The sequence below is a fragment of the Candidatus Benthicola sp. genome (assembly GCF_058719085.1).
Genome location: NZ_JBZQEK010000051.1, coordinates 1 through 57,671, shown reverse-complemented (window position 1 = coordinate 57,671; position 57,671 = coordinate 1). Strand labels below are relative to the sequence as shown.

The following is a 57,671-nucleotide window of genomic DNA, read 5'->3' as shown; positions in this document are numbered from 1 at the left end:
GTCGTCATCAGGCCCACGTCGACGGCCAGGGCCACCACGGAGGTCAGCGCCAGCATGCCGCCGGCGACCACGATCAGCACCGCCCCGCGTTGCTCGCGGAACTTGCTCTTCAGTGCGTCGATTCGAGTCGAAATCGAGTCCCTCATGTCGTCTCCCCCCGCTTCCGGGTCCGGATGGCCATCTCGTGCAGGTGCACGTCCTCGGGCGGGGATACGGGCGAGAATCGTGCAAGCGCGGCGGAAGCCGGGTCATGCCAGACTGGCATTTGCCTAAAGTGTTTCGCGCGATCGCTTTACGGGATTCACACCAGCCGCGCTCACGCCGCGGAAGATGGCTCGGAAGGCAAAGAGTGCAGCAATCCGGTGGAGCATCCTGCAGGGAGTATCGTCCAGAACGCCCTGCATTTCACATGATTTGTGCGGACACGGACGGGTAAGAACGACGCATGAGTGCCGCGAAACGCACTATTTGACGAGCAGCACCGGCACTTGCGAGAGCATGGCGACCTGGTGGCTGAGGGTGGCGAAACCAGTCGGAGCTTCGACCGGATCCAGACGGCGCGAGCTCATCACGATCAGCTCCGATTCGTTCTCGGTCGCGAAGGCGAGGATCTCGCGGAGTCGGTTCCCATAGCAGATCCTCTGCACGATGGCGACGCCGCTCTCCGACACGGGCTCCGCCATGCGGTCCATCTCCCGCTGGGCCCGATCGTGCAGTCGCTGGTAGAAGTCCTCGAGCTCGTCGAAGGGGAGGTCCAGCGTCTCGATCACGTGAAGCAGCGTCACCTCGCCGGGGTCTCCCGCCAGCCGGGACGCCATGCGGAGCGCCCTGTGATTCCGATCGGTCAGGTCCACGGGCACGAGAACACGATCGAACATGCCTGTCCTCCTCCGGTTCTTCAGAGCTTCGGTGCGAACTCCAGGTTGAACCCGAGCACGAGGGTGAGCCTCCAGAAGCTGCCCTCCGGGTTGTCGCCCAGCAGGAGGCTGTCCACGTCGGTGCCGGGGATCAGGTCGAGCTGCTCTAGGTCGTCCTGCGAGCCGAACTTGTAGGTCAGCCCGACGGTGAACTCGGACCGGCCGACCGAGAAGATGGCCCCCGCACCCGCCGTCCACAGGTTCCAGGGCGTGGTGGTGGTGACCGAGCCATCCCCCATCTCGGCTCCCGTGAAGTCGGTGTATACGGTGCCGTAGCCCGAAAGCCTCTCGCTCCACTCCTTCTCGAACCCGAGGGCGATGTTCACCAGCCCCTTCATCACGTTGGTCACGTCGGGATCGAGCACCAGGCTCGAGTCCGTCTGCGCCCGGAAGGGCGTGGCGTCGAGAATCGTGACGTCGATGCGATCGAACCACTCGACCGCGGCGTGTCCCCGCCACCCGTCCCCGATGTACTCGACGCCCGCCGCGACCGCCCAGGAGGAAGCGTACCGGGCGGGCAGGGCGTCCTGGAAGGAGATCGCCACCGAATTCACGCCGGCGACCGTCCCGACGGACTGGGACTCCAGATTGCCGCTTCCGAACAGGTTCACGCTCGGGGTCGTGATCGCCAGCCCCGCGTTCCACCGCGAGAAGGAGGTCGCGAGGCCGACCTTCCACAGGAGCCGCCAGTTGTAGTAGTCGTACTGATCGAGCGACGACAGCACCTCTATCCCCTCGGCCTCGCGAAGGCTGAGAATACTTCCTCCGAAGCGTCCCCTCTGGCTGCGGTTGGCGACGAAGGTGCTGATGCCGAGCCCGAAGCTCCCGATCGGCTTGGACCAGGTCAGCCCCCCCCAGGACTCGCGCAGCCGGGTCTCGAGCGTCAGAGAGCCGGCGCCCGATTCGCTCGGCGGCAGCACCGGGACGAAGCTGGTGTCACTCTCCGTACCCCCCTCGTTGAAACGGTACTCGAGGTTGTGCCGCGTCAGGTAGGAATAGGCCAGCTTGCTGTCCCCGAGAAACCCGAACCGGATCTGGCCCGCGATCAGACCGGCCAGCACATCGAAGCTGGTGCTCGACGCCTGCGTGTCCTCGAGGAGCAACCCCTTGTAGGTGATGTTGTCGAGCTCGAACACGAAGCCGGTGAGGAGCGCCTCCGGTTCCTCCACCAGCGCCAGGCCCCCGGGATTGTAGTACACGGCGCTGAGGTCTCGGGAAGAGCCGATGACGGCCCCGCCAAGGAGCCGCGCCCGGTTGCCGTACTGATTGGTCCACCACTGGGAATCCTGCCCAATGAGCGGCGCGGGGAGGAGCAGGAGCGCGGTGACGACTGCGAACGAGCTTCGGAGACCGGCGCAGGCGTCCCGCGATGACCGGATCGATGGCAACCGGACCTCCGGTAATGGTGGTGGTGAGAAACGTGCTCCTCAAGGTAGTTTGGGGATCGTGCGGTCGCCACGCACGCCATCCACGACCGGGAGAGTCCTGTGCCCCACCTGGAGATCGAGAAGCAGGGAATCGGCCGGACCACGAGTCCCGGCGACCGCACGGCCGGAGAGTCGGGGTTTCGAGGGCTCATCGAGGAAGTCCAGCAGGACAGCACCCGGCGCCTGGGATGGATCGCCGGAGTGCTCCTGGTCGTGGGGCTTCTCGTCCTGGCCGCCCACTTCCTGCTTTCCGCGGAAGCGCAGGAGCACGTCGGCATCGACCTTCGGGCCCGGGTGGCGCTCATCGTCCTCAGCCTGATCGTTCTCGGCATGACGCGTTTCGGATCGCTTGCGCCCCGAGATTTCGTGGCCGTGGCCCTGCTCTTCGAGGTTGCGGTGGGGGCGATCCTGGCGACGGAGTTCCTGCACTGGCCGGCCATGGGAGAACAGGGCGATTTCCTCCTCGGTGTGCCGCGGACCACGCTCTGGGTCGTCTTCTTCGCCAACGTGGTTCCGCTTCGGCCTCGCGAGCACTTCCTGGGTGCGACCGTCGCCTCCCTGTTCATCGCCGTATGGTTCTTCGTGGGCGGCGAGGCCGCCGTGACCAGCGCCGCCCCGGGCGTGGCGGAGGAGATCCGAGGCCGGGGCCAGGAGCTGCTCCCGGACATCCTGCTCGCCATCACGGTCTGCGTCGGGCTCGCCTACTACTCCGCCCGCCGGGTGTACGGGCTGTCCCGGGCGCTGTCCCGGGCCCGCCGCATCGGGGCCTACGAGCTGACCGACCGGCTGGGCAGGGGCGGCATGGGCGAGGTGTGGAAGGCGCGACACCGGATGCTGGCCCGGCCGGCGGCGATCAAGCTCATCCGATCCGACCGCACGTCGGGCGGAACCCCGTCGGATGCGGATTACTACCTCGAGCGCTTCCAGCGCGAGGCGCAGGCGACCGCGAGCCTCCGGTCCCCTCACACCATCCAGATCTACGACTACGGGATCACACCCGACCGGTCCTTCTACTACGTCATGGAGCTGCTGGACGGGGAAGACCTCGACGGACTGATACGGGAGCACGGTCCGATGCCCCCGGGTCGTGTCGTCCACATCCTCCGCCAGATGTGTCACTCTCTCGCCGAGGCCCACGATGCGGGCCTGGTCCACCGCGACATCAAGCCGGCCAACGTGTTCCTGTGTCGGCAGGGGCGGGACCTCGACTGGGTCAAGGTGCTCGATTTCGGGCTCGTGAAGGATCTCCGGCCGTCCGAGTCGGCACACCTGACGCAGGTGGGAACGTTCGCCGGCACGCCCGCCTTCGGGTCCCCGGAGGCCGCGGCCGGAAAGGTGGATCAGGTGGGCCCCGCCTCCGACATCTACTCGGTCGGCTGCGTCGCCTACTGGCTGCTCACCGGGGAAACCGTGTTCCGGGCGAGCGGCGCCATGGAGATGCTGGCCTCGCACATCCGGGACGAGCCGGTCCCTCCGTCCGAACGGAGTCCTCTGGACCTGCCGGACGAGCTCGACGGGGTGATCCTGCGCTGCCTGGCGAAGGACCCGGAGCACAGGCTGGGCACCGCCGACGCCCTGGACGCGGAGCTCGAGCCGCTGCAGCAGAGGCTGGCCTGGTCCCAGGAGGACGCGCGCGCCTGGTGGGACGGCATCGGAAAGGGATCCGCGGAGTGAGCCCCGGGTGGTCGGGAGACCGCGGCGGGTCTCGGTTCGGCCGAGCCCGCGGTCTGTTGGTCCTCTTCACCTCCCTGCTACCGGTCGGGGTGCCGGTCTCCGCCCTGGCCCAGTCGGCACCCCCGAAGGCCACCGGTGAAGCTCGAGTTCTCTCGGACTCCGTCCGGCTGTCCCTGGTCACCATCCTGCCCGGTGACCAGGTCTATTCGATGTTCGGTCACAACGCCATCCGGGTGGTGGATCCGACCCGGGGGATCGACGTGGCCTACAACTACGGAACGTTCACCTTCGGGAATCCCATCCGGTTCGCCGCCCGCTTCGCCTACGGGGACCTGAACTACCGTCTCGACACGGCGGCGTACCGCCCATGGGCGGAGTACTACCGGGTGCGAGAGAACCGGCCGATCGTGGAACAGGTATTCGACCTGGACTCGGAGACGATCGAGGGCATCTATCGCTTCCTCGAGTGGAACGCCCTTCCCGAGAATGCCTACTACCGGTACGACTTCTACTTCGACAACTGCGCCACCCGCATCCGGGACCTGCTCGAAGAGGCGCTGGGAGAACGGCTCGTGCCCGCGAAGCGTGATCCCGGGGGCACGCTGCGCCAGCTTCTCGATCCCTACCTGGTCGGGCGCTCCTGGCTGCACTTCGCCATGGATGCCGGGCAGGGCCGACCGGCGGACATCTCCGCCACCTGGCGCTCGGCGCTCTTCCTTCCCGACCGGCTCGCCGAGTGGGTGGAGGAATCCAGCCTGATCACGGAGGACGGTCCGCGACCGCTGATCGCGACCACCGACAGCATCGGCTGGAACCGGGCCGAGCCGGCGCCCTCACGCGGGCTGAACTGGCCGGCCATCGTGATGTGCGCCCTCCTCGGGATCGTCGTGTGGCTGACCGCAGCCGACACGCGCCGGCGGACCGGCGGCAGAGCGTGGTTCGACGTTCCGTTCTTCCTGGTGCTCGGCGGGGCCGGCCTGTTGATCCTGTTCCTCTGGTTCGTGTCCCTGCACGAAGTGACCCGGGCGAACCTCAACCTGCTCTGGGCTCTCCCCACGGGCCCCGTGGTGGCCTGGCTGTGCTTGCGGTCCGCGGCAGGCCGCTGGGGGCTCATCCTGTTGATCCTGACGGCCGGGAGCGCCGGGCTCTTCGCGCTGGGATGGCCGTTCTGGACTCAGGAGTTGCCGCTCGCCACGCTGCCGCTCTCGGTCGCGGTGGCGCTTCGGGCGGGCGGGCTGGCCGTTCACGAGCGTCGTGCGCAGGCAGGCGGAACCGTCGGTTAGGGCTCCAGCCGGTCACGCAGGTCGGCGGTATACCGCTCCTCGAACCCTCCGGCAGGCGCCGATACGACGAAGAGAGCCGAGATCCCGAGACTCTCGGCCAGCTCCAGACCTTCATCCGGCCCGAGCACGCTCAGCGCCGTAGCCCAGGCGTCCGCCCGCGCCCCCTCCCGGTGGAGTACGCTGACCGAGAAGCCTCGCCACGGCACCGGTGCGCCAGTGCGCGGGTCGATGATGTGGCCCAGCTTCCGCCCTTCCACCTCCACCATATTCCGATAGTCCCCGGATGTGGCCACCGCCTCATCGCGCAGCTCGATGACCCGGAAGAGGGAACGCTCGCCGGGCACCGGCGCCTCGACCCCCACCCGCCAGGCCTCCCCGCTCGGACGGAAACCGCTGGCCTTCACCTCTCCACCCACCTCGAGGGCGAAGGCGCTGCCCCCCATGCGGACGACGCCCTCCGCGGCCCGATCGAGAGCGTAGCCCTTGGCCACGGCGGACAGGTCCACCTGCGTCCCCGGGTGAGCCTTACGGGCCGTTCCCCGGTCTCGATCGACGCGTAGCAGGGCCGTCCCGACGCGGGAGCGAAGACGGGCCAGCTCATCGGCCGTGGGGACCCGAGTCCGCGCCGTGTCTCCGGAGTCCGGCCCGAACCCCCAGGCCGTCACCAGCGGCGCCACGGTCACATCGAGAGCCCCACCGGAGGCGCGCGCCACATCGAGGGCGATGGCCAGGACCTCGAGCGTCTGCGGAGAAAGAACGATCGCAGTCGTCTCGGCGGACCGGTTGAATCGGGAGAGCTCCGAGGTCGAGTCCCAGGTGGACATGAGGCTCTCGACGCCGTCGAGCCGCGTCTGAACGGTGTCTCCGATGGCCTCCACCCACGCCGGTGGGGACCCTTCGGGCAGGGACAGTCGCAGGTGCCACGTCGTCCCCATGGTGGCGCCGGCGAGCTCGTAGAGCCGCAAGGACCGCTCACCGTAGAAGGTGCGTCCCGCCAGCGTGCCCAGCGCCACCATCGCCAGGAGCGCCGCCAGCAGCCAGGGCCAGCGGCTTCGATTCACCCGGCCAGCGTGGCGACCATCACGGCCTTGATCGTGTGTACCCGGTTCTCCGCCTGGTCGAACACGACGGAGGCGGGGGATTCGAAGACCTCCTCGGTGACCTCCATGCCGTCGAGGCCGTATTCCTCGTAGATCTTCTCGCCCACGCCCGTCTCCCGGTTGTGGAACGCCGGAAGGCAGTGGAGGAACTTCGCGTCCGGGTTCCCCGTGGCAGCCATGGCCGCGGCGTTGACCTGGTAGGGACGGAGGAGCGCGATCCTCTCGGCCCACTTCTCCGGGGGTTCTCCCATGGACACCCAGACATCCGTATAGAGGAAGTCCGCCCCGGCCACTCCTTCCTCCACCGTCTCCGTGAGGAGGATCTTCCCGCCCGTTTCCGAGGCCCACGCGAGGCAACGGTCGACCAGGGACTCCTCCGGCCACAGGCTGGAGGGCGCGCATAGCCGTACGTCCATTCCCAGCTTCGCCGCGCCGATCAGGAGAGAGTTCCCGACGTTGTTCCGGGCGTCCCCGAGGTAGCAGAAGGAGATCCTCTCCGCCGAGCGCCCCGTGTGCTCGATCATCGTCTGCACGTCGGCGAGCACCTGGGTCGGGTGGTATTCGTCCGTGAGCCCGTTCCACACCGGGACCCCGGCGTGCCGGGCCAGCGTCTCGACACGATCCTGTCCGAATCCGCGGTATTCGATCCCATCGTACATGCGTCCGAGAACCCGGGCCGTGTCCGCGACGGACTCCTTGTGGCCGATCTGCGTGCCCGTCGGACCGAGGTAGGTGACGTGGGCGCCCTGATCGTAGGCCGCTACTTCGAACGCGCACCGCGTGCGGGTGGAGGTCTTCTCGAAGATCAGCGCGATGTTCAGGCCCTCGAGCCTCCGGACCTCCCCTCCCTCTCGACGGGCCGTCTTCAGCTCGGCCGCCAGTTCCAGCAGATACCGGATTTCGGCCGGGGAGTAGTCGATCAGGGTCAGGAAGCTGCGGCCCCGCAGGTCGATGCCCATGCTGTCTCAGCCGTTACGTTGAGTGAAAAGGTCCGGCCGCTGATCGGCGCGAACCGCACGCGTGCGGATTCTCGCATCCGCCCGGTCACAGCGCCACCGATCATGGAAGGTAATCGGCCGCCTCCGCGGGAGGGTCGATCTCCTCGAGCGCTCCGTCCACGAACCGGAACTTCCTCCTGGCTTCCACGGAGGGACAGCACATCGGATCGCCGGGTCCGTGCATCGTCACGTCGAGCTCGATCGTGCCGTCCACGATGCGGATCCGCTTCGTCGGCACCCGGTCGCCGAGGAAGGTGCTCGCGGCCGCGTCCGGCTGTCCATCCCGGTTGAGCACGGGGACCAGATCGTGGAACGTCCCGCTTCCCCCCGTGTTGGTCGCCAGGATGACGGCCGCGTCCGGCACGGAGTCGCCGTCCAGGTCGCCGACCGCGTACTCCGGCAGCAGGAACACCACGACGCGGCGAGCCGTGTCCTCGTACATCCCGCCCTGCAGCCGCACGCTCCCCACCTCCACGTACGGGCTCGGGTACACGGCGGAGCGCAGCGCGGTAGCGGAGAGCTCCACGTCGGGCCGGAGCGGCGCCTCGGGCCCGCAGGCGGCCGGTGCCAGCGCGGCCACCGAGAGGAACACCACCGAGCGCCTTCCGCGTCCGACAGAGGAGGAGATCATCAGAACGTGTACCCGAGGCTGAACGTGAGTCCGTAGTCGTTCGAGGACGAGGCGGCATCCGGCGGACGACTGTCGTAGTCGTCGAAGCCGGACAGGCTGACCGTGAAGTCGTGGATCAGCTCGTAGGCAATTCGGAGGTTCGCGTCGATCCGCCACCGGCCCAGATCGTTCAGGATCGGCGTGACCGTCACGTCGGCGGAAATGTCCGTCTTCGGGCTGTCGAACACGAAGAACTCGAAGTCCGCCCCGATGGGGAGCTGAACGGTGTGGGCGCTGTTCTGCTCATCCGTGTAGTTCTCGTTCGCATACGCGAGGGCCGCCACGAGGAAGAACGCCATCCGGTTCGTGCGGACGAGGTCCCGGGCCGCTCCGAGGCCGACCGTCTCCCGAAGGCTGAGGCCCAGCTGCTGATTCTGCTCCAGGGATCCGTAGGCCAACGCGCTCCACCGGCCTCTGAACAGGCGCTGGCCTGTGAGCGTGAGGTTGTTCCTGCTGGTCAGATCCGATCCCGACTGCTGCTGGAAGTAGGTGCTCCCGCCGAGGCGACTGGCCCACCTCTCTCCCCGGTACTTCACCTCCAGCGCCCCGCTCAGCTTCCGGTTCGAATTGGCCCTCTGGAGGTCGAAGCCGAGGTCCACGTAGCCGTCGAGCCGGGTCCAGAATCCGGATCGGATTCTCGAGATGGCCACCACGTCGATCAGGCGAACGGTCACCGTGTCCGCCAGCACGACCAGCAGCTCGCCCGGCTGTTCGTTCGCTGCGAGCCGACCGAAGTAACGGCGCGCGAAGCGGTCCTCGACGTCGAAGTAGTTGCCGCTGGTCAGGTGGGCGACCTTGTCCCACTTCACGGAAAGGGTGCCCATGTCATCCGTCTTGTAGGTGAGCTTCCCGCGGTTCAGCTCCTTCACCTCTCCGGTGATGGCGTCCCCCCGGTACAGGACGAGGACATCCGTCTTCTGGGCGAGGAGAGGCGGCGCACCGGCGAGTGCCAGCGTGGCGAAGAGCGCCGCAGCGATTCGCCTTCGTCTTCGGGTCCGGGTTCTCTCGGTCACCGCGATGTCCCGGAAGCGGGGCGGCGAAGCGCCGCCCCATTCCGGATCGGGATCACGCGAGCGTGATGTCTTCGTCCAGGTACACGTCCTGGATGTGGTTGAGGAGCTTGACGCCTTCCGCCATCGGTCGCTGGAACGCCTTGCGACCGGAGATCAGGCCCGTGCCCCCGGCGCGCTTGTTGATCACGGCCGTCCGAACGGCGTCGGCGAAATCGTTGTCGCCGGAGGCCCCGCCGCTGTTGATCAGTCCCACCCGACCCATGTAGCAGTTCGCCACCTGGTACCGGCAGAGGTCGATCGGGTGATCGGTGGTGAGCTCTTCGTAGATCCGCTTGTCGAACTTCCCGAAGCTCACGCCGCCCTCGTTCATCGCGAGGTAGCCGCCGTTGTTCTCCGCGAGCTTCTGCTTCACGATGTCCGCCTGGATCGTCACCCCGAGGTGGTTGGCCTGACCCGTCAGGTCGGCGCTGACGTGGTAGTCCCGGTCCTTCTTGAACTCGCTGTTCCGCAGGTAACACCACAGGACGGTGCCCAGCCCGAGCTCGTGGGCGTACGCGAACGCTTCCGCCACCTCCGTGATCTGGCGGCTGCTCTCCGGCGACCCGAAATAGATCGTCGCCCCGACGGCCGCCGCTCCCATGTCGTAGGCCTGCTGAATGGTCCCGAAGAAGACCTGGTCGAAGCCGTTCGGGTACGTCAGGAGCTCGTTGTGGTTGAACTTCACCAGGAAGGGGATCCTGTGCGCGTACTTCCGCGCCACGGAGCCGAGCACGCCGAACGTGGATGCGACGGCGTTGCAGCCGCCCTCGATGGCCAGCTCCACGATCTTCGCCGGGTCGAAGTAGTCCGGGTTCTTGGCGAAGCTCGCGCCGCCGGAATGTTCGATCCCCTGGTCGACGGGGAGGATCGACACGTACCCCGTACCGGCGAGGCGACCACTCTGAAAGATCCACTCGAGGTTGCCGAGGGTGCGATTGTTCCGATCGGTGATCGCGTACACCCGGTCGACGAAGTCGGGCCCCGGGGCGTGCAGCCGGTGGCGCTCGATCCCCTGGCACGTGTGGTCGAGAAGATAGCCGGCGTCGTCACCGAGGAGGTCGAGAATCTGATCGTTCATCGTTCCATGCGCCTGTCTGTTCGGGAAACGTCAACCGACTCCGCCGTGCAGGGCGGACCGGGAGATTCTTCGTACATGTCCGGTCCAAGATGCGCCGGGCGTCCTCCGTTGGCAAAGCGCGCCGGGGCCGGCCGCTCGGGCCCAGACCCGGCGCCCCGCGGACGGATCAGCCGAGGTGCAGCGGATACCTCAGCATGGCGATCACGCCCCCGAGGAAGAGGGCGCCACCCATCACCAGAATGCCGGCCCGCACCCTCCGGTCGCCGAACTTCTGCTCGATGCCTCCGAAGAAGAGCACGGAGGCGAACACGACCGTGAGGAGTACGAAGCGATCCCCGTTCTCATCCGCCTCCCGCGCTTCCGCCCACTTCCGCTCCGATTCCGCCGTGGCCCTCGCCACGATCGAGTCCTCGGGAACCTGATACTCGGGCATGGCGAACGGATGAGGCGGCGCCTCGGGGTCGTTGCGGGGATCGGTCGCCAGCCACGCATCCACGGCCGTCTTCAGGTTGGGCGGGAAGCGCTCGGCGTAGAAGTCCGTGAGAAGATCGTTTCCGGTCGCCAGACCGTCGATCCACTCCATGAACACGGACACGTCCAGGTTCCTCCTCTGCTGGGCGAGGGCCGCGTGAAGATCCGCTTCCCGGCCGGCGCGCTGGGACTCGCCGAGCAGGAACGCCTGCTCGCCCCCCCACTCGGCCGACTGGTAGGCGCACCAGGCCGTCGCGACCGTGGCCACCGACATCAGCGTCGCGGAGACGATCTCCAGCACGCTCTCCCACCCCTGATTCGCGCGTTTCATCGCTCCCCTGACCGTCCCTCAGTACTCGATTCGATCGTCCTTCGCCGCCCAGCGGTCGAACGGTTCTCGGGCCCCGGCGACGGGTTGGTGAATCACCGGGTAGCGTCGCTGTCCGGCGGGCAGGCGGAAGTCATCGTAGATGTGGCTGTCGTCGAAACCGGCCGCCCGGGCCGCTTCGCGTCCGTTGGCGTAGTAGACGGCCTTCGGTCGCGCCCAGTAGACGGCGCCCAGGCACATCGGGCAGGGCTCGCTGCTCGTGTAGATCTCGCAGTCCCGCAGCTGGAAGGTCCCCAGTGCGCGGCAGGCGACCCGGATGGCCTCGATCTCGGCGTGCGCCGTCGGATCGTTGCTCGCCGTCACCCGGTTCCCCGCTCGCGCAATGATCTCGCCGTCACGCACGACGATGGCCCCGAACGGTCCTCCGCCCCGATCCACGCTATCCGACGCCACCCGGATCGCCTCCCGGAGGTAATACTCGCGATCCGCCTCGCTCATCCGCTCCTCCTGCCCAGGGTCCGGCCCGTGCCCGCCGGAGCAGCGCACGACACGGCTCGACCGCCGCCACAAAGCTAGGCCGCCGGTGTACACCGATCCAGTCGGCCGGGTCGGCCTGGCGGATTGTTGCTCAGCGGCCTTGCAGCGCACACACTTAACATGCTCGCCGCGCGGCGGTGCCGCGCCTACGCAACCCGGACAGGCGGACGGACGTGAGACGCGTCGAAGGCCTCTCCAAGCTCACCGGTCGGGAACGATACGTCGACGACCTGCCCGCCGACGGTGCTCTGTGGGGGGCCACGGTGCGGAGCCCCGTCCCCCGCGGCCGCATCCGCGAGATCCGCTTCGACGACTCGGTGGACTGGTCCGGGTTCACGATCGTGGATCATCGCGACATTCCGGGCTCCAATTCGATCTTCCTCATCGAGGAGGACCAGCCGGTCCTGGCCGAAGACCGGGTCCGACACATCCACGAGCCCGTCCTGCTCCTCGCCCACCCGTCCCGCTCCGCCGTGCGAAGGGCCGTCTCGGCCGTCCGGCTCCGAATCGACGAAGAGCCCCCCGCGCTGGATTTTCGGCGCCCGCCCGAGCCCGATCAGGTCCAGTACGGGGACGACAACGTCCTGAAGCGACTCCGGATCGACAAGGGAAATGTCGACGAGGCGCTCGCATCGTCACCCTTCGTGGTCGAGGGAACGTACGAGACCGGAGCCCAGGAGCACCTGTACCTCGAGACGCAGGGCATGCTGGCATGGGAGGACGGGGGCGTGATCACGGTCGTCGGGTCGATGCAGTGCCCCTATTACATCGTGGATGCCTTCGAGCACGCGCTCGGACGGGCCGCGGAGTCGGTACGGATCATCCAGGCGCCGACCGGCGGCGGCTTCGGCGGCAAGGAGGAATTTCCCTCCGGAATCGCGCTGCACGCGGCGCTGCTGGCCCTGAAGGCGGGCCGCCCGGTGAAGCTGATCTACGACCGCGCGGAGGACATGGCGGTCACCACGAAGCGCCACCCCTCGCGGGTCACGCACCGAACGGGCGTGGACGGAGACGGCCGGCTGCTGGCGCAGCAGATCGAGGTCGTGCTCGACGGAGGCGCCTACGTGACGCTCTCCCCCGTGGTGCTCAGCCGCTCGATCATTCACGCCGCGGGGCCGTACGCCTGCGAACACGTGAGGATCGATGGCCGTGCGGTGTTCACGAATACCCCTCCGTTCGGGGCGTTTCGTGGCTTCGGTGCGCCGCAGAGCCAGTTCGCCTGCGAGCGGCACATGGACCGCATCGCCGCGACGCTCGGGCTCGATCCGGTGGAGATCCGACGGATCAATCTGCTCCGCGAGGGCGACCGGACCGCGACGGGACAGGTGATCGAGGACGGGGCGGATCGGATCGAAGTGCTGGACCGGGCGCTGGACGTCTCCGGGTTTCACGAGCGACGGAGCGCTCACGACGCCTTCAACGCCGCGAGCGAGACGACCCGGCGCGGCATCGGGCTCTCGACCTTCTTCCACGGCGCCGGCTTCACGGGGTCGGGAGAGGTATTTCTCGACTCCGAGGTCCACGTGGCCGGATTGCCGGACGGGCGCGTGGAGGCCCGCACGGCGAACGTCGAGATGGGCCAGGGCACCCTGACCGTGTTCACCCAGCTGGTCCGCGATCGTCTCGGAGTGTCCGAAGAGGCGATCGTCATCGCCCCGGCCGACACCTCGATCGTGCCGAACAGCGGTCCTACGGTCGCCTCGCGAACCGTCATGGTGGTCGGCGGTCTGTTGGAGGAGGCGTGTGACGACCTGAAGCGGAAGCTCGCGGCCGGGCGGGAACGGGACGTGATGGACGTCCCCCGGGCGATCCGCTCGTGGCACGAGACGAATCCGGACGCGACGCTGCTCGGAAAGGCGCGATACCAGCCGCCGGCGCACATTCACTGGGACGACGAGACGTACCGGGGTGACGCCTACGGAGCGTACGCGTGGGGCAGCTACGTGGCCGACGTGGAGGTCGATCTTCGGACGCTCGCGGTGAGGGTGCGGGACTTCGTGGCCGTCCAGGAGGTGGGTCGGGTGCTCAACGAGACCCTGGCGCGGGGACAGATACAGGGCGGGGTGGTACAGGCCCTGGGCTGGGCGCTGCTCGAGGACTGCGTGTGGCGAGACGGGGCGATGGAAAACGGGCAGCTGACCAACTATATCATCCCCACCTCCGCGGACGTCCCACCGATCCGTGTGGAGTTCCTGGAAGCGCCGTATCCGCATGGCGCAGGAGGCGCCAAGGGGATCGGAGAGTTGCCGTTCGACGGCGTCGCCCCGGCGATCGCGAACGCGGTCGCGGTGGCGCTCGGGGTGGATCCTGAGGCCATTCCGCTCACTCCGGAACGGTTGCTGGCGCTGGCCTGTGGATCTTCGCCGACCGGGGAGACCGTTCCGTGAACGAATCGCCTTGCATGGAGGTGCGGCTCCGGTTGAACGGAGACGTCGTGACCCTCCGGGTGCGGCCGGAGGATCGGCTTCTCGATGCCATCCGCACCGCGGCGGGTCTCACGGGCACGAAAGAGGGTTGCGGCGAAGGCGAGTGCGGTGCGTGCACCGTGCTGATGGACGGAATCCCTGTGAACTCGTGTCTGGTCCCCGCCTGGCAGGCGATGGATCATCACGTGGAGACCGTCGAGGCGGTGCCCGAGACGGCGCTCGAGCCCCTTCTCGCGAGCGGCGCCACCCAATGTGGCGCGTGCACACCCGGTGTGGTCATGACGGCCTGGTGGATCGTGCGCAATCCCGGGCTGCTGCGCACCCACACGGCTCGGGAGTTGATGGCTGGAAACCTCTGCCGATGCACCGGCTACGACGGGATCATCGAGGGCGTCGAGACATGGGTGGCGGCGGACCCGGACGAGAGCGCGGGAGACGGGGAATGAAGGTCTACCGACCGGAGACGCTCGACGAGGCCCTGGAGACGCGGGCGAAGCACCCGGAAGCCGTGCCGATCGCGGGAGGCACCGACCTTTGCGTCCACTGGCCGCAGCGCACGCTTACGGAGGACCGGGACTGGCTGGACCTGTCGGCGGTCACCGAGCTCCGCGCCCGGCAGTGGACGGAGGATGAGCTCGCGCTCGGGGCGGGCAGCACCTACTGGGAAGTGATCGGCGATCCGGAGATCGCGGCCGCCTTCCCGCTCCTGGTCCGGGCCGCCCGGCTGGTGGGAGCCGTCCAGGTCCAGGCCCGGGGCACCTGGGGCGGCAACGTGGTCAACGCGTCGCCCGCCGCCGACGGGGTCCCGGTCCTGATGGCGTACGACGCCTCGGTGGAAGTGCGCTCGCTCGAGCGGTCGAGCCGCATACCGCTCGACGAGTTCTACGTCGGTTACAAGAAGATGCGCCTGGCCGAGGACGAGCTGCTCACCACGATCCACCTGCCCCGGCGGAGTTACGACTTCGAGTGGTTCGAGAAGGTGGGGTCCCGGTCCGCTCAGGCGATCACCAAGGTGGGCGTCGCCGTCACACGCCGAGAGGGCGAGTGGCGGGTGGTCGCGAACAGCGTGGCGCCGACCGTGGTCCGGTGCCGAGCCGTCGAGGCGCTGCTCGCCGAGGAGAGGCCGATCTCGCGTCCGGCGGATCTGGCCCCGGCGATCACCGCCGACGTGTCGCCGATCGACGACGTACGATCCACGGCGTGGTATCGTTCCGAAGTCCTCTCCCGCATCCTCTACTGGCGGCTGCGGGACGAGTGCCCCTTCTTCACCTGAGCCGGTGGAATTCATGCCCGCAGTCCACTTTTCGCTGAACGGAGTGCCCCGGCAGGTCGAGTTCGTTCCCGGGTCCACCCTCCTCGAGGTGCTGCGGGAGGAGTGCGGCATCACCTCGCCGAAGGACGGCTGCGCACCGCAGGGAGCCTGCGGCTGCTGCACGATCCTCGTCGATGGCAGGGCCGTGTTGAGCTGTCTTCGAAAGCCGGGCTCGGTCGAGGGTCGCGAGGTCACCACCCTGGAGGGAATTCCCGAGGACAGGCGTCGCCTGCTCGCCGAGGCTTTCGTGCGCGAAGGCGGGCTGCAGTGCGGGTACTGCACGCCCGGGATCGCGGCCCGGGTCGTATCGCTCCTCGATCGGAAGCCGGACGTGGACGAGGCCGAGATCCGCAAGGCCCTGTCGGGTCACCTCTGCCGTTGCACGGGATACCAGAGAATCGTCGACGCGGTGCGGACGGCCTCGGAGGCGTGGGAATCGGGAGCGCTCCCTTCGAATTCGTCTCCCCGCCGATCGGACCTCTTCGGGGGCGCCCGCGGGCTCGGCCGGACGTCGCCGGAGACCGCCCGCGGAGTGGGCGCGAGCGATCCACGGTATCGGGGCGAGGAGCACACGCTCGGCTGCAAGCCGTACATCGCCGACATGCGGCTCGAGGGAATGTTGCACGGGGCCGTGGCCCTGAGCCCGCACCCCCGGGCGCGCGTACTCGAACTCGACGTCCAGCCCGCGCTGGACATGCCCGGCGTGGTCCGTGTGCTGACCGCCGCGGACGTGCCCGGGGAGCGTCACGTCGGGCTCATCCGCCCGGACTGGCCGGTGTTCGTGGCGGAAGGCGAGGTCACCCGATACGTCGGCGACGTGCTGGCCCTCGTCGTCGCGGACACCCGCCGTCACGCGCTCGCCGCAGCCGAGCGGCTCGAAGCGGCGACCCGCTACGAGGTGCTGGACCCGGTGACCGACCCGGAGCGTGCGATCGAGCCCGGGGCGCCTGCAGTACACGAAGGAGGGAACCTGCTGGAGGTGTGCTCCTTCTCCCGGGGAGACGTCGAGGGCGCGCTCGCCGCCTCGGCCCACGTGGTGGAACGCACCTTCGTGACGCAGCGCATCGAGCACGCCTTCCTCGAGCCCGAGGCCTGCCTGGCGGTCCCCGAGGCCGCGAACAGTCCCAGCGGACCGGGGGCGCCCGCCGAGCTCAAGGTGTACACGCAGGGCCAGGGCGTTCACGATGACCAGGCACAGATCGCCTCGGTCCTCGGATTCTCCCGGGAGCGGGTCGAGGTCGAGCTGGTCAGCAACGGTGGGGCGTTCGGCGGAAAGGAGGACCTCTCCATCCAGGCGCAGACGGCGCTCGCTGCCCACCTCACGGCCCGGCCCGTCCATACGGTGCTCACGCGGGAGCAATCGATGCGGATGCACCCGAAGCGCCACCCGATCACCCTCACCTATCAGGTCGGAGCGGACCCGGAAGGCCGGCTCACCGCCGTCCGAGCACGCATCATCGGAGACACCGGAGCGTACGCGTCCGTGGGCATGAAGGTGATGGAGCGCGCGGCGGGGCACTCCTGCGGTCCGTATCGGGTGCCGGCGGTGGACGTCGAAGCGAAGACCGTCTACACGAACAACCCGCCCTGCGGGGCCATGCGCGGGTTCGGAGCCAACCAGGCGTCCTTCGCCATCGAGGGGATCATGGACCTCCTGGCGGAAGAGGCCGGACTGGATGGATACGACATCCGGGAGCGCAACCTCCTGGGGCCCGGGGACCGCTTCGCAACCGGTCAGGTGATGGACGGAAGCTGCGGGATCCGGCAGACCCTCGAGGCGGTGCGATCCGCGTACAAGGAGGCCCGTTACGCGGGCATCGGCTGCGGCATCAAGAACACGGGGATCGGCAACGGCCAGGACGACTCCGGCCGGGTCCTCCTGCGGGTGAAGGCCGACGGCCGGCTGGAGATCCTCACGGGCTACACCGAGATGGGCCAGGGTCTGTTCACGGTGCTCCGGCAGGTGATCGAAGGGGAGACCGGAGTGCCGGCGCACCTCGTGGACGTGCGTACGGCGAGCGACCCGAGGGTGGTGTGCGGAATGACGACGGCTTCCCGCGCCACCGCCCTTCTTACGGCCGCCAGCCGGCTGGCAGCCGAGAAGCTGAAGGTCGACCTGGACGGCGGCGGAGACGTCGAGACCCGCCTGAGGGAACTCACCGGCCGCGAGTACCCGGGCGAGTACGTGTGCGACTTCACGACGAAGCCGGGAGCCGCGGTGGCCGACCCGGTCACGCACATGACGTTCAGCTACGCCACCCAGGTGGTGATCCTGGACGATGAGGGGCGTCTCGAGCGAGTCGTGGCGGCCCACGACGTCGGCCGGGCCATCAACCCGGTGCTGTGTGCCGGACAGATCGAGGGCGCCGTACACATGGGGCTGGGATACGCGCTCTCGGAGGACTTTCCCTGCTCGGACGGCGTGCCGGACTCGCTGCTGCTCCGGGACCTCGGCATCTTGAAGGCGAAGGACACGCCCGAGATCGAGGTCATCCTGGTCGAGGTGCCCGATGCCGTGGGGGGGTACGGATCGAAGGGGGTAGGCGAGATCGGCCTGGTTCCGACGGCCGGTGCGGTGGCGGGGGCGCTTCACGCCTACGACGGGAAGCGCCGATTCCGCCTTCCGATGACGGACGTCCCGGCGGCTCGCCCGTCCGTCCCGAAATCCAGGAGGGAGGTCCCGTCGTGATCCACCGTAGCGGCGTTCGCCGAGTCGCGGCCGCGGCGACGCTCGGTCTCACCCTCCTGGTCGCGGGGTGCGGCGATGACCCGGTCAGCCCGGAGGCGGCCACGCTGGGCGCCGCGCGTGCGCGGTGGGAATCCGCGGGGATCGCGCGGTACGAGTACCGCTATCGCCTCTCCTGCTTCTGCCCGCCCCAGGTGCTGGAAACGGCGCGTGTCCGGGTGGAAGACGGGCAGGTCACCGACGTGTTTCTGCTGGATTCGGATGCGCCGGCCGAGCCGGATACGTGGGACCTGTACGCGACGGTGGACGAGCTCCTCGATCGCCTCGCCAACGACCTCTCACAGGGCCCCGCCCGGTTCGAAGCGACCTACGATCCGGCGCTCGGTTACCCGACCTCGGCCGTGGTGGACATCTCGGAGCAGATCGCCGACGAGGAGTACTCGTTCACCGCTTCCGACCTGACGCCCCTGGACCCGTGAGCCCGGTCTGATGGCGCACCTGTCCCCGATCCCCTTCGCCGACCTGGCACGGCGGATGATGCGCGAGGCGGAAACCGCCGGGGCCGTCTTCGATCTGCCATACCGGAAGTGGTGGGTTCCGGACCCGGACTTCGATCTCTCCGCCGTCCATTTCTCCCGCCGGGCCTCGACGCCCGTGGGGCCCGCCGCCGGGCCCCACACGCAGATGGCGCAGAACATCGTCCTCGCGTGGCTGGCGGGGAGCCGCATCCTCGAGCTCAAGACGGTGCAGGTGAACGACCGGCTGGACATCCCCCGGCCCTGCATCCACGTGCCCAACATCGGGTACAACGTCGAATGGTCGCAGGAGCTCAGGGTAGGCGAGTCGCTCCTGGAGTACGCCAAGGCCGCCTACCTGATCGAGATTCTCAAGGCCACCCGCGCGTTCGGCCGGCTTCCCGGTCCCCACGGTCTGGACACGGTGTTCGACATCAGCGTCGGATACGATCTCGAGGGCATTCGCAGCGCTCGAGTGACCGGGTTCCTGCGGAGCATGAAGGAACCGGATTCGGTGTACGACGAGCTCCGGGCGGAGCTGACCGGAGAGCTGGAGGCCTACCGGGAGCTGTCGCCCCCCCGCCCCCTTTCGGACTGCGTCACCCTCTCCACCTTCCACGGCTGCCCGGCGGACCAGATCGAGTCGATCGCCCGATACCTCCTCGAGGAGATGGGCTTTCACGTGATCATCAAGCTCAACCCGACGCTGCTCGGCTACGACGAGGTGAAGCGGCTCCTGCACGACCGGCTCGGCTACCACCACCTGGATCTGAGGCGGGAGGCCTTCGACGCGGATCTCCAGTACGAGGATGGCCTCGAGATCATGCGCCGCCTGCGGCGCGTCGCCGTGGCACGCGGCTCGATGATCGGGGCGAAGTTCACCAACACCCTCGTGGTTCGGAACGATCCCGGCCTGTTCCCCACTCAGGCGGACCCGTGGATGTATGTGTCGGGCCCGCCCCTGCATGTCCTGGCGATGAACCTCATGCAGAAGTTCCGGGAGGACCTCGAGTTCGAGTTCCCGGTGTCGTTCTCCGCCGGAATCGACGTGAAGAACTTCCCCTCGGCCGTCGCCTGCGGAATGGTACCGGTGACCACCTGCACGGACCTGCTCAAGCAGGGCGGCTTCGGCCGGCTCCCGGGATACCTGAGGGGTCTCACGCGAGAGCTGCGGCGGGCGGGGGTGTGCTCCCGCGAGGCCTACGTCCTGGCGGTGGACGGCCACGCGGCCGAGGCGATCTCGGAGACGCTGGCCGATGTTCCCGCATCGGAGCTCGAGGGCCTCGGCGAGATGGCCACGTCGTCCCCGGATGCGCTCCCGGAGGCCCTGCGCGAGCGGGCCGCTGCCGCGGGGCTGGACCCGGACGAGGTCGTTCTCGAGGCGACGCGCCGGGCCGGCCGGCTCAACGGCTCGGACCGGGTGCCAGCGCTCGAAAACGATCGGCGTTACCACGCCGAGGCCAACTCCCGGGCGCCGCGCCGCATCGACAGCGAGCTCGACCTGTACGACTGCATCAATTGCGATCTCTGCATCTCGGCCTGTCCGAACGACGCCATCTTCGCGTACGCCGTTCCGCCGCGATCGGTGGAGACCCATCGGATCGGACAGGAGTCCGGAGCGCTGTCGCTGAAGCCGGGCATGGGCTTCTCGGTCACCGAGGAGCACCAGCTGGCCGTGTACGCGGGCGCGTGCAACGAATGCTCGAATTGCGAAGTGTACTGTCCCGAGCACGGCGCACCCTTTCGGGTCAAGGAGCGGCTGTTCGCCACGGAGGACGCGTTCGCGGCGTCGCGGGAGGACGGCTTCCTGGGCACGGAGACGGGGTTGAAGGCCCGGTTCGGCGGTCGGACCCTGACCCTCGGGGTCGATGAAGCCTCGAACTGGGCATACGTCGAGACGGACGATGTGAGGCTGGAGCTCTCGTGGGAACCGCTGGAGGTCCTCGGCGGCTCGGTGGAGGCCGGGGCCGAGCCCCTGGACACGGCGCGGCTGTGGCGCATGCGAACGGCGTGGGAGTCCATCTACCGATCGTCCGAGCCCAATCCGGTGAATCCGGCTGGTCGGGAGGCCCCGTGAGCATGAGAACCCGGCTGGTGAACCTTCGCGTCCCGACCTTCTGCGCACCCGGCGGCCCGCACCCGGGAGAGGACACGGTCGCGGCGGACATCGTGATGGCGGGCGGGACGATCGCCGCCGTCACCCGGCCGTCCGAGAGACCGACGGAATCCGAGGAGAAGTGGATCGACCTGGAAGGCAGGCTGGTGCTTCCGGGAGCGATCGACGGTCACGTTCACTTCGACGACCCCGGCTTCACACACCGCGAGACGTTCGAGACGGGAAGCCGCGCCGCCGCCGCGGGAGGCGTGACCTGCGTGGCGGACATGCCCTGTACCTCTCTCCCGCCGGTCACCTCCCGGGCCCATCTCGAAGCGAAGCTGTCGGTGATCGAACCGAAGGCCCACGTGGACTACGTGCTGTGGGGCGGGGTGTCGGCCAATGCCATGGAGGAACCCGACTGGATCGGGAATCTCGAAGACATCGTGGCCGAGGGAGTGGGGGCGATCAAGGTCTACCTGCTCAGCGGAATGGAGACGTTCCGGGACCTCGATGCGCCGGCGCTGGAGCGCGTGCTCCACGAGACCGGGCGCCTCGGAATCCCGGTCGGGGTCCACGCCGAGGATCGCGATCTCGTGAGGAAGCTCACCCAACGGCTGATGGCGGAGGGCCGGGATGGCCCGTTGGACTATGCCGCTTCGCGCCCCGCGGAGGGCGAAGTCGCCGCGGTGAGGACCCTGAAGGAGGCGTGCCGCCGATCCGGGGCACGGGTGCACGTCGTCCACGTCGGATGCGGGCGGGCTCTCGACCTCATCGCGGAGGCACGGCGGCAGGGGCTCCCCATGTCCGGAGAGACCTGCCCGCATTTCCTGGAGTTCACCGAAGACGACCTGGCCCGGCAGGGAGCGCTCCTCAAGACGGCCCCGGTGGTGAAATCCGAAGCCGATCGCCACCGTCTCTGGGAGGGAGTCGCCCACGGCGACATCCAGCACGTCGCCACGGACCATGCCGCCGGCCAGTGGCCGTCGGAGAAGCACACCGGGTCGATATGGACCGACTACGGCGGAGTGCCCGGCGTGGAGCACCTGCTCCCGTACCTGTACTCCGAGGGATATCGGACGGGCCGCATCTCCTTGCAGAGGCTGGTCGAGCTCCTGTGCGAGGCGCCGGCCGACTTCTTCGGGGTGGCCGGTCGGAAGGGACGGATCGCTCCCGGCTTCGATGCGGATCTGGCCGTCCTCGATGAGGAGAGCGCGTGGACGGTAGAGGCCGAGGACATGCACAGTCTCAACCGCTACACACCGCTCGAGGGCAAGCGTCTGGTCGGCCGGGTGATGTCCACCTGGGTGCGGGGGCAGCGCGTGTTCCACCGCCACGGGGAGTCACGGGCGACCTTCGGCGATGCCGGCTTCGGACGGCGCGTGAGGCGCGCCTCGTGGCTCGAAGCGGCACCCGCATGATGGGGAGGACGCTGTGAGCCGAACGACGATTCTCGGAAACGGTCACGTGATCACCGGTTGGGCCGATCCGAGCGTGCTCCCGGGCGGCGCCGTGGCCTGGGAAGAGGATCGAATCGTGGCCGTGGGCCGGGAAGACGAGCTGCGCAGGGCCTTTCCCGATGCCCATTACCTCGACGCCGACGATGGCCTCATCCTGCCGGGCCTGGTGAACCTCCACCATCACTTCTATTCGGCCCTCGCACGCGGCCTCGATCCCGGCATGGCGATGCCGGACTTCCCGACGATCCTCGACCGTCTGTGGTGGAGGCTCGACCGCGCCCTGGACCCGGACACGGTCCGGGTGTCGGCCCGGCTCGCGGCCGCCGAGTGCGTGCGCTGGGGGGTCACGACCGTGTTCGATCATCACGCGTCTCCGAGCTGCATCGAGGGAAGCCTCGATCGGATCGCCGGGGCGCTGGAGGAAGCCGGTCTGAGCGGCGTGCTCTGCTACGAGGTGACGGACCGGAACGGCCGGGAGGGTGCGGAGCGCGGAATCGAAGAGAACCTGCGCTTTCTCTCCCGGAGACGTGGGGATTCCCGGATCCGGGGCGTGTTCGGCCTGCACGCGAGCTTCACCCTGTCCGATGCGACCCTGGACGAGGTGGCCCGTCGGTTGCCGCCGGACGCGGGCGTACACGTCCACGTGGCCGAGCACCCGGTGGATGAACGGTTCTCGCGGGAGCGATTCGGCGTCACGCCGATCGAGCGGCTCGAGCAGCGGGGACTGCTCGGAGACCGGGCGCTCCTCGCTCACGGAATCCACCTGGAGGACCGTGACTACCGGGCGGTGGCCGGAGCGGGCGCGACGATCGTTCACAATCCGGAATCCAACGCCAACAACGGAGTCGGAAGACTGGATCTTGCACGCGTGGCGGATCTCGGGTGCTCCGTCGGTCTCGGCACGGATGGCATGTCCTCCTCCATCCTGTCGGCCGTCCGCTTTGCGGTCCTGGGCCTCCGGGGCGGCGCGAAAGACCCGACGCTCGGACTGGATTCGGTCGGCGATCTCCTCTCCACCAACGCGCGGGTGGCGGGCCGCTTTCTGAACGAACCGCTGCTGGGAACGCTCGCGCCGGGAGCGCCTGCCGATGTGATCGCCCTGGCCTGCCCCACCCCGACCCCGGTGGAGCGAACCAACTGGCCCGGTCACGTGGTCTATGGCGCCACGACGGCGCCGGTGCGACATACCGTGGCTCGAGGCCGGGTGCTGCTCGACGGGGGCAGACACGCCACTCCGGACCCGGCCGCAATTGGACAGGAAGCGCGCAAACTCGCTCCCGGGCTGTGGGAGCGTTTCCGGGCGCTCGCCGGAGACACGCCATACCTGGGCCCATCCGACCGGGCCGAAGAGGAGCGCATCCCATGAAGATCGTGGACGGGGCGGCCCGAGAGCGGGCGGTGGAGCGCTGCCGGGAGCGGGGCGTTCGCATTCCGACCCTGGCCGAGCAGCGGGCCCCTTCGACCGTCGAGCCCGCCATCGTGCAGGCGCTGGCCGACATCGACATGCAGGCGGCACACCCCCTCAACCTGTTCCGGATCACGTGGCACAACGATCCGGGCACCGGGCGGTTCGGGCCCGTGAACGCGCTGGAGATTCCGTCCGCGCTGTCCGGTGTGTCCGCCCGCATCATCGGCCTCGTGGGCGAGCGCTTCCCCACCGGCGCCCACAAGGTCGGGGCGGCGTTCGGCTGCCTGGTGCCGCGCCTGATCACGGGCGCCTTCGACCCGACCGTCCACCAGGCGGTGTGGCCATCGACGGGCAACTACTGCCGGGGCGGAGTGTTCGACAGCGCACTGCTCGGCTGCCGGGCCGTCGCCATTCTGCCGGAGGAGATGAGTCGAGAGCGCTTCGAGTGGCTGGAAGCCATGGGAGCCGAGATCATTGCGACCCCCGGGTGCGAGAGCAACGTCAAGGAGATCTTCGACGCGTGCTGGGAACTCCGGAAGAGCCGCCCCGAGGTCGTCGTCTTCAACCAGTTCGACGAGTTCGGGAACTACCTGTGGCACTACGGCGTCACGGGACCGGCGGTGGAAGCCGCCTTCGAAGAACGAGCCGGACCCGGCGACGGGCTCGCCGGCTGGGTCAGCGCCACGGGCTCCGCCGGCACGCTGGGTGCGGGAGACTACCTGAAGCCACGCCACCCGGGCTCCCGGATCGTCGCGGCGGAAGCGCTGCAGTGCCCGACGCTTCTCCACACCGGATTCGGAGGCCACCGGATCGAGGGCATCGGCGACAAGCACGTCCCGTGGATCCACAACGCCCGCGAGACGGACCTGGTGACCGCGGTGGACGACGAGGATGCCCTCAGGATCTTCCGCCTGTTCAACGAGGCGGCCGGCCAGGACTACCTGGTCTCGCGCGGCGTGCCCGAAGGGTCGGTCGGCGAACTGCCCCTGCTCGGTATCTCGTCGATCGCGAACCTCCTCGCCGCGATCAAGACGGCCCGCTGGTACGAGCTGGGCAGCCGCGACGTGCTGTTCACCTCGTTCACCGACTCGGCGGCGCTGTACCGGACCCGGCTGGACGAGCTGAGGACCGAGAGGGGCGAGTACGGAGCGGTCGAGGCCGCCGCGGATTACGAACGGTGCCTGCTGGGCGCGTCCACGGACCACGTTCGGGAGCTCACCTACCCGGATCGCAAGGCGATCCACAACCTGAAGTACTTCACCTGGGTGGAGCAGCAGGGGCGCTCGGTGGAGGAGCTGAACGCTCTCTGGAGCCCCTCGTTCTGGACCGATCTGCAGGACACCCTGCCCGGGTGGGACGAGGCGATCACGCAGTTCAACGAGGACGTCGGGGTCGAGTGGTCGGCGAGCGACACGACCCCGTCGCCGGTGCGAGGAGAGAGATGACCCGTTTGAGTGACCGGGGCCGGTCGGCGCTCGAGGCGGCGGCCGCGAGACAGGAAGAGATCGTCCGCTTCCTGCGCGAGATGATCGCGATCCCTGCCGAGAGCGGCCAGGAAGGCGAGCGGTGCGCGCGCGTGCTGGAGGAGTACGAGCGGCTCGGCTTCGAGGAGGCGCGCTTCGACCGCCTGGGCAACGTGATCGCCCGTGTGGGCAGCGGCCCGCTCACGATCCTGATGGACGGACACATCGACTGCGTCGGCGTCGGCGATCCGGACGCGTGGAGGCACGACCCGTACGACGGCAAAATCGAAGATGGGAAAGTGTGGGGACGCGGCGCCGTGGACGAGCTTCCCGCGGTGGCCTGCATGGCGCACGCCATGAGCATGGCGCGGGCGCGAGGGTTCCCGGACGAGGTGACCGTGTACCTGAGCGCGTCCGTGATGGAGGAGGCTTGCGATGGGTACTGCCTTCTCCACCTGATCGAGAACGAGGGCATCCGGCCCGATCTCGTCATCATCGGGGAACCCACGAATCTCGGCGTGTACCGTGGCCAGCGCGGCCGGGTGGAGGCCCGGATCTCCGCCCGGGGCGTGTCTTCCCACGCCGCTCACCCCGACGAGGGCGTGAACGCGCTCTACAAGCTGGCCCCGGTGCTGCGTGACATCGAGGCGCTGAACGAACGGCTGCCCTCCGACGAGTTCCTCGGCCGGGGCACGGTCGTCGCCTCCTACCTGGAATGTGATTCGGCCTCCCTGAACGCCGTGCCCGCCGCCGCACGCCTGTACGTGGACCGTCGCCTGACGGCGGGAGAGACTCCGGACGAGGCGCTCGCCCAGCTGCGTGCCCTGCCCGGCCTCGGGGACTCGACGGTCGAGCTGCTCGTATACGACGAGACGAGCTGGCGCGGCGAGCGCGCCCGCCAGGAGAAGATCTTTCCCGCCTGGGTGCTTCCCGAGGCGCACCCGCTCGTCACGGGGCTCACGGCCGCGGTGGCGGAGGTGACCGGTGCGCTTCCCCGAGTGTCCCGGTGGGGGTTCTCGACCAACGGTGTGGCGACCATGGGCCGGCACGGCATCCCGTCGGCCGGCTTCGCGCCGGGGCTCGAGGAGCTGGCGCACACCACGAACGAGCAGGTGGCCGTGAGCGACCTCCTGACCGCCACCGCGGCGTACAGCCTGATGCCGGAGATCCTGGCGCCGCTGTTCCCCGACATCAGCGGAGGGTGAACGGTGCTTGACGAGATCGAATCGGCCGGCCTGAGGGGCCGGGACTTCCTGTCTACGCAGGACTGGACCGTCGAGGAGCTCGAAACGCTCTTCCGCCTCGCCGAACGGCTCAAGGCGGACCGAAAGGCGGGGACTCCGACCAGGGTGCTCGAGGACAAGACGCTCTACATGATCTTCTTCGACTCTTCCACCCGCACCCGGAACTCCTTCGAAACCGGCATCACCCAGCTGGGGGGACACGGCGTTTACCTGTCTCCGGACCGGATGCAGATCAGCCACGGCGAGAACGCCAGGGACACGGCCAACGTCCTGTCCAGATACGGCGAGGCGATCGCCATCCGCCACTGCGCCTACGGCGAGGGCAACGCCTACCTGCGCGAGGTCGCGGAGCACGCCTCGGTTCCGGTCCTGAGCATGCAGTGCGACATCTATCACCCGTGCCAGATCCTCGCCGATTACCTGACGATCCGGGAGAAGCTGGGTGATACGAAGGGCTTGAAGCTGGGCGTGGCGTGGACGAGCGCTCCCAACTACGTGCGTCCGATCTCGGTTCCACAGAGCCTGATCCTGATGATGCCGAGGTTCGGGATCGATGTGACGCTCGCGTACCCGCCCGAGTTCAGGCTCCAGCCCGAGATCGAAGAACAGGCGCGACGCAATGCGGCCGAGTCGGGCGCGCGGTTCGAGATCTCCCACCGGTTCGAGGACGCGTTCGAAGATGCCGACGCGGTCATTCCCAAGTCGTGGGGACCGCTGGTACACACCCGGGACGCCGCCGAAGGGACCCGCCTCATCGAAACCTATCCGACGTGGCGTTGTGACGAGGACACGATGGCTCTCGGCAAGGACCACGTGCTCTACATGCACCCGCTGCCGGCGGATCGCGGCCGCGAGGTCACGGACGAGGTGATCGATGGGCCGCGCTCGGTCGTGTACGATCAGGCCGAGAACCGTCTGCACGTGCAGAAGGCGCTCATGGCGCTCGTCATGTGACCGGACCTCGAGAGCGTGGAGGGGCCGAGTTGAGCCGCTACTGGCTGACGTGCACGGAGTGCGGGCTCCACCTGGAAGAGCGCCCGGCGCTTCTGGTATGCCCGACGTGCTCGGACCTCCAGGTGCCGGGCGGATCGACGCGCGGAGTGCTGGAAGTCCGCGTGCCGGAAGCACCGCGTGAGTGGCCGGAGCTCCATCCGGCCGATCCGCGCTTCCTGGCTCGCTTCCTTCCGGTTCGGAGTTCCGAGAACTTCCCGCCCTTCCCGGCGGGAGGCACGCCTCTGATCCCCGCGCCCCATCTGGCGGAGCGCCTCGGTCTCGAGAGCTTGTGGATCAAGGATGACACGAGGAATCCGAGCGGCTCGACCAAGGATCGGGCATCGCTCCTCGTCGCCGCCAAGGCCCGGGAATTCGGCTTCGACACCGTGGCGACCGCGTCCACCGGCAACGCGGGAACCGCCCTGGCCGCGGCGGGGGCCGCGTCGGGCCTGCGGACAGTCATCTTCGTGCCGGCGGACGCCCCGGAGGCCAAGCTCGTCCAGATGCTGTCGTACGGGGCGCGCGTGCTGCCGGTAGACTGCGGATACGACGCGGCGTTCGAGCTCTGCCTCGACGCGTGCCGCGAGTTCGGGTGGTACAACCGCAACACGGCCCTCAACCCCTACACGATCGAGGGAAAGAAGACGGCCGCCCTCGAGATCGCCCGGTCGATGAATCCATCCCTGCCGGATGTCATCGTGGTGCCCGTGGGCGACGGTGTGATCCTGGCCGGGGTGGCGAAGGGACTCGCCGACGTCCGAGACGCAGGCCTTTCGAAAGGTCGGACGCGGCTCGTAGGCGTGCAGCCCGCCGGGGCCGACTCCATCGCCCGGGCATGGAGGGAGGGAGCCGAGGACGTCCGGCCGGTGCACGGAGCCGCCAGCGTGGCCGACAGCCTCGTGGTGGAGACGCCGCGAAACGCGAGATTGTGTCTCCGTCGGATCCGGGAGTCGGACGGAGGCGTCGTCACGGCGACGGACGACGAGATCGTGGCAGCGATCGCGGAGCTGGCCTCGACGACGGGCGTGTTCGCCGAACCGGCAGCCGCCGCCGGACTGGCCGGTCTCCGCCGTGCCCTGGCCGACGGCCTGGTGAGAGCGGGGGAATCGGTCGTGCTTCTCGTCACCGGGTCGGGACTGAAGGATATCCCTGCGGCAGCGGGCGCCGTCCGTCGGCCCGATCCCGTGCGCCCGACCCTGGACGCGGTGATCCGGCGCCTGGAAGACACTGGATGCTCGAACCCATGAGCCCCACCGACACCGCAGGTCTCAGGTAGGCTTCACCAGGCGGATCAGGAAGTACCAGGCCCGGGTCCGCACATCCGCATCCGAGACCACCTCGTTCAGGCCCCAGGTGTACCGGGCCTCGAACACGATCATCTCGCCGTCATCCAACGTGTAGGACAGGCCGCCCCCTGCCGGGAGCCCCCACTCCATCTTCGGTCCACCGAGGGGAGTGTCCTTGCAGGACCGCTTCTCCCCGCCCGCCAGCGCCGCCTTGCACGACACGTTGAACGCCGCCGCGATGCCCCCGTACGCGATCAGCTCCCACGGACGACCGAGCGGAAGCGTCAGTTCGATGAGGAACGGCAGCTCGACGTAGTTGACGTCCAGCTCGAGAGGTTGCGAGTCGAGCAGGCTGGCTCCGAAGAGGCCCTTCCCGCCCTTCTGTTCGTAGTTGACGCCGAGACTGAGAGCGATGAAATCCGCCACCTGCGTCTCGCCGTACGCACCACCGTAGAAGCCCCACCGGGAATCGCCGCGCGTCACGATGTCGTCGCCGTAGAGAGCGGACAGCGACGCTCCGAGCGTGAGTCCCGCCCGATCCTGCGCGACGAGAGGCCCGGCCATCGCCAGGCAGAAAACCGCCGCAAGCCCGAGCCGCAGAGCCACTCGAAGGGGTCCGGAACGGCCGGTTACTCGCATGTCACACCAAACGTCGTGGTGACGGTGTCGCCGGCGGCCACGGTGACCGAGCGAGGGTTCTCGCCGCCGACCACGCAGTTGGGCGCGACCTCGCGGAGTCGCACCGCGTGGGCGGTCGCGCTGAGGGCCGGGAAGGTGACCCGGTCCTCGGGCCCGATCGCCGACGACCGGGTCCCATCGACCGTTACCACGTAGGCATGGTCCGGATCGTTGCCCGAGGTGCTCGTCTCGATCGTGAGGGCGCCCACCTCGCGCCCGACCACGGAGAGCTTCCCGGTCGGGGAAATCGGCTGATCGCTGAGGGGATCCTCGTACTCGAACACGCCCTCGACCCTGGGGACGAAGCGGTAGCGCTGGCTGTTATCGAGGGTGGGGCTGAAGAACTCGAACCCTCCCGCCGGAACGGAGGTCGACTGAACCGCATGCTGGAGCACGTCCCGGTTCACCCACTCCACGGTGTCCCCGATCACCACCTCGAGGCTGTCGCCACCGAGAGGGACCGCGAAGCGGTTGATCAGGATGTCGATCAGATAGACCGTGGTTCGAAGGTCGAACCGCACGGTGTCCGCACCGCCCGCGACCGCGGCGGTCACTTCGAGATCACCGAGCAGCGGTCCCGACGTGACGGTGATCGAAGCCTCACCGTCTTCGTTCGTGACGGAGCCGGCCGCCGACAGGGTCGCCACTCCGCGGGTGATCGACCAGTCGATCGCCAGGCCCGGCACGGGCTGGACGTCAGGATTCGCTTGAATTCCGTCCGTGACTCCGAGGTCGGCGGTCGCCAGGACCACGAGCGGAAGGTCGAATGCCTCCGAGGTGCGGCCGTTCTGCTGATCACCGGTGCTGATCTCGAGCATGGCCAGCTCGGCCTCCGGGGTGGATCCGCCCCCGGCCACCCCATACACGGGATCTCCGTCGTCACAGGCGCCGAAGAAGACCAGCGTCGCCAGAGCGCCGGTGAACGTCAGGGTCCACGCGGTCCGGCTCGCGGACGACGGTGGATTCACCCCCGCAACTCCGCGGCTGCCGTTGGCCGAGTCCGCAGCGGGGGCACCGTCCACCCGGAAGCCAGAGCGACGATTCGCCTCAGCGTGTCCTCCGGAACTCCCTGCTGGGGATCGCAACGCAGCTCTTCGCGCTCCGTTCCGGGGGCGAGCACTTCGACCAGCAGACCGTGCGCTCCCGCCTCGAGAGCCGCGCGGCTGACGTCCTCCACGCGCCTCCAGTCGCCGGTGGCGTGCGATGGATCCCCGAGGACGGGAAGCGGCGTGTTCTGGCGCAACGGCGCGATCACGTCGAGGTCGAACTCGGACCTTGCCCGATCCCACGACCAGTCGCGCCTCACTCCGCGCTCACAAAGGACGATGTCGAGATTCCCCTCCCTCGCCACGTACTCCGCCGAACACAGCCACTCCTCCAGCGTGGCGGAGAAACCACGCTTCAGCAGCACCGGCACGCGCGCCCGGCCAACCTCGGCGAGCAGGGGAAAGTTCTGCATCGATCGCGATCCGATCTGCAGCATGTCCGCCGTACGGGCCACTTCCTCGACCATGCGGGGATCCTGCACTTCCGTCACGATTCCGAGTCCGGTCTCGCTGCGCACCTCCGCGAGGATCTCCAGTCCCCGGGCGCCGAGACCCTGGAACGAGTAGGGACTGGTGCGGGGTTTGAACGCTCCCCCCCGGAGGAGGCGGCCACCGGCCGCCGCCACCGCGCGCGCGGCGCTGAGCGTCTGCTCGTAGGACTCGACCGCGCACGGACCCGCGATGACGACGGGTCGCTCCGCTCCAATGGCCACGCCGGCCACCCGGACCGTGTGCGTGCTCGATGGATCCGCGTATTCCGACCAGTTGGACCGGTGAATCGTCAATTCAGACAGGAGGCCGTTCATTCCCTTCCTGGTGTATCCGTTCGATGCTTCCGAGCGCAGTCCAGAAACATACATCGCCCGGAGACGATGTCCTAGGAGGCAGCCTCGCGGATCGCCTCGCTGATGTTGCGGCTCAGCCGTGCCACGGCCCGGCTCTGCGCCTCGACGGACGAAGAGATCGAAGCCGGATCCCCCGGCTCCGTCGTATCGAAACCTTCCGAGCCCAGGAGCTGCCCCTCGGCGTCCCGCAGCTCCCAGCGCGCCACGAGGTGGGCCGCGCCCTGCGCATCCCGTTCGAACCGAACAACATCCACGAGCACGACGTAGTCCGGCTGCTCGGTGGAGTACCACGGACGGACGAGGACGTCCTCGGTCCCGACGAGGACGCCGAGGTTCATGCCGAGAGCCTTGTGAAAGGCCTTCTCGAGCGGTTCCCCCCACCGATCGGTCTCCATGAACTCGAGCTCGTTGCTCGTCAGCCGTGTGACCATTCGGCTCCGGTTCAGGTAGCTCGGGAAGGATGCCATGCGAACTCCGACGGTCGGACCGGCCGCGCCGACCGTCCCGGCAGGCTGTCCGTCCGCCGGTTGGCCACCGAGGAGACCCGGATCCTCCGCCAGGTCGGTGAGGACGTAGTAGCGCGTGGGGTCTTCCCGGGGGTTCAGCGAACAGGCACCGGCCAACGTCGCGACCGCCAGCACCGGGAGCAGGACGTCGATCAGTCGATAGGATCTCATCAGTTCCCCTCCACGTCCTTGCCGCGCACCAACGCGCTCGGGTTCTGCTGAAGGTAGTCGGCCAGCTCGCCGAGCGCGGCCGCCGCGGTGCCGATCTCTTCCAGGGATCGCTCGAGATTCAGGAGCAGCGGTGACCCGGGCTCCAGCACCGCGCGCAGGTTACGGAGCGTCGCGTCGAGCTCCCGCGCCGCCGCCTCCACCTCTTCCGAGCTCCGGTTGATCCTCGGACGGAGCGTGTCGAGCGTCGTGTCCGCGCTGGCGGTCAGCGCGTCGATGGACTCCAGGGTCTCGCGCAGTCGCACCATGGTCTCGGGAATCTCGGACAGCGCCGCCCGCGTCTCCCGACCGGACGCCAGGTTCGCGATCTCTTCCGCCGCCCGGCTGATCGCCTCCACCAGCCCCTCGACATCGAGGTTCGTGAGCTTGTTCATCAGCCCCTGCACATCTCGCTCGAGCCATTCGAGCCCGGTCTCGATGGTGGGAATCTCGAACGCATCGACGTTGGGATCGTTGACGAGCCGGGCCGGCGATTCCTCGTCGACGAGGAGCGCGATGTACTTTCGCCCGGTGAGAATGCTCTCCACGGCGAGGGTGGCCCGCATGCCCCCCTCGATCATGAGCCGGACCGATTCGGGATCGCCCGGATCGACGACCGCGCCTTCCCTCTGGAGAAGGTCCCGATCCAGCTGGTAGAACACCGGTATACGGATGTTCGTCTGCCAGTCCTCGAATTCCTCCCGCGTCCCGAGGACCCTGTCGCTCGCCGTTCGGAGCCGGATCGTGGTGACCTCTCCGATGGTCACGCCCATGAACTTCACCGGTGCGCCGGCGCTCAGCCCGTTCACCGATCCCTCGAACCAGGAGATGTACTCCACCGTGTCCCGGAACCATCTCCCGCTGCCCAGCAGGATGACGGCGACGACGACCAGTGCGATCCCCCCGAGGATGAAACCACCCACCAGGGTCGGGTTTGCGCGTCTACTCATGCTCTTCCTCTCCCCGGCGCAGGAACGACCGCACCGCGGGGTCCTCGGAGTGGTCCCGGAGCTCGGCGGGGTGCCCCAACGCCGTGGCGGTCCGGGAATCGGCATCCAGGAATATAGAGTTCGTGGCGATGGTGAAGATGCTGGCCAGCTCGTGCGTGACCACCACGAAGGTCGTGCCGAGGCTGTCTCGCAGCTCTAGAATCAACTCGTCCAGGCGACGTGAGCTGATCGGATCGAGACCGGCCGATGGCTCGTCCACGAACAGGATCTCCGGGTCGAGCGCCATGGCGCGCGCCAGACCGGCACGCTTTCGCATGCCTCCGCTGATCTCGGCGGGATAGTAGTCCTCGAACCCGCGGAGTCCGACCAGCGACAGCTTCAGGGAGGCCACCTGACGCACGTCGGCGGCGGAGAGATCCGTGTATTCCTCGAGCGGAAGGCCGATGTTCTCGGCGAGCGTCATCGAACTCCACAGCGCCCCGCCCTGAAACAGCACACCGAACCGTCGAAGCTGTCGCTCCCGAACGTCCGGCGGGGCCTCCGTGAAGCTCTCGCCGCCATACCAGATGCCGCCCTCGGCCGGCTCGATCATCCCCAGGAGGTGGCGCATCAGCGTGCTCTTTCCGCAACCGCTCCCCCCCATGATCACGAAGACGTCCCCCGGCGACACGTCGAAGCTGATGTCCCTCATCACGACGAAGTCGCCGTAGGCCATCGTGAGGTCACGCACGGAGATCTGGTCCGTCGGAGGCCTGCTTACGATCGAGGCCATCGCACCGTTCATCGCTCAGATTCCGAAGACATACGAGATCACCTGTGCGACGCCGCAGGCGACGATGACCGCCACCACGCCCTTGACCACGGCCCTCGTGGCCGCGTCTCCGACCGCGGAGGCCGAGGCTCCCGCCTCCATCCCCTGCTTGCAGCCGGCGATCGCCACGAGCAATCCGTAGACCGTGCCCTTCAAGACCCCGGGAACGAAGTGGCTCATGTGGACCGCGCCCACCGTCTGCTGCAGGTACGCGCGCGGTGAGATCTCGAGCAGTCCCGTGCCCACGACGTAGCCGCCGAGAATCCCCATCAGGTCGGCATACACGGTGAGCAGCGGCATCATGAGCACCAGCGCCACGACGCGTGGCACCACGAGGAATTCCATCGGGGAGATCCCCGTCGTGCGCAGCGCGTCGATCTCCTCGGTCACCTTCATGGTGCCGATCTGGGCGGCGTACGCGGCCCCGCTCCGGCCGGCGACGATGATCGCCGTCATGAATGCGGCCATGTCCCGTACCATCCCGACGCCGACCAGGTCCGCCACGTAGATAGCGGCACCGAACTGCTGGAGCTGCACCGCCCCCACGAAGGCGAGAATCAGCCCGAACAGGAAGCTCACCAGGGATGCGATGCCGAGCGCGTCCGCTCCAGCCTTCTGGATGAGCAGCCGCAGATCCGATCTCCTGTAGCTGGCCCGTCCGGTCACGAAACGCCACATGGAACGGGCGAGATCACCGACGAACCGCAGATCCTCGATCGCTCCGTGATACGTCCGGATTCCCAGGTTTCCGATGCGCGCCAGGAACGAAGGCTTCGGTCCCTCCGCCCGCGAGCCCCTCTCCGGAACCTCGCTCGCCAGCTCGAGCAGGCGCCGCATGCCCGGTGGAAGTCCGTCGTAGACCACCGGGACGGCACGCGCCCGCGCCGCGTCCTCGGCTTCCTGCAGAAAGACCAGGACGCTGCTGTCCCAGTCTGCGAGCGCACCGGTCTCGAACCGCACCGAATCCGGAAGGGGCTCCGAGTCGAGCGCTGCCTCGATTACGGTCCTGCCAGGCAGCCGGCCCCGGAGCTTCCAGGTGCCCGCGAGGCCGAGGACGAGGTCCCCGTCCGCCCTTTCGACGGAGACCCTGGGTCCATCTCCGTTCTCACGGGCGACCGCCGGTCCGCCCGTCACGTGTCTTCACCCGAGGAGGAAGAGTCGGCGTCGGAGCGTCCATCCTCGGAATCGAGGTCTTCTTCCGACCCGTCGAACGGAGGCGGGGCCGGCGCCCGGTGCCTTTCTACCGGCGCGGGATCCGCGCCCGGCGGAACGACGATCGACATATCCGCCACGGTGTCGGTCAGCGACATCTCGACCCGGGGAAGGAATCCCGAGAAGACGTCGCCGTAGATCTCCCAGACGGTAACCCACAGCGCGGCGATGATGGGGCCGATGATGAATCCGGACGCCCCGAACGCGACGATCCCGCCCAGCGTGGACAGGAGCACAAGAAGATCCGACATCTGAGTGTCCCGGCCGACCAGCCGGGGCCGGAGCAAGTTGTCCACCGATCCGACGACGATCGCACACCACAGACCGACGGCGATCGCCGCCCCGGTGGCCCCGGTGGCGAACAGGTAGATCACGGCCGGCACCCAGACCAGGATCGTGCCGATCCCCGGAATGATGGACAGCACCATCATGATCACGGACCAGAAGGCCCATGCACCGATTCCGGCGACCAGGAAGGACAGCCCCGCGAGTCCGCCCTGAACCACACCGATCACCAGGGTTCCCTTGATCGTGGCCCGCGCGACCGAGGTGAACTTCGCGACGAGCCGGTTCTCGGCCGCGGGGTCCAGAGGGATGTAATACAGGATGCGCGCGAGGTATTCCTTCCCGCGCAACAGGAAGAAGAACATCGCGTACAGCATGATGAACAGGTGAAAGAAGAAGAGCGCCGTGCCGCGGCTGGCCGCCGCCACGGAGGCGACCAGGAACGTGCCGACCCGTCCCGCCATCTCGGCCAGCTTGCTCGTAATCAGACCCTGGTACGGCTCGATCGTGTTCCAGAACGGCAACCGGTGCAGGAAATCGGTCAGCCGGTCCGGTGTCGACATCTCACGCTGTACCCACGGGCCGACGGACGTGGACACCTCCACGGCCTGGGAGACGACCACACCGAGAAAAGCCGAAAGCGGAATGATCAGGACGAGTACGAAGAACGTCACGGTCGCCGCCGAAGCGGTGGCCTTCCGCCCACCAAACCAGCGGACGAACCTTCGGTACACGCCGTTCATCATCCCGCTGAACACGGCCGCGAGGAAGATCGTCTCCACGAAGCTCGCGACCATGCGATAGACGACGAACGTCAGGAGAAGGGCGAGCGCCACGAGGAACACCGCCTGCAGCTTCTTCTCCTGCGCCTCCTGCGTGGGGCTCTGCATCGATGACCTCCGGGCCCTGGTTCGAGAGCTCTCGTCCGTCAAGGTCCGCACCCCGACACGCATTCGCAATCCCGGCACACGCTTTTCTTTTGGGGCGGTGCGGCTTATCGTCCCCGACCGTTCGAGGCGGACTGACGGCCTCCGGCGGGCCGCTCCCGAGGCATGCGTCTTCTTGAAACGGAGGAATCCGGCTCATGGATCCCGGCTCCGGACAACCACGCGACACCTGGGGTTCCAAGGTCGCGTTCATCCTCGCCGCCGCGGGAAGCGCGATCGGGCTCGGGAACATCTGGGGATTTCCGACCGTCGCCGGCCAGAACGGGGGCGCGGCGTTCCTTCTGATCTACCTCGTCGCCGTGGCCCTGATCGGGGCTCCGGTCATGCTGGCGGAGCTGATCGTCGGACGGCGAACGCAGCGGAATCCGGTCGGCGCCTTCAAGGCGCTCGCCCCGGGCTCGGTTTGGGTGATCGTCGGCGGGCTGGGCGTCTTCACGGGCATCGTGATCCTCAGCTTCTACTCGGTGATCGCCGGGTGGACCCTGTCGTACATCTTCAAGACGGTCACGGGCACTTTCCAGGCCGGTGTGGAGACGGAGCCGATCTTCAACGAGCTGGCCGGCAGCGCGCTTCCCGCCATCTCGTGGCACCTGTTGTTCATGATCATCACCGTCTACGTCGTGCTCGGCGGGATCCGCGACGGCATCGAGCGCTGGACGAAGGTGCTGATGCCGGTGCTCTTCTTCCTCCTGGTGCTGCTCGCCATCCGGGCCGTGACGCTGTCGGGCGCCGGTGAAGGTCTCTCCTTCTACCTCAAGCCCGACTTCGGCAAGGTGACCGGGGGAGTGGTTCTCGCCGCGATCGGACAGGCGTTCTTCAGCCTCAGCCTCGGCATGGGCGCCATGATCACCTACGGTTCGTACGTCTCGAAGAAGGATGACCTCGTCTCCTCGGCCGGTTGGGTCACCTTCGCGGACACCACCATCGCGATCCTGGCCGGCCTGATCATCTTTCCGACGCTGTTTCACGCGGGACTCGAGCCCGGTGCAGGCGGACCGGGAATGGTCTTCGTCGTGCTGACCTCACTCCTGTCGTCGATCCCGCCCGCACCGTACGGTGGCGTGATCTTCGGCACCGGCTTCTTCCTGCTCCTGGGGATCGCTGCTCTGACATCGAGCGTGTCGCTGCTCGAAGTGGTGACCTCGTGGGCGGTCGACGAGCGAGGGATGTCGCGGCGCAAGGCGGCCATCTCCCTCGGGGTCGTCGCGTTCGTTCTCGGCATCCCCAGTGCCCTCGCCAGCGGCGCGGTCTCGTGGCTGACGGAGCTCCCCGGCGTCGGGATGGACTTCCTCAGCTTCCTGTTCATGCTGTTCGGCCAGTACTCGCTGGTGATCGGCGCGTTGCTGATCAGCCTGTTCGTCGGCTGGGTGTGGGGCGTGAAGGCCGCCGGGGAAGAGGTGAGGGCGAACGACGGCCGATTCCCGCTGGGCCGGACCTGGGCGTTCCTCATTCGCTTCATCGCCCCGAGCGCGATCGTGGCGATCCTCATCAAGATGGTGGTCGACCTGGTCTGAGGCTTGAGGCGGCGCCCTTACCGGCTGCGGGACCCTTCCGCAGAGACCGTCCAGGTGCGTCCGCCATACAGCAGATCCGCCAGGCCCCGCCCCTCCGACTCGGGCTCCACCTGGGCGAGGACCTGCCGCTCGAAGGTGGGGCCGGGATTCCGATACAGCACTCCGAGCGCCATCGGAAAGTCGGGCGGCTCGAGCGCGGCCAGCATGGTCGCGAGAGGACGGTTGGTCTCGTCGTGAACGAGCACGTCGTTCTCCGTCCAGCCATCCTCTCCGGGTCGGATCACCTGCAGCGCCCAGGATTCCGGATCGAGTCGCAGGCCCTTCTCCAGGTCCGTTCCGAATCGCAGCGGTCGGCCGTGTTCGACCCGCAGCTGTGCCTCTTCCGACACGGACCGATCGGTGAAATCCGCGAAGGTGCCGTCGTTGAACACGATGCAGTTCTGGAAGATCTCCACGAACGAGGCGCCTGCGTGCGTGTGCGCCTGCTTCAGCACCTCCACCAGGTGACCCTGCTGGATGTCCACCGACCGGGCCACGAACCGTGCGCCTACCCCGAGCGCCAGGGTGGCGGGACTGATCGGGTTGGAAACCGAGCCGCGGGGCGTGGTGGGCGACAGGGTGCCGCGCTTCGAGGTCGGCGACACCTGACCTTTCGTGAGGCCGTAGATCTCGTTGTTGAACAGGATGATGTTGAGGTCGACATTCCTCCGCAGGGCGTGCACGAGGTGGTTCCCGCCGATGCTGAGCCCATCTCCGTCGCCGGTGATGACCCAGACGTCGAGCTCCGGGTTCGCCAGCTTGGTGCCGGTCGCAACGGCCGGGGCGCGTCCGTGGATCGTGTGAAAGCCGTAGGTCGCCATGTAATAGGGGAACCGCGACGAGCAGCCGATTCCGGAGATGAACACGCTTCGCTCGCGCGGGATCTCCAGCTCGGCCAGCGTCTTCTGAATCGCTTTCAGGATCGCGTAGTCGCCGCACCCCGGACACCAGCGCACTTCCTGATCGGAGGCGAAGTCCTTCGGCTTCAGCTGGGGCAGCACGCTGTGACTCATGGGGTCCTCCCGGATTCCAGCATCCGGCGTATGGCTTCCTCTACGTCCGCGATCCGGAAGGGTCGTCCGGCCACCCGGTTCAGGCCCGCGGCGGGCAGCAGGTACGTGCTGCGCAGCATGGCGAGGAGCTGGCCGGAGTTGATCTCCGGCACGAGCACGTGATCGAACCCGCTGAGCAACTCGCCGAGATTGCTCGGGAAGGGGGACAGGTAGCGGAGGTGAACGTGCGACGCGTCGAGACCCTTCGCCCGCGCCCGTTCCACCGCCTTGAAGAGTGAGCCGTAGGTCGACCCCCAGCCCACGACGGCCAGCCCGCCCCGCTCGTCGCCCAGCTCCACCGTCTGCATCGGAATGTCCGCCGCGATGCCCGCGATCTTTCGGGCCCGCAGGCGCGTCATCTCATCGTGATTGTCCGGATCGTACGAGATGTTGCCCGTGGTGGCGTCCCGCTCGATGCCGCCGATCCGGTGTTCGAGCCCCGGCGTGCCCGGCGTCGCCCATGGGCGCGCCAGCGTCACTTCGTCCCGCGCATACGGCTGGAACCCCTCCGGGTCGACCCGCCGTTCGACCGGAAAGTCCTCCAGCGAGTCCAGATCGGGAATCAGCCACGGCTCGGCGGCGTTGGCCAGGTAGGCGTCCGAGAGCACGAACACGGGCGTCATGTACCGGGTGGCGAGGCGGACGGCCTCGCGTCCGACATGGAAGCAGTCGGCCGGCGTGGCCGGCGCGAGCACGGCCACCGGCGTGTCGGAGTTCCTCCCGTACACGGCTTGAAAGAGGTCGGCCTGTTCCGTCTTGGTCGGCAGCCCGGTGGAGGGTCCGCCCCTCTGAGAATTCACCACCACGAGCGGGAGCTCCGTGGCCACCGCGAGCCCGATCGCTTCCGTCTTCAGGGCGATCCCGGGACCCGAGCTCGACGTCACGCCGAGCGCCCCCGCGTACGACGCGCCGATCGCGGCACAGGCCGCCGCGATCTCGTCCTCGGCCTGGAACGTGACGACGCCGAGTTCCTTCATCCGGGCCAGCATGTGAAGCAGCGGTGACGCCGGCGTGATCGGATAAGAAGCGAACACCATGCGCTCCAGGCCTGAAGACTTCAGCCCGGAGGCGAGGCCCCAGGCGAGAGCGTCCGTTCCGCTCACGGTGCGATACAGCCCGGGCTTCAGATCGGCCCGCGAGACCGTGTATCCCGGGATCTTCGTCGGCATCTCGACGGTCTCGCCGAAGGCATGCCCCGCGGCCAGAGCTGCGACGGCCGCCTCCGCCGCCACGTCGTCTTCTCCGAACTTGCGGCGGAGCCAGTCGACCGTCGCCTGCTTGTCGCGGTCGAACATCCAGAGCAGCAGCCCGAGAGCCCACATGTTGCGGCTTCGGAGGGCGTCCCGAGCCGAGAGCTCCAGGTGCTCGACCGCCTTGCGGGTCAATTCTCCAATGTCGAGCTGGATGACCTGGTAAGGGGCGAGCGTCGCGTTCTCGAGCGGGTTCTCCTCGTACTCCGCCTTCCCCAGGTTCCGATTCGTGAAGGAGCCGGTATCGACGACCACCGTGCCCCCGACCCGCAGGTCTCCCAGGTTCACCTTGAGGGCCGCCGGGTTGAGCGCGACCAGCACGTCGAGCTCGTCGCCCGCCGTCTTCACGTCTACGGCCCCGAAATGGATCTGGAACGAGGAGACGCCGTACGTGGTCCCGGCGGGCGCCCGGATCTCGGCCGGGTAGTCGGGAAACGTGGCGAGGTCGCTGCCGGCGAGCGCGTTCTCCATGGTGAACTGCGTTCCCGCCAGCTGCATTCCGTCGCCCGAGTCGCCGGCGAACCGTACGACGACCGAGTCCCGTACCTCGCGTGTCCCGCTCAATGCAGCGGTCCGCTCACTCATGTGGCCTCAATCCCCTCCCTGACTCTCCGGATCGGTACGATCGCCGGGGCCCGCCCATTCTACCGAGGGGGCCGGCGGCGGGAAACTTCGCCTGCCTCGACCGGGCTTTCCGATCAGGGCTCCGGCCCGGACGCCCGGTACAGGACCCAGTAGATCCCGGACAGCCCATACTTGGGGAACGAGCGCACGTACCGGTAGCTGCCGAGATCCGGAACCTCGAGATCACGGGAAGGCGAAAACCGGTCTTCCAGGCTGGAGATGATGTAGAAGGCGGGCCGCCCCCCGAGCCGTGAAAGATCGTCCCGGGAATGCTCGCAGCCCTCCGTCGCGAGACGCTGGCAGTAGTACACGATCGCCGCATCCCCGGGCAGCTCTTCCTGGTACCATTCCAGGGCCAGGACCGTACCGAGGTCGTGGCTGCCGGCCGCGGACGTCGTCCCGAAGCCCGAGGCCACCGCCATGTAGGCCGTAGCCTCGCGGTACATGCCGCGTCCGACGGCGGCGAAGCGCAGGATCTGAGAGAGGTTGACGGTGACGATCATGGCGAGGATCGAGAGGCCGAGCACCCTGCCCACTCTGGAATCCAGCCATCCGGCGATCGCCCTTCCGAGGAGCAGGAGCGCGAACAGAAGCGCCGTGAGGTAGTACCGGGGGTATCCGTACCCGGGAAGCGCCCCGCTCCCGAGCGCCAGCACGATCGCGGTCAACAGGAAGGCGCTCTCGTTCAGGGACCGGTCCCGCAGACGCAGAATCCCGGCGGTGACTCCGACCCACGCGGTGGCTGCGATGACCGCCGCTACCCGGCCGGGCGCTCCGCCGACCAATAGACCGGCGGCCCCACCGAGCGCCTCGACCGGAGACCGTGATGCGAAGCCACCCGACGCGGTCATCCAGCGGACATCCACCCCATAGAGAACGACCACGGTCAGGAGGGGCAGCGCCTGCACCAGGACATGGTTCCTCAGGGCGAAGCTGCGGCGGCTCCGCGCCTGCCAGATCTCCAGCGTCGACCACAGCAGGAACGCGGCGAAGACCGTGAGGAAGCCGAGATGCGCGAGAAAGGCCGCGGAGGCCGCGACCGAATACCCGACGGCCGCCCACCGACGGCCCGTCCGGATCCACCCCCGGAAGAAGGCGTACGCCAGGAGCGTCAGGAAGATGAGATACCCGTAGCCGCGCGCCTCCGATGCGTAATGAACGAGCGGGTACGAGCAGGCGAAGAGCAGAGTCGTGACCGCGGCGGCGCGCCGACCCTCGGGACGAGTCAGCCGGTACACGATCGCCACGAGGGCCGTTCCGAGCACCAGCGGGGGAAGGCGCAGAACCCAGACGGGGGCGTCCGGCCCGACCGCCCACAGCCACAGAGAGTTCAGGTAGTGGTTGTTGTCACTGTGAATGGCGGTGAATACGTCTGCGGGCGACGAAAGCCCCTCGACATGACGAAGCGAGAGGATCTCGTCCATCCACAATTCGGTCCACAACCCCGGTGCTCGAAGAGCGACGACCGCCACGACCCCGAGCAGGAAGGCCGCCCACGGCCACGCTTCTCGAACACCCCTGCGGTCGGACGTGGAAAACCTCCTAACGGTTCAGCGTCCAGATGGCGATGTTCAGGACCGCCGCGAACGTGACCCACGCCCAGTAGGGAATCAACAGGATGGCGGCGGGCACCGAGACCCGCCGGAAGGCACGGATCGTCCATCCGATGGCCACCCACAGGAGGAGGATCTCGACGGCCGCCAGGCCCGGCGACTTCAGCCCGAAGAAGAGCACGGACCACAGGCCGTTCAGGAGGAGCTGCACGACGAACAAGAGGAGCGCAGCGCCGACCCGGGTCTCCTCCCGGCGCCTCCAGACCAGCCATGCCGCCACCCCCATGAGCAGATAGAGGACGGTCCAGACCGGGCCGAACAGCCAGTCGGGCGGATTGAAGGCCGGCTTTACGAGAGTCGGGTACCAGTCCCGGACGCCCCGGGCGGTGGCCAGCCCGGACAGGAGGCCGACCGCCAGCGGCGCGACGAGCGCAATGACGAGCCGAACATCGACCGCAGCTCGTGGTCGACCGTCAGGGCGTTCGCGTTCCATTCAGCTCAGCACTCGCTTCAGGTAGTTCTTGAGCCGCATCCAGGCGTCGGCGGCCGGAGCGGCCGTGGTCTCCGGATCGCGGTCCACCCACAGCCAGAACCCGTGGTTCACGTCGTCGTAGATATGGATGTCGTTCTCGACCCCGACCTCCCGCAAGGCTTCCGCGAAACGATTCACCTGGTCCGGAGGGATCGAGCCGTCCAGCTCCGCGAACGTCCCGTACACCGGGTGATCGATCGAGGCGAGCACCTCCGGGTCCTCGATCAGACGCCCGTAGAAGATCGCCGTGCCGTCGTGGCTCTCGCCGCCGAGCGCGAAGGAGAGCGCCACTCCGCCCCCGAAGCACCAGCCCATCGCCGCGATCTTGCCCGTGACGTCGGGTCTGGACCGGAGGTGGATCACCGCGGCGTTCAGGTTTCCGATCATGCGCTCGGGGTCCGCCTGCACCTCCTGGACGAGCGCCATGTTCTCGTCCCGGTTCGACCCGGTCCGGCCGGAGTACATGTCCGCGGCGAGCGCGACGTATCCCTCGTCCGCGAGCGCATCCGCCACCTGCCTCACCCGATCCACCAGTCCGTTCCATTCGTGGATCAGGATCACGGCAGGAAAGGGTCCCTCGCCTTCGGGCACCGCGATGTAGCCCACGGTCTCCGGATCCGCATCGAAGTAGGCCAGGTCTTCACCCCGCGGTGGAGGCGCCTCGCCGAGGATCGCGGGAGGCAGGTCGACCTGCTGCACGGGTTCGACGCCATCGGCCCGTGCGTCGGGGGCGGCCTTCGCTCCCGAATCGCCCTCCGAGCACCCCGACGCGGCCGCGGCCAGGACGGCAGCGACCAGCCCGTACGACACCCAGTTCTTCCATTCGCTCACGAAGTCCCTCCACCTGGCGGTCCAAGGAGGCCCGACCGTCTGACGACGACCGGGCCGGTAACACCCCACTGTAATCGGGCCTCGGGACTCGCGTAAGCTTCCCGGCCGTCCCCGCTACTTGGCATCCGCCGCCGGGAACGGCAGCTTGAGGGTTCTCCCGGACCGGCCGGAGAACCTCGTGACCCGCGACTGCGCGCGAACGGACCGATCATGACGAACAAGAACGACGGGAAGAGCCTCGACTTCATCCGCGCGATGGTGGAGGAGGACATTCGGACCGACAAGTACGGGGGCCGGGTGGCGACCCGCTTTCCCCCGGAGCCGAACGGATACCTCCACATCGGCCACACGAAAGCGCTGTGGCTGAGCTACGGCATCGCGCAGGAATACGGGGGCACCTTCAACCTCCGTTTCGACGACACGAACCCGGCCAACGAAGAGCAGCGGTACGTCGATGCGATCATCGAGGACGTCCGCTGGCTCGGCGTCGACTGGGAGGACCGGCTGTACTTCGCCTCGGACTACTTCGGCCAGATGTACGAGTGGGGCGAGAAGATGATCCGGGAGGGTACCGCGTACGTCGACAGCCTGAGCGAGTCGGAGATCCGGGAATACCGGGGGACCGTGACCGAGCCGGGCCGGAACAGCCCGTACAGGGACCGCCCGGTGGACGAGAGTCTCGACCTGTTTCGCCGCATGCGGGCCGGAGAGTTCGAGGACGGGGCGCACGTTCTGAGGGCGAAGATCGACATGGCGCATCCCAACATGACCATGCGCGACCCCCTGCTCTTCCGGATCCGGCATCAGAGGCACTACCGGCAGGGGGACGACTGGTGCATCTACCCGATGTACGACTACGCCCACTGCCTCGAGGACGCGATCGAGGACATCACGCACTCGCTCTGCACGCTCGAGTTCAAGGTCAACCGGGAGATCTACGACTGGATTCTGGATGCCGTCGGTATCGATAGACCCCGCACCGAGCAGACCGAGTTCGCGCGGCTCAACATCGACTACACGATCATGAGCAAGCGAAAGCTCGTCCAGCTCGTGGAAGGAGGCCACGTCCAGGGCTGGGACGATCCGAGAATGCCCACGGTGGCCGGACTGCGGCGCCGGGGCGTCACACCCTCGGCGATCCGAAGGTTCAACGAGGAGATCGGCGTCGCCGACGTGGACAGTCGCATCGAGTTCTCGCGGCTCGAATACGTGATTCGAGATGACCTGAACTGGACCTCACCGAGGCGGCTGGCCGTCCTGGATCCGCTGAAGGTCGTGGTCACGAGCTATCCGGAGGACCGGACGGAGTGGATCGACGCGGCGGAGTTCCCGCGCGATGTCGGCAAGGAAGGCACCCGTCGCATGCCTTTCACCCGGGAGCTCTGGATCGAGCGCTCCGACTTCATGGAAGAGCCTTCGAGGAAGTTCCGCCGCCTGGCGCCTGGAGTCGAGGTCCGGCTCCGGAACGCCTACGTGGTGCGGTGCGACGAGGTGGTGAAGGACGAGGCCGGCGAGGTCGTGGAACTTCGCTGCTCACACGATCCCGAGACGATGGGGGCGAACCCGGCGGACGGTCGCAAGGTGAGGGGAACCATTCACTGGGTATCCGCCGAGCACGCGGTCCCCGCGGAGGTCCGGCTGTACGATCGCCTGTTCTCGGTCCCCGATCCCGAGGCGGACCTCGAGGAGGGAGAGACGTTCGTCGATCGACTGAACCCGGAGTCCCTGGTGGTCGTGGAGAGGGCGTGGGCGGAGCCCGCTCTCCGGGACGACCCCCCGGGAACCCGCTACCAGTTCGAGCGGCACGGCTACTTCATGAGCGATCCGGAAGACTCCGGCCCGGAGCACCTCGTGTTCAACCGCACGGTGACGCTGCGGGACAGCTGGGCCAAGATCGCGGCCAGGGGTGGCTAGAGGTCCGAAGGGGGCCGGGGGCCCGGCGCGGCCCCGAGCAGCCCTGCCCGGCCCCGCGGATACGGAGCCGGGCAGGGTCGTGACTCAGAGATCCCAGCCCACGGCGAGCGTGGTGCCGAGGTCGTTCTCCTGCGCGCCCTCGGGAGGATCGCTGTCGTACTGGTCGTAGAATGACACCCGCATGTAGAGGTCCCCGAACAGGTCCTGCCGGTAGCTGATGTTGAAGTCGAAACGCACGCGACCGGACTCGCTGAGGCTCGGATAGACGAAGAGGCTCGAGGACAGGTCGTTCTCGAAGTCGCCGAAGGTGAACCAGCTGAACCGGGTGCCGAGCAACGCTTCCGCCGAGGTCGTCCCCTCCAGCCCGACGTATTCCTCGGTGTTGCTCTGGACGCCGACGAGCCAGTTCCAGTCCACGCGGTTCGACTGCACGAAGTCCCGTCCGACGATCGCGCCGAGCAGGAGCCGGAGGTCGAGGTCGAGCTGCTCGTTCTGCTCCAGCTGGGTTCGTGCGCCCACGTACCAGGTCTTGGGAAGCAGGTAGCTGGCGCTGAACGTGCCGAGGTTTCGCTTGAAGCTCTCGGCATCATCCTGATCCTGAAATCGCGAATCGAGGCTCAGCACGAAGAGCCACCTCGGCGCCCGGTAGTCGATCTCGGTCGCGAAGTTGAGATTGGTGGCGTTGTTCGCCTTCGCGTAGCTGAACCCGAGCTCGAGGTAGCCGTCGAACCGGGACCACAGTCCCTGCTCGACGTTCGTCATCTGCACGATCTCGCTGAAGGGCAGGTCCACCGTGTCGGTCGCGGTGGCGATCCGCACCCAGCCCGGCTGCTCCCCCGGGAGCACGCTGCCGAACGCCCGGCGCTGACCGGTGAGCTCGAAATCCCACTGCTCCGGACTGGCGATCGTGCTGACCTTGTCGAACTCGAGGGTGGCGGTGCTCGCGCCGGGGATCTCGAAGCTCAGCTTTCCGCGCTTGAACTCCTTGATCTCGGCGTTGATCGAGTCGCCATCCACGTGGATCAGGTACTCCTGCGCGCCGAGCGGAGCGGCGAACAGGGCAAGAAAGCCGGTCAACAGACCGGCAGTCCGCATGGGCGGCGACCGGCGCTCGCGTCGCGCCATGCGCCGTGGTGTCGGTGAAACGGGGCCCAAGGGCCTCTCCTTTCGGCTCGATTCCAGTCGTACGGGGACGAACGACCGCCGAACTTATGGGGACCGGAAGCGTCTGGAAAGTCGGGATCCGGGGCACCGCGGCGCTTGCCGCCAACCCTCCGGCACCCCAACTTTTCGTCCGACCACCGATCGTCCGGGTGAGCGGAGGCCCGGTATCCGGGCTCACCCGACCGAAGGTTCATTCCTGATCGTGGAGGCTCCATGCGAAAGCTCGTCACCGTCGCCTTTTCCCTGGCGCTCGTCGCCTTGTGGCCGCTTCCGGCCCTCTCGCAGGACGTAACGTGCGAAGAAGTCTCCTTTGACGCCCGCATCACGGCGGCCTACCCGGAGGCCCGGGACGCCTGCCTCGAGATCGTCGAGTCCGATGGAATCCGGTACGCGCACTTCGAAGCTCTCGTTCACCGTGAGGGCTTCCCCTCGATGCTGCTGCGCTTCAAGCACTCGGATGGAACGTGGGGTCCCGCCACCCTGGTGAGGATTCCCGCTGGCTACCCCGTCTACCTCGAAGGCCGGCCGGTGGAGGCGAAAGACGTGCCGCGAGGCCGCGAGCTGGACTTCTACATCCCCGAGGGTCGGTGGGAGGTGGCCGTGGCGGACGTCGAGCCGGTCGCCATCGCCGAGGCGGAGTTCGCACCGGTCGAGTTCGAGGTCGTCGAGGCGGATCTCCCCGAGGAAGTCGACATGGAAGCGCCGGTGATGGCCCAGGAAGAGATGGCCGCGCTGACGGTCGCCGACATGGCAGAAGAAACGGACGCGGCCGTGGAGGAAGCGGCAACCGAGGAAGTCGCCCAGGCGGACGCGATGGCGGACGACCAGGAAGACGCGGACATGCCCGATGATTCCGATTGGATGTGGATTCTCGGGCTGGCGGCCGCCTTCATCATCGTGTGGTTCCTGCTCCGGCGCCGAAAGGCCCGGCGGCAAGGCTGACGACGACCCGCTGTATGAACGGTTGGGGGGCGGCCGCTTTCGGCCGCCCCTTCGCTCATCCGGGCCAGATCCTAGTCGCCCGGCCCACCCTCCTCGTCCGCGGTCGGGCCGTAGATCATCGGTAGCGGGACGCCGAGCAGTCGGAAATAGACCCCCAGCTGTCCCCGGTGATGCACCATGTGATTGAGCACCTGGCGGCGAAACACCATGTACCGCTGTTCGGACATGATGGGCTCTTCGCCGGCCTTCATGGTCCATGTCGCTTCGAAGTCCTCGTCACTCGTCTCCGCGAGGTGACGCCGACACTGCTCCGCCGCCTCGTCGAGCTCGGCGAGGATCTCTTCCTTCGACTGCATCTCGCGCGGAGTCCAGGACTGCATCTCGGGAGACAGGAAGTCGATCTCGTCCTCCCGGAGAATGGACTTCGACCAGCCGGGGATCTCCGCCACGTGCGTCGCCAGGCGACTCAGGGTCATCGACTTCTCGTGGGGCTTCCAGTCCCACTTCCCGTCGGGCAGGCGCTCCAGCAACGGGCGGGTGGCCTGGACTTCCTGATCGAGCTCGGTTCGCAGAATGTCGCTGATGCTCATGTGTGCTCCAGGGTGGGATCGCAGAGTGAGGTCGCGCGGCCGGGCCGGTGCCTCAAGGGGGCTGCGCCCGGTAGTTGATCACCGGGATGTTGCGACGCGGGAAGGTGAAACCGGCCCCGAAGGCGAACACCCAGCGATTGCCCGTAACCTCAGGACCGAACTTGTACACGATGTCGGCCCTCGCGGTACGCGCGACGCCCGAGAGCGCCGAGCCGAACCGGAGGCCGGCCCCGACGCTGCCACCGCTTCGGGCGCTCTGATCCGGGTACCAGGCGCCTCCGTAGTCCAGGAAGGCACCCAGCCCGAGTCCGATCAGGTGCAGGAAGTCATCGATCGCGTAGTATCGGTGCTCGAACTGGACCCACCAGCCCCGATCGCCGACGAACGAGTGAGCGTCCCAGCCGCGCGGTGCGTTGTCGAAGCCGAGGTCGAACTGGTCGCCGGGCTTCGCGTTCCACATCCGGCCCCACTGCAGCTGGATGGCCGTCGAGTGTCTTTCGGCCAGTTTGACGCCGGTGGCCACGTTGAAGATCACCCGGCCCGAGTCGCGAACCGCCGCGTTCCACAGGTAGTTCGCGTCGACCGCGGCCCACACCCACCCGGTGCCTCCGAGCAGGCCACGCCTGCCGGTCGCCGCGTTCAGCCCGAGGCCGATTCCGGTCCCGTTCCAACCGAAGGTTTCGGGCGCCACGGTCGCGGTCAGCCGGACCGTCGTGCTCAGGTCGAGGTCCTCGGATCCGAACCCGTTGAATCGCGAGTATTTCTCGTATCGTACCTTGCTGTACTCGGACCACAGGCTGACCGTGCCGTACAGGGAATCCGGGACGACGCCTTCCTCGTCCGGATCGAGGTAGAACCCCTCCTGGCGGATGCCGACGTCCGCTCCGAACCGCAGGTAGTCGGCGCTGCTGTGCCGCGTGGCGAGCCCCGCCTTCAGGGTGCTGATGAACGCGTCGCGCCGGTACGTGGTCGAGTCCGTGACCGTCGAGTCCGCATCGTTGGTCACCCTGTACTGGATCACGTCCTGGTTCGCGCTCGATCCGTCGAGCTGGTACTGCTTGCGGCTCTCCACGTTTCGGAACGGCAGGCCCAGGACCCAGTTTCCGTTCTTGCCATCCGACATGCGCGCGAAGTTGCCCCCGGCATCGAAGTCCCAGCCGAAGACGTGCTGGAACTGCACGCTCGCGTTCAGTCCGTCCCGGTCGATCTCCTTCTTGTAGGCCGCGTAGACGAGGTTCCCGTAGCCGAGCAGGTTGCTTTCGCTCAGACCGAAGGTGCCCGTCCAGTCTCCGGTGGACGCCACCGAGTACGCGAACTTCGGCTTCAGGCTCCATGCATCGCGAGTGTGAACGACGGCCGCCAGCCGGCCATCCTCCAGGCGGGTGCTGTCGATCGACACTTCGCGGAACAGCATGAGGAGGCGAAGCTGCCGCTCCGATTCAGAAACCTCCGCCGAGTCGTACGGCTGGCCTGCTTCGATGATCAGGTAGTTCCGGATCACCTGCGGGCGGGTGACCACGTGGATGCGGTTCATGGCCCGGAACACCCCGGTCTTCGCCGCCTCCGCGTCGAACACGTTCTTCCGGTCGAGGACGATCGTGTCGACGATCGCCGAACGGGGGGAGACGTCCTGGGCGACGAGATCCTCCGCGGCCACGGCGCTGATCAACAACGCCATTCCCAACAGGGCCACGGATCCGGCCGGACGGCGCATGAGCTTCCTCGATCAGACGGGCAAGGAGGAAAGGCAGTCGAGGCAAGGTAATGCGGCCCGTGCAGAACCGCAGCCCGGGTCGGCCCGCGGCGAGCGAGCCCAACCCGCAGGACCTGTCCGCCGGTCAGGAGCCGCCGCGGCTACCCTCGACGCTCCACTGGCAGCTTCCGATGGCGAACGCCCCGGGGTAGCCCCGGATCGGGTCCGCCGCCCAGCCCTCGCCCGCCGGGATGGGCTCCTCGAGCGACGCGCGCAGGTGTCCGCCCGGCAGGAACCGACCCCTCAGGACCGTTCCCTTCTCGTGTGTCCCCTGCCAGAGCAGAAAGCGGAACGTGCGCTCTCGCATGTCGACCCAGCCCTGCGCAAAGAAGGGCTCTTCCTCGGCATCGACCCACCAGGGCCCGACGAAGTACTCTTCCGCGTCCGACCCCACGAAATCAGCTAGATTCGAATGCTGCAGGTGGAGATGGATCTCAAAGGGATCCCGGTTCGGAAGGCAGGCCACGGTCCGGGGAACCTCGACGGACCAGTCGCCCTGGACATCGGCCACGGTCAGTGGCTCGCCCGACAGGTGGGCCGGCTCGGACGGTCCGTCGTCACAGCCGATCAGCAGCCACGCGGACATCATCACCAGCACAAAGCGCGACCCGGCCAGTCTTCTCACCATCGAGCGACCCCCTCCGTGACTTCCTCGAGAGCGTGCTTCATACACACGCCCCGGTCGGAGGTTGCGTCACCCGAGACCTTCGGATCCCGCGGTCGAATCTCGGGGCGCAGGGTGCGTCGGCGACGCGATGCCCGTGATCGACTTCAGTAGCTGATCGTGGCCACCAGGTTGAACACGTTCCTGCCGATCCAGCGCTCCCGCGGCAGCTCATCGGCAGGAACGCCGAACTCGATCAACCTCTCCACAGCGACGCCGGTGTCCTCCACGCCCAGCTTGTTGGTGAAGTACAGCCACTCCCCGGACAGGGAGAAGTCGAGACCGCCCGGCAGGCCGCCGAACCCCTTGATCGTGATGAGCTCGAGGCCGGCGCCGATGTGCCACGTATTGGGAAGCAGGTTTTGGAAGAACCCGGGCTGCCGCACCCACTCCGAGTCCGCCGGGTCGATGGGCACTCCGTCGGTGGACACGTTCTCCAGGCGGTACCAGCTGAGACCGTACCCGGCCTTGAGGTACGGCTGGATCGATCCGGTGAGCAGGCTGTACCGCAGGCTGCCCACGTACTCCCACCAGGTCAGATCGCCGGTGACCGAAAAGTCGTCGATGTCACTGAACTGCAGGCTCCAGCCCAGCTGGCTCCGAAAGTGGATCAGGCTATTCGTGCTCGTGAACCGGTCGCCGATGAATAGCTGGAGTCGGAACAGGGGGGCGACGGGCACGTCGACGGACAGCTCCGAGCCCGTGCCCACGGTCGTCGAGTCCGCGCCCTGCTCGATCAGGTGGACCAGCAGGCCGCCGAGTATCCCGTCGATCTGGTCCGGGTTGAAGAACAGCTCCAGGTAATCCTCCGGGACGTCCGGGAAGGTGACACCCCCGTCGATCCCGATGAATCGGAACGGGATCGTCTCCTGGGGATACATCGTTGGATCGAGCGTCGTGAACGCGGCCCGCGCCGGTGCAGCCACCACTCGCCACAGGAGGTCGAACGGGGGCAGGAAGCTGATCACCGGCAGCGTGGCGTTGAAGTAGCCCCAGTCGTTCGAGAACGCATCCTGGAGGCCGGTCGGGAAGAGCCTCGGAAGCACCTGGGGCACGTAGGCCTTGTACTGGACGTTCTCGCCGGAGCGGTTCCAGCCCGTGTTGAAGGCGGGCCCCACGATGGACAGGTTTCCCGTCTCCGCGTGTGCCACCACGCCCGCGAAGGGCGACTCCACCGCCGGATACCCCCAGCGCATCGGCAGCACGAGCCAGCCCCACGTCTGACGGACCTCGGGGTCCGTGAGCACGAGATCCAGCACGCGCTCCCAGTCCGGCACGACGGCGACCGCCTGTTCCTCTCCGAGGAAGACCACTCCGCCGCGCTCGAACTGGTTCATCCGCTTCAAGGCCTTCTCATCGCCCGCGTAGTAAGCCTGGTGGTCGAAGAAATTCGAGATCGTCTCCGACGCGCCGGCCGGACCGATGTCCTTGAAGAGCCCCGGCAGCGGATAGGTCCCGTGCGAATCCCGGTTGGTGCCGCCCGGTGGGGAGAGCAGCTGGTCCAGGCCTTTGTTGTCGGCCCCGATGTAACCCACGGGATGGGTATTTACCTGTGTCTCCGCCGAGTCCCGCCAGGCCATGCGCCGCACGTACTTCTGGAACAGTTCCTCTCCGGACAGCTCCACGCCCAGCGAGTCAGCCTGCCGCTGCCATTGGGCACGGGGCAGATAGGCGTTCGGCATTCCGAACTCGAGACTGGCCACCTTGCTGTGGAAGTAGTACTCGACCCTCTTGATCACGAGCTCATCATCGCCGGTGGCGCTCAGCCACTCTCCGTCGAGAAGACGGAGCATGTCCGCCTCGCTCAAGGCGGGACTCTCCACCTGCGACCTCGGAGAAACGATGACGTGGATGTGCTCCCAGTCACCCTCGTGGTTGTTTCCCCCGTCGTTGTACGGATAGAAGAACCAGTACTGGAGCACCAGCTGAACCCCCTGATATCCTCTCGCATCGCTCACGTCTTCGAGGAAGGGGTGCACGTACGTCTTGAGAAGGTCTCTGTATCCGGGGCGCAGGCGCTTCGAGAACTCGTTCCGCCAGTGCTCCTTCCACGTCTTCGGATCGGTACCGGGCATGTCCACCCAGAGGACCTCGAACGGCTTGTACTCCGCGGCCTGGGCGCCCGTCTGGTCCAGCGCGTAGAGGGGATCGTCCGGATTGTACTCGAGAAGCAGGTCCAATAGCCGACAGTCATCGGACGTCGGATTGTACGGTCCGCACGGGTCCGCGGCGCCCTGCATCCAGTGCACGGATTCCTGGCGAATCAGGTCCTCCCCCATGGCCGTGTTCCACGTGTCCACGAACAGCGGATACGGTCCGTTCCACACCAGCTTGTGGTCCATCGGGATCGCTTCGGAGTTCTGGACGAGGAACGGGGCGAAGCGGACGGCCAGCTCCTGCAGAACCCGGTACCGGCGATCGTCGACCCCGTCCAGGGGCTCGATGTCCACGAACTCCGGGGCCTCCCGGTTTCCGTACAGGTTGAGCCGCTCGCTGGCGGCCGTCTGCCGGATGATCCGGGGCACCTCCAGCGGGACGTACCTCAGGTACTCGTCCCGCGGGATCTGCTGCGCGGTGGCCGTCCCCGATGGTACGAGCGTGAGCAGAAGGCCGGTCGCCAGGACCGTCGCGCCAAGACCTCGTGTCATGATGGTCGCCTGGTTCAAGTGTGTCCTCCCCCGGCTCCTTCTCTCCCTGCCCCTTGTCGCGCGCGGAGGGCTGAAGATGATACTGTCGGACTGAACGAAAGACAAAGCACGAGGGCAGCAGATCGACGGACGCACATTCTTCGGTATGGACTGCGCTCACCCCTCGACCGGGAGGCCTCAGGTGGCGGAAACGAAAACGATCAAGGTGGAGCACGGATTCGGCGGACTGTGGTACGTGGGCTGGCTCTTCACGGTGTCCCTCGCTCAACTCACGATCGGGAAGGCGTTGCTCGCGCTCGCCATCTGGCCCTGGTACCTCGGCGTCGCGCTCCGCTGATGGCGCTCCCCAGGAGAGTCCTCGTGCTCTTCGCCCACCCGGCTTTCGAGAAGTCCCGGGTGAACCGGGTCCTCACGGAGGGCCTGCCGGGGATGACGGGGATCACCTTTCACGATCTGTACGAGGCGTACCCCGACTTCGGCATCGACGTGAAGCGCGAGCAGACGCTGCTGTCGGACCACGACGCCGTCGTGTTTCAGCACCCGATGTTCTGGTACAGCACTCCCGCGATCCTCAAGGAATGGCAGGACCTCGTCCTCGAGCACGGTTGGGCCTACGGCAGCGAGGGGAAGGCGCTCACCGGCAAGCTCTGGTTGAGCGCGGTCACCACGGGGGGCCGGGAGGCGGCCTACTCGGCGGACGGCCACAACCGATTCACCATTCGTGAGCTCCTGCGGCCGCTCGAACAGACGGCGGTGCTTTGCGGCATGCGCTTTCTCCCTCCTTTCGTGGTCCACGGCACGCACGGAATGCAACGGGCTGCGATGGAAACGCACGCCCGCGATTACCGTCGCCTGCTCGAGGCGCTGCGCGACGGCACCCTCGACCTCGAGCGGACGGACGGCCTGAGCCGTCTGAACGCGGATCTCGAAGCCATCATCACCGACTGACCAGGGAAATACGGATGCACGGACAGGGGTTCTTCTTTCAGGCCTTCGTCTACCTTTCGGCCGCCGTGGTGGCGGTACCGATCGCGAAGCGTCTCGGACTGGGGTCGGTCCTCGGCTACCTGATCGCCGGGATGGTGATCGGGCCGTTCGGTCTCGGCCTGATCGGCGCCGAAGGCGAGGACGTGATGCACTTCGCGGAGTTCGGCGTCGTCATGATGCTGTTCCTGATCGGACTCGAGCTTCGACCCGCCCTGCTGTGGCGAATGCGCGGCCCGATTCTCGGTACCGGCGGCCTGCAGGTGGGCATCACGACCGTCGTTCTGTCGGGCATAGGGATCGGCGTCGGCCTGGCCTGGCAGACGGCGCTCGCGGTGGGCATGACCCTGGCCCTCTCCTCCACCGCCATCGTGCTCCAGACCCTGAACGAAAAGAACCTCATGGGCACGGACGCGGGGCAGTCCTCGTTCGCCGTGCTCCTGTTCCAGGACGTCGCGGTCATCCCGATGCTGGCGCTGATGCCCCTGCTGGCGGTCGGGGACACGCTGCACAAGGCCGGCGGCGAGGGGCACGAAGGATCCGGAAAGCAGCTCGCCACGTGGGTCGAGGGACTTCCGGCGTGGGAGCAGACCCTGGTGGTGCTCCTCGCGGTCGGCTCGATCGTGCTGGCGGGAAGATACCTTCTGCGACCGGTGTTTCGCGTCATCGCCGGGACCCGGCTCCGGGAGCTGTTCACGGCAGCGGCGCTGCTCCTGATCATCGCCATCGCGCTGTTGATGTCTCAGGTGGGCCTGAGCCCGGCGCTCGGCACCTTCGTCGCCGGCGTCGTCCTCGCCAACAGCGAGTACCGCCACGAGCTCGAGAGCGAGATCGATCCCTTCAAGGGGCTCCTGCTCGCCGTGTTCTTCATCGCCGTGGGCGCCTCGGTCGACTTCCAGCTCATCCGTTCTAATCCGCAGCTCATCCTCGGGATCGTCGGCGCCCTGATGGTCGTGAAGTTCGTGGTCCTGTTCGCGCTCGGGCGGGGCTTCGGAATGGGCCTCGACCAGAACTTCCTGTTCGCTTTCGGGCTCGCGCAGGGCGGCGAGTTCGCCTTCGTGCTCTTCTCGTTCGCCTCTCAGAACGGGGTCATCGGTGAAGAGGTGACCGCGCCGCTGATCGCGGCGGTGGCCGTCTCGATGGCGCTCACACCCGTGCTCATGCTCGTGAACGAGAAGCTGATCCAGCCCCGCTTCGGCACCCGCGAGCAGTCGAGCCGGAAGGCGGACACGATCGAGCGGTCCGCCGACGTGATCATCGCGGGCTTCGGCCGGTTCGGCAGCATCGTGGGCCGGTTCCTCAGGGCGAACGGCGTAAGGCCGACGGTGCTCGAGTACGACTCCGACCGCGTCGAGCTGCTCCGGAAGCTGGGGTTGGAGGTGTACTACGGAGATGCCTCCCGCAAGGACCTGCTGGAAGCCGCCGGGGCCGCGAAGGCCCGGCTGCTGGTTATCGCCATGGAGGAGCACGACCGGGCCGTAGCGCTGGTGGAGACGGCGCAGAAACACTTCCCGAACCTGACGATTCTCGCCCGTGCGAAGGGACGACCCGAAGCGTACGAGCTGCTGGATCTCGGGGTGGAGCACGTGTACCGGGAGACGCTGGACACCTCGCTCCGAACCGGCATGGACGCCCTCCGCATGCTCGACAAGCGAGCGCACCGGGCGTACCGGGCGGCCCGGACTTTCCGGACCCACGATGAGGCCTCGGTTCGGGAGTTGGGACGGATGAGGCACGACCGAAAGGCGTACCTCTCGGCCGCCCGGGAGAGGATCGAGTCGCTGGAGGAACTGCTCCTGTCGGAACTCGAGGCTCCGCCCGGGGACCGGGACGCGGGCTGGGACACCGATTCGCTACGCTCCGAGTACGGGGGCCGCTGAGCTCCCGAACCGATCAGAACAGGAAGACCGAAGGCCCCGACCGGCCGGAGGCGAGGATCCAGGTTCCGTACAGGCGGACCTGGGGCACCGTCTCGCTCAGGGACTCGAACGAGGAAGCCGTGAAGTCGCTGCGCCGGAGGTACACCCGGTACTCTCCTCCGACGGCCAGACCATCCGACAGCCGGAACCGTCCGGTGAGGCGCCCGAAGTGCAGGAAGTGTGCGGCCCGGCCTCCGTTCCCCGCATTGTGGTTGATGCTCCCCGTCCAGCTCGACCGCCAGCTCGCGAGGGCCGACAGACGTCCGAATCGCGCTTCCGCTTCGAGGTCCCCCACCAGCCCGGTGAGATAGTCGGAGGGCCGCAACCGGACTCCATCCGGAACTTCCGCAACAGCACCGAACGGCGACTCCAGGGTGCCGAACAGGATCACTCCGGCGCCGGCCCGCGTTCGCAACCAGCTCTCGCTCTTCCCCGACAGGGGCCACAGGGAGTCGAGGCGCAATCCGAGGCTCTGGGCAGCCGCCCGAAAGGCGCTCGTGTTCTCGTACTCGAAGCCCTGGACGAGAGCCCAGACGTGGTGAGTCGAACCGCCGCGATCGAGGTCCCGCGTCACCAGGTTACCGTGGATCTGCACGGATCCGAGCAGGTTGCTCTCGCCACTGTACATCGCGACCTCGACCTCGAAGACGTCGAACGGACGGCTCCGCTGTCCGGCGAACGCGCTCCCGAACGCCAGGTCGACGTCCATGAAGGCCCCCTCGACCGTGGCCGGCTCCGCTTCGTCCGGGGCCACCGAACGGTAACCGGCGCTGAGGGCCAGGGTGAGATGACCGGGCACCCGGTCCGCCGGATCCGCCGGGTTCGGGTGAACCGTGAATGCGTCCCCGCGAATCAGCCGGTTGAAGCCGCGGATCGGGTTCAGGAGGAATCCGGCCAGCTCGCGGCCTACGCGTTCGCCCCCGACGGCCTCGTTGCTCAGCACGGCGGACGAGGTGCGGTACAGCGCCTCGCCGACGGCGATCCCGCCCAGCGTCGTGCTGACCACGTCGTTCCCGGCCATCGCATGGCGCTCGCCGCAGCACTCCCACAGGAAGCTGCCCAGCAGCGTCATGGCGGCGGATCCTCCGAAGCCGATGCCGTTCGAGCGTGCGGAATTGTAGTAGGCCGAGCCGTGATAGGGGTGGGCAAGCATGTTCATGAACAGCGAGTTCTGATCGTACCGGAAGCCACGCTCGATGTTGTGCCACCACGTCAGGGGATAGACGGAGGCGAACGGCATGTCGCGGACGTAGTAGTTGTAGCTCCAGGTGAGCAGGTTGATGCCGGCGATCTCGCCGAGGGCGAGAAGCGGCCGCGGGGGAACGCCCCACGCATCCACGACCTGGGCGGACTGGGCATGGAGACCGGCGGGCGCGGTGAGCGCCATGGCGGTCAACCCGGCCAGTAAGCAGACCTGGCGGCGGCATCGTCGTCTCCATCCCGCCGGACCCGCGTCGCTCCGGCCCGGGGCACGGGCCTTCCCGTGCCTGTCGCCCGCTGACCACATGGCACCCGTTTCCTGCACCCAGATTCGCGCGAAAGAGGTAGCCGGAATATACCCGTTTGCGGGGTGGCGGTGCCACGCCGGGTGGGACTCGGGTGGGACCTGCAGGACGGCAGGCCGCAAAGAAGAAGCCCCGGCTCGCGGCCGGGGCCTCACTCTGGCGTTCGGAGTGGCCTGAGACGTTGGTTCTGAACGCTCAAAGCACCCTAGGAACGCGCGAGGTGCGGGGATTGTGACGGTCGGCGGCGCTCAGGGGCTCCGGGGCGGCGCGCTGAGCTCTATCG

Annotated in this window: 49 protein-coding genes (1 of these 49 running past the window's edge); 20 read left to right on the top strand and 29 right to left on the bottom strand. The window is 67.7% G+C overall.

All coding sequences use genetic code 11. The annotated features are described in order from the left end of the window. The 3 genes from AC36XV_RS03745 to AC36XV_RS03735 all read right to left on the bottom strand — a co-directional run. Positions 1 to 146 carry the 5' portion of a pilus assembly protein TadG-related protein gene (locus AC36XV_RS03745; RefSeq protein WP_492202334.1) on the bottom strand. It extends 1,030 nt beyond the left edge of the window, so the window shows 146 of its 1,176 coding nt (coding positions 1–146); the start codon lies at positions 144 to 146; the stop codon falls past the left edge of the window. Positions 147 to 464: 318 nt separating this feature from the next. Continuing rightward, positions 465 to 878, bottom strand: coding sequence for a universal stress protein (locus tag AC36XV_RS03740; protein WP_492202333.1), 414 nt, complete (start codon positions 876 to 878; stop codon positions 465 to 467). Positions 879 to 898: 20 nt separating this feature from the next. Beyond that, a complete protein-coding gene (locus AC36XV_RS03735; RefSeq protein WP_492202332.1) occupies positions 899 to 2,305 on the bottom strand; it encodes a hypothetical protein in 1,407 nt (468 codons plus the stop codon). A gap of 99 nt (positions 2,306 to 2,404) precedes the next feature. Here AC36XV_RS03735 and AC36XV_RS03730 point away from each other — a divergent pair, with 99 nt between their 5' ends. Together AC36XV_RS03730 and AC36XV_RS03725 are read left to right on the top strand one after the other, a co-directional pair. Continuing rightward, positions 2,405 to 4,018, top strand: a complete 1,614-nt coding sequence (locus AC36XV_RS03730; RefSeq protein WP_492202331.1) for a serine/threonine-protein kinase — start codon at positions 2,405 to 2,407, stop codon at positions 4,016 to 4,018. 56 nt (positions 4,019 to 4,074) lie between these two features. Further along, positions 4,075 to 5,301 carry an Lnb N-terminal periplasmic domain-containing protein gene (locus AC36XV_RS03725; RefSeq protein ID WP_492202330.1) on the top strand — a complete coding sequence of 409 codons (1,227 nt, stop codon included), beginning with the start codon at positions 4,075 to 4,077 and terminating at the stop codon, positions 5,299 to 5,301. Here the strand turns inward: AC36XV_RS03725 and AC36XV_RS03720 are convergent. From AC36XV_RS03720 to AC36XV_RS03690, 7 genes are all read right to left on the bottom strand, one after another. After that, entirely contained in the window at positions 5,298 to 6,362 is a 1,065-nt protein-coding gene (locus tag AC36XV_RS03720; protein ID WP_492202329.1) for an FAD:protein FMN transferase, read from the bottom strand. The genes AC36XV_RS03725 and AC36XV_RS03720 overlap by 4 nt on opposite strands. Continuing rightward, the gene (gene argF, locus AC36XV_RS03715) at positions 6,359 to 7,360 is read right to left on the bottom strand and encodes an ornithine carbamoyltransferase (protein ID WP_492202328.1); all 1,002 of its coding nucleotides are present in this window, start codon (positions 7,358 to 7,360) and stop codon (positions 6,359 to 6,361) included. Before argF ends, AC36XV_RS03720 begins: the two co-directional genes overlap by 4 nt. A 100-nt stretch (positions 7,361 to 7,460) precedes the next feature. Continuing rightward, positions 7,461 to 7,994 carry a hypothetical protein gene (locus tag AC36XV_RS03710; RefSeq protein ID WP_492202327.1) on the bottom strand — a complete coding sequence of 178 codons (534 nt, stop codon included), beginning with the start codon at positions 7,992 to 7,994 and terminating at the stop codon, positions 7,461 to 7,463. Positions 7,995 to 8,029: 35 nt separating this feature from the next. After that, entirely contained in the window at positions 8,030 to 9,082 is a 1,053-nt protein-coding gene (locus AC36XV_RS03705; RefSeq protein WP_492202326.1) for a DUF481 domain-containing protein, read from the bottom strand. 52 nt (positions 9,083 to 9,134) lie between these two features. Further along, positions 9,135 to 10,199, bottom strand: a complete 1,065-nt coding sequence (locus AC36XV_RS03700; protein WP_492202325.1) for a class I fructose-bisphosphate aldolase — start codon at positions 10,197 to 10,199, stop codon at positions 9,135 to 9,137. A gap of 166 nt (positions 10,200 to 10,365) precedes the next feature. Beyond that, positions 10,366 to 11,001: a hypothetical protein gene (locus AC36XV_RS03695; protein WP_492202324.1), complete on the bottom strand. Its 636-nt coding sequence runs from the start codon at positions 10,999 to 11,001 to the stop codon at positions 10,366 to 10,368. A gap of 18 nt (positions 11,002 to 11,019) precedes the next feature. Further along, positions 11,020 to 11,496 carry a nucleoside deaminase gene (locus AC36XV_RS03690; protein WP_492202323.1) on the bottom strand — a complete coding sequence of 159 codons (477 nt, stop codon included), beginning with the start codon at positions 11,494 to 11,496 and terminating at the stop codon, positions 11,020 to 11,022. 212 nt (positions 11,497 to 11,708) lie between these two features. On the opposite strand from AC36XV_RS03690, the gene AC36XV_RS03685 reads away from it, so the two are divergent. From AC36XV_RS03685 to thrC, 12 genes are read left to right on the top strand one after another with little or no spacing between them, the layout of a single operon-like run. Continuing rightward, a complete protein-coding gene (locus AC36XV_RS03685; RefSeq protein ID WP_492202322.1) occupies positions 11,709 to 13,922 on the top strand; it encodes a xanthine dehydrogenase family protein molybdopterin-binding subunit in 2,214 nt (737 codons plus the stop codon). Next, positions 13,919 to 14,407, top strand: a complete 489-nt coding sequence (locus AC36XV_RS03680) for a (2Fe-2S)-binding protein (protein WP_492202321.1) — start codon at positions 13,919 to 13,921, stop codon at positions 14,405 to 14,407. The genes AC36XV_RS03685 and AC36XV_RS03680 overlap by 4 nt, the downstream gene beginning before the upstream one ends. Continuing rightward, positions 14,404 to 15,234: an FAD binding domain-containing protein gene (locus AC36XV_RS03675; RefSeq protein WP_492202320.1), complete on the top strand. Its 831-nt coding sequence runs from the start codon at positions 14,404 to 14,406 to the stop codon at positions 15,232 to 15,234. The genes AC36XV_RS03680 and AC36XV_RS03675 overlap by 4 nt, the downstream gene beginning before the upstream one ends. A 13-nt stretch (positions 15,235 to 15,247) precedes the next feature. Beyond that, a complete protein-coding gene (gene xdh / locus AC36XV_RS03670) occupies positions 15,248 to 17,962 on the top strand; it encodes a selenium-dependent xanthine dehydrogenase (protein ID WP_492202319.1) in 2,715 nt (904 codons plus the stop codon). Continuing rightward, complete coding sequence (locus AC36XV_RS03665) at positions 17,959 to 18,438, top strand: DUF6174 domain-containing protein (protein ID WP_492202318.1); 480 nt, start codon at positions 17,959 to 17,961, stop codon at positions 18,436 to 18,438. Before xdh ends, AC36XV_RS03665 begins: the two co-directional genes overlap by 4 nt. A gap of 10 nt (positions 18,439 to 18,448) precedes the next feature. Further along, positions 18,449 to 20,551 carry a 4Fe-4S binding protein gene (locus AC36XV_RS03660; protein WP_492202317.1) on the top strand — a complete coding sequence of 701 codons (2,103 nt, stop codon included), beginning with the start codon at positions 18,449 to 18,451 and terminating at the stop codon, positions 20,549 to 20,551. A gap of 2 nt (positions 20,552 to 20,553) precedes the next feature. Beyond that, positions 20,554 to 21,990: an allantoinase AllB gene (gene allB / locus AC36XV_RS03655; RefSeq protein WP_492202342.1), complete on the top strand. Its 1,437-nt coding sequence runs from the start codon at positions 20,554 to 20,556 to the stop codon at positions 21,988 to 21,990. A 13-nt stretch (positions 21,991 to 22,003) separates the two neighbouring features. Further along, a complete protein-coding gene (locus AC36XV_RS03650) occupies positions 22,004 to 23,395 on the top strand; it encodes an amidohydrolase family protein (RefSeq protein WP_492202316.1) in 1,392 nt (463 codons plus the stop codon). Next, entirely contained in the window at positions 23,392 to 24,882 is a 1,491-nt protein-coding gene (locus AC36XV_RS03645) for a pyridoxal-phosphate dependent enzyme (protein ID WP_492202315.1), read from the top strand. Before AC36XV_RS03650 ends, AC36XV_RS03645 begins: the two co-directional genes overlap by 4 nt. Beyond that, positions 24,879 to 26,105 (top strand): YgeY family selenium metabolism-linked hydrolase, encoded by a 1,227-nt coding sequence (locus tag AC36XV_RS03640; RefSeq protein ID WP_492202314.1) that lies wholly within the window; start codon positions 24,879 to 24,881, stop codon positions 26,103 to 26,105. Before AC36XV_RS03645 ends, AC36XV_RS03640 begins: the two co-directional genes overlap by 4 nt. A 3-nt stretch (positions 26,106 to 26,108) precedes the next feature. Then, entirely contained in the window at positions 26,109 to 27,098 is a 990-nt protein-coding gene (locus AC36XV_RS03635) for an ornithine carbamoyltransferase (RefSeq protein ID WP_492202313.1), read from the top strand. 29 nt (positions 27,099 to 27,127) lie between these two features. Beyond that, positions 27,128 to 28,384, top strand: a complete 1,257-nt coding sequence (thrC, locus tag AC36XV_RS03630; RefSeq protein WP_492202312.1) for a threonine synthase — start codon at positions 27,128 to 27,130, stop codon at positions 28,382 to 28,384. Between the two features lie 21 nt (positions 28,385 to 28,405). Here thrC and AC36XV_RS03625 read toward each other — a convergent pair whose 3' ends face one another. The 8 genes from AC36XV_RS03625 to AC36XV_RS03590 all read right to left on the bottom strand — a co-directional run bounded on the left by AC36XV_RS03625 (position 28,406) and on the right by AC36XV_RS03590 (position 35,853). After that, positions 28,406 to 29,029, bottom strand: a complete 624-nt coding sequence (locus tag AC36XV_RS03625) for a porin family protein (protein ID WP_492202311.1) — start codon at positions 29,027 to 29,029, stop codon at positions 28,406 to 28,408. Positions 29,030 to 29,052: 23 nt separating this feature from the next. Continuing rightward, a complete protein-coding gene (locus tag AC36XV_RS03620; protein ID WP_492202310.1) occupies positions 29,053 to 30,069 on the bottom strand; it encodes an Ig-like domain-containing protein in 1,017 nt (338 codons plus the stop codon). Further along, on the bottom strand, positions 30,066 to 30,953 hold the full coding sequence (aroF, locus tag AC36XV_RS03615) for a 3-deoxy-7-phosphoheptulonate synthase (protein ID WP_492202309.1): 888 nt from the start codon (positions 30,951 to 30,953) through the stop codon (positions 30,066 to 30,068). The genes AC36XV_RS03620 and aroF overlap by 4 nt, the downstream gene beginning before the upstream one ends. A 71-nt stretch (positions 30,954 to 31,024) precedes the next feature. Beyond that, a complete protein-coding gene (locus AC36XV_RS03610; protein WP_492202308.1) occupies positions 31,025 to 31,669 on the bottom strand; it encodes a PqiC family protein in 645 nt (214 codons plus the stop codon). Then, positions 31,669 to 32,655 (bottom strand): MlaD family protein, encoded by a 987-nt coding sequence (locus tag AC36XV_RS03605; RefSeq protein WP_492202307.1) that lies wholly within the window; start codon positions 32,653 to 32,655, stop codon positions 31,669 to 31,671. Before AC36XV_RS03605 ends, AC36XV_RS03610 begins: the two co-directional genes overlap by 1 nt. Then, entirely contained in the window at positions 32,648 to 33,439 is a 792-nt protein-coding gene (locus AC36XV_RS03600; protein WP_492202306.1) for an ABC transporter ATP-binding protein, read from the bottom strand. The genes AC36XV_RS03605 and AC36XV_RS03600 overlap by 8 nt, the downstream gene beginning before the upstream one ends. 3 nt (positions 33,440 to 33,442) lie before the next feature. Beyond that, positions 33,443 to 34,600, bottom strand: coding sequence for an MlaE family ABC transporter permease (locus AC36XV_RS03595; RefSeq protein ID WP_492202305.1), 1,158 nt, complete (start codon positions 34,598 to 34,600; stop codon positions 33,443 to 33,445). After that, entirely contained in the window at positions 34,597 to 35,853 is a 1,257-nt protein-coding gene (locus tag AC36XV_RS03590; protein WP_492202304.1) for an AI-2E family transporter, read from the bottom strand. The genes AC36XV_RS03595 and AC36XV_RS03590 overlap by 4 nt, the downstream gene beginning before the upstream one ends. A 194-nt stretch (positions 35,854 to 36,047) precedes the next feature. On the opposite strand from AC36XV_RS03590, the gene AC36XV_RS03585 reads away from it, so the two are divergent. Then, positions 36,048 to 37,424 (top strand): sodium-dependent transporter, encoded by a 1,377-nt coding sequence (locus tag AC36XV_RS03585; RefSeq protein WP_492202303.1) that lies wholly within the window; start codon positions 36,048 to 36,050, stop codon positions 37,422 to 37,424. Positions 37,425 to 37,441: 17 nt separating this feature from the next. Here AC36XV_RS03585 and AC36XV_RS03580 read toward each other — a convergent pair whose 3' ends face one another. The 5 genes from AC36XV_RS03580 to AC36XV_RS03560 all read right to left on the bottom strand — a co-directional run bounded on the left by AC36XV_RS03580 (position 37,442) and on the right by AC36XV_RS03560 (position 43,305). Then, entirely contained in the window at positions 37,442 to 38,476 is a 1,035-nt protein-coding gene (locus AC36XV_RS03580; RefSeq protein ID WP_492202302.1) for a 2-oxoacid:ferredoxin oxidoreductase subunit beta, read from the bottom strand. Further along, positions 38,473 to 40,350, bottom strand: coding sequence for a 2-oxoacid:acceptor oxidoreductase subunit alpha (locus tag AC36XV_RS03575; RefSeq protein WP_492202301.1), 1,878 nt, complete (start codon positions 40,348 to 40,350; stop codon positions 38,473 to 38,475). Before AC36XV_RS03575 ends, AC36XV_RS03580 begins: the two co-directional genes overlap by 4 nt. A gap of 113 nt (positions 40,351 to 40,463) precedes the next feature. Further along, positions 40,464 to 41,831 (bottom strand): hypothetical protein, encoded by a 1,368-nt coding sequence (locus tag AC36XV_RS03570; RefSeq protein ID WP_492202300.1) that lies wholly within the window; start codon positions 41,829 to 41,831, stop codon positions 40,464 to 40,466. A gap of 100 nt (positions 41,832 to 41,931) precedes the next feature. After that, on the bottom strand, positions 41,932 to 42,435 hold the full coding sequence (locus AC36XV_RS03565) for a TspO/MBR family protein (protein WP_492202299.1): 504 nt from the start codon (positions 42,433 to 42,435) through the stop codon (positions 41,932 to 41,934). Next, on the bottom strand, positions 42,436 to 43,305 hold the full coding sequence (locus tag AC36XV_RS03560; protein ID WP_492202298.1) for a dienelactone hydrolase family protein: 870 nt from the start codon (positions 43,303 to 43,305) through the stop codon (positions 42,436 to 42,438). Between the two features lie 210 nt (positions 43,306 to 43,515). On the opposite strand from AC36XV_RS03560, the gene AC36XV_RS03555 reads away from it, so the two are divergent. Further along, entirely contained in the window at positions 43,516 to 45,219 is a 1,704-nt protein-coding gene (locus tag AC36XV_RS03555) for a glutamine--tRNA ligase/YqeY domain fusion protein (protein ID WP_492202297.1), read from the top strand. An 84-nt stretch (positions 45,220 to 45,303) separates the two neighbouring features. Here AC36XV_RS03555 and AC36XV_RS03550 read toward each other — a convergent pair whose 3' ends face one another. After that, entirely contained in the window at positions 45,304 to 46,296 is a 993-nt protein-coding gene (locus tag AC36XV_RS03550; protein WP_492202296.1) for a DUF481 domain-containing protein, read from the bottom strand. Positions 46,297 to 46,596: 300 nt separating this feature from the next. Between AC36XV_RS03550 and AC36XV_RS03545 the strand changes: the two genes are divergently transcribed. Beyond that, positions 46,597 to 47,325 carry a hypothetical protein gene (locus tag AC36XV_RS03545; RefSeq protein WP_492202295.1) on the top strand — a complete coding sequence of 243 codons (729 nt, stop codon included), beginning with the start codon at positions 46,597 to 46,599 and terminating at the stop codon, positions 47,323 to 47,325. A 71-nt stretch (positions 47,326 to 47,396) separates the two neighbouring features. On the opposite strand, the gene AC36XV_RS03540 is transcribed toward AC36XV_RS03545, so the two are convergent. From AC36XV_RS03540 to AC36XV_RS03525, 4 genes are all read right to left on the bottom strand, one after another. Further along, positions 47,397 to 47,915, bottom strand: a complete 519-nt coding sequence (locus tag AC36XV_RS03540; protein ID WP_492202294.1) for a DinB family protein — start codon at positions 47,913 to 47,915, stop codon at positions 47,397 to 47,399. A gap of 52 nt (positions 47,916 to 47,967) precedes the next feature. Beyond that, positions 47,968 to 49,629 (bottom strand): BamA/TamA family outer membrane protein, encoded by a 1,662-nt coding sequence (locus tag AC36XV_RS03535; RefSeq protein WP_492202293.1) that lies wholly within the window; start codon positions 49,627 to 49,629, stop codon positions 47,968 to 47,970. A 124-nt stretch (positions 49,630 to 49,753) separates the two neighbouring features. Then, positions 49,754 to 50,296: a hypothetical protein gene (locus tag AC36XV_RS03530; RefSeq protein ID WP_492202292.1), complete on the bottom strand. Its 543-nt coding sequence runs from the start codon at positions 50,294 to 50,296 to the stop codon at positions 49,754 to 49,756. A 143-nt stretch (positions 50,297 to 50,439) separates the two neighbouring features. Then, positions 50,440 to 52,980: an outer membrane protein gene (locus tag AC36XV_RS03525; protein WP_492202291.1), complete on the bottom strand. Its 2,541-nt coding sequence runs from the start codon at positions 52,978 to 52,980 to the stop codon at positions 50,440 to 50,442. 181 nt (positions 52,981 to 53,161) lie between these two features. Between AC36XV_RS03525 and AC36XV_RS03520 the strand changes: the two genes are divergently transcribed. The 3 genes from AC36XV_RS03520 to AC36XV_RS03510 are packed head-to-tail and all read left to right on the top strand — an operon-like array spanning position 53,162 to position 55,844. Next, the gene (locus AC36XV_RS03520; protein WP_492202290.1) at positions 53,162 to 53,317 is read left to right on the top strand and encodes a hypothetical protein; all 156 of its coding nucleotides are present in this window, start codon (positions 53,162 to 53,164) and stop codon (positions 53,315 to 53,317) included. Continuing rightward, entirely contained in the window at positions 53,317 to 53,928 is a 612-nt protein-coding gene (kefF, locus tag AC36XV_RS03515) for a glutathione-regulated potassium-efflux system oxidoreductase KefF (RefSeq protein ID WP_492202289.1), read from the top strand. Before AC36XV_RS03520 ends, kefF begins: the two co-directional genes overlap by 1 nt. A gap of 14 nt (positions 53,929 to 53,942) precedes the next feature. After that, positions 53,943 to 55,844 (top strand): monovalent cation:proton antiporter-2 (CPA2) family protein, encoded by a 1,902-nt coding sequence (locus AC36XV_RS03510; RefSeq protein ID WP_492202288.1) that lies wholly within the window; start codon positions 53,943 to 53,945, stop codon positions 55,842 to 55,844. Positions 55,845 to 55,857: 13 nt separating this feature from the next. On the opposite strand, the gene AC36XV_RS03505 is transcribed toward AC36XV_RS03510, so the two are convergent. Next, positions 55,858 to 57,270 carry a DUF3943 domain-containing protein gene (locus tag AC36XV_RS03505; protein ID WP_492202287.1) on the bottom strand — a complete coding sequence of 471 codons (1,413 nt, stop codon included), beginning with the start codon at positions 57,268 to 57,270 and terminating at the stop codon, positions 55,858 to 55,860. Positions 57,271 to 57,671 lie beyond the last annotated feature (401 nt).

Bases quoted from the DNA above. Each gene is read 5' to 3' on its own strand.
- allB (WP_492202342.1), top strand. From the start codon at position 20,554: ATGAGAACCCGGCTGGTGAACCTTCGCGTCCCGACCTTCTGCGCACCC.
- AC36XV_RS03675 (WP_492202320.1), top strand. From the start codon at position 14,404: ATGAAGGTCTACCGACCGGAGACGCTCGACGAGGCCCTGGAGACGCGG.
- AC36XV_RS03545 (WP_492202295.1), top strand. From the start codon at position 46,597: ATGCGAAAGCTCGTCACCGTCGCCTTTTCCCTGGCGCTCGTCGCCTTG.
- AC36XV_RS03535 (WP_492202293.1), bottom strand. From the start codon at position 49,629: ATGCGCCGTCCGGCCGGATCCGTGGCCCTGTTGGGAATGGCGTTGTTG.
- AC36XV_RS03660 (WP_492202317.1), top strand. From the start codon at position 18,449: ATGGCGCACCTGTCCCCGATCCCCTTCGCCGACCTGGCACGGCGGATG.
- AC36XV_RS03605 (WP_492202307.1), bottom strand. From the start codon at position 32,655: ATGAGTAGACGCGCAAACCCGACCCTGGTGGGTGGTTTCATCCTCGGG.
- AC36XV_RS03510 (WP_492202288.1), top strand. From the start codon at position 53,943: ATGCACGGACAGGGGTTCTTCTTTCAGGCCTTCGTCTACCTTTCGGCC.
- AC36XV_RS03505 (WP_492202287.1), bottom strand. From the start codon at position 57,270: ATGGCGCTCACCGCGCCCGCCGGTCTCCATGCCCAGTCCGCCCAGGTC.
- aroF (WP_492202309.1), bottom strand. From the start codon at position 30,953: ATGAACGGCCTCCTGTCTGAATTGACGATTCACCGGTCCAACTGGTCG.
- AC36XV_RS03555 (WP_492202297.1), top strand. From the start codon at position 43,516: ATGACGAACAAGAACGACGGGAAGAGCCTCGACTTCATCCGCGCGATG.
- AC36XV_RS03640 (WP_492202314.1), top strand. From the start codon at position 24,879: ATGACCCGTTTGAGTGACCGGGGCCGGTCGGCGCTCGAGGCGGCGGCC.
- AC36XV_RS03540 (WP_492202294.1), bottom strand. From the start codon at position 47,915: ATGAGCATCAGCGACATTCTGCGAACCGAGCTCGATCAGGAAGTCCAG.
- xdh (WP_492202319.1), top strand. From the start codon at position 15,248: ATGCCCGCAGTCCACTTTTCGCTGAACGGAGTGCCCCGGCAGGTCGAG.
- AC36XV_RS03645 (WP_492202315.1), top strand. From the start codon at position 23,392: ATGAAGATCGTGGACGGGGCGGCCCGAGAGCGGGCGGTGGAGCGCTGC.
- AC36XV_RS03590 (WP_492202304.1), bottom strand. From the start codon at position 35,853: ATGCAGAGCCCCACGCAGGAGGCGCAGGAGAAGAAGCTGCAGGCGGTG.
- AC36XV_RS03585 (WP_492202303.1), top strand. From the start codon at position 36,048: ATGGATCCCGGCTCCGGACAACCACGCGACACCTGGGGTTCCAAGGTC.
- AC36XV_RS03610 (WP_492202308.1), bottom strand. From the start codon at position 31,669: ATGAGATCCTATCGACTGATCGACGTCCTGCTCCCGGTGCTGGCGGTC.
- AC36XV_RS03580 (WP_492202302.1), bottom strand. From the start codon at position 38,476: ATGAGTCACAGCGTGCTGCCCCAGCTGAAGCCGAAGGACTTCGCCTCC.
- AC36XV_RS03565 (WP_492202299.1), bottom strand. From the start codon at position 42,435: ATGGAACGCGAACGCCCTGACGGTCGACCACGAGCTGCGGTCGATGTT.
- AC36XV_RS03525 (WP_492202291.1), bottom strand. From the start codon at position 52,980: ATGACACGAGGTCTTGGCGCGACGGTCCTGGCGACCGGCCTTCTGCTC.
- AC36XV_RS03575 (WP_492202301.1), bottom strand. From the start codon at position 40,350: ATGAGTGAGCGGACCGCTGCATTGAGCGGGACACGCGAGGTACGGGAC.
- AC36XV_RS03600 (WP_492202306.1), bottom strand. From the start codon at position 33,439: ATGAACGGTGCGATGGCCTCGATCGTAAGCAGGCCTCCGACGGACCAG.
- AC36XV_RS03740 (WP_492202333.1), bottom strand. From the start codon at position 878: ATGTTCGATCGTGTTCTCGTGCCCGTGGACCTGACCGATCGGAATCAC.
- kefF (WP_492202289.1), top strand. From the start codon at position 53,317: ATGGCGCTCCCCAGGAGAGTCCTCGTGCTCTTCGCCCACCCGGCTTTC.
- AC36XV_RS03695 (WP_492202324.1), bottom strand. From the start codon at position 11,001: ATGAAACGCGCGAATCAGGGGTGGGAGAGCGTGCTGGAGATCGTCTCC.
- argF (WP_492202328.1), bottom strand. From the start codon at position 7,360: ATGGGCATCGACCTGCGGGGCCGCAGCTTCCTGACCCTGATCGACTAC.
- AC36XV_RS03690 (WP_492202323.1), bottom strand. From the start codon at position 11,496: ATGAGCGAGGCGGATCGCGAGTATTACCTCCGGGAGGCGATCCGGGTG.
- AC36XV_RS03530 (WP_492202292.1), bottom strand. From the start codon at position 50,296: ATGGTGAGAAGACTGGCCGGGTCGCGCTTTGTGCTGGTGATGATGTCC.
- AC36XV_RS03700 (WP_492202325.1), bottom strand. From the start codon at position 10,199: ATGAACGATCAGATTCTCGACCTCCTCGGTGACGACGCCGGCTATCTT.